Here is a 57,671-nt window from a genome sequence, read left to right on the forward strand (position 1 = left end):
TTTAAAATTATAGCAGTTGTTGGTTTTGTTCCTCGCATCATACGCAATGGAATATTAAAATCTTCTGAAGTTCCGTCTATATACGTTACTGTAACATCTATTGGCATTGGCATTTTTCCTGCTCTAGCCAATGTAATTGAAGTTCCTTCAACTTTTACAACAGCATAATCAATGGTATGTTTGGTTTCTGTCCATTCATTTAAATACCAATCTAAATGTATTCCAGAAACTTTTTCGGCAATACGTTTAAAATCGTTAGGTGTTGGATGCTTAAATTTAAAATCGGCGTAATACTGTTTCAAGGCTGCTTTCACATTTTCCTCGCCAATAATATAATTTAACTGTGTAAGAAACATACTTCCTTTTGTATAACTAGCAATACCAAAAGCCGTATTGGTATGAAATCTATCTGAATGGGTTGTTAGCGGTTCTTCAAAATCGTTTTTAACAATATAATAGTAACCTCTGTAACCGTTTGAATTTGGTGTATCATTACCTCCTTCTACTATTTTATTAGAAGCCAATGTTGATATATAGGTTGTAAAACCTTCATCCATCCAAGAATGCTTACTTTCATTTGTAGCTAATAAATGTTGAAACCACGCATGGGCAAATTCATGAAAAACGGTTCCTGCAATTTCGTTTAAGTTTTTACCTCCAGCTACAAAAGTACACATGGCATATTCCATTCCTCCATCTCCTGCTTGTATTACTGAATATTGTTCCCAAGGGTACGGACCAATAGCTGAGTTAAAATACTCCAAGGCTTTTTCAGTTAACGGTTGTACCTCTTTCCAAGCTTTTTTATACGTATCGATATTTTTGTAAAAGAAATGAAGTTTAGTGCCGCTTGCAGTTTGCAAAACATCATGTGCAAAATTAGCATCTGCTGCCCAAGAATAATCATGAACGTTTTTAGCTTTAAAATGCCACGCTAGTTTTTTTCCTTTTTGAAGGTTTAATTTCTGACTTTTAGTTGCATAACCATGACCTATTTCTTGTGGATTTTGAAGTACTCCTGTACCTCCAATTGTATACGTTTTATCAATATGAATTGTAACATCAAAATTTCCCCAAACTCCGTGAAATTCACGTGCAATGTAAGGATCGTCGTGCCACCCTTCAAAATCATATTCAGCCATTTTTGGATACCATTGCGCCATAGAAAGCGCAACACCATCTTCATTATTTCTTCCAGCTCTTCTAATATGCACAGGAACTTGTCCTTCAAAAGTCAACTCAAAAACCGCTTTTTTTCCTGGCGGAATTGGCGAAACTAAATCGACCACAAGAATAGTACCTTCAACATTAGTTTGTACTTTTTTTCCATTTTGGGTTAACGAAAGTACGTTTAAATATCCTATTTCATTTGGTTTCAGTGTTGCAATTCTACTTTCATTTTTAGGATTTTCACGAGTTCCTTTATTTACAACCATTCTTCCATCTGGATCTATAATATCCTCTAAACGACTATCCATTTCACTTCCAGGTTGAAAAGCATTGAAATATAAATGATAAAAAACACGATTTAAAACATCTGGTGAATTGTTAGCGTACACTAATTTTTGAGTTCCAGTATATTGATATTTTTCAACATCCACATCAACATCCATGGTATAATCAACATGTTGTTGCCAATACGAAGTATTATTTTGAGCATTTACTAATAAAGAACTCGTTAAAAAAAGGAGTGTAAATAAATTTTTCATGAGGGTATTTTTCGAAACTGCAATATAGCCATTACTATATAAACTAAAAAAGCACCTTCAAATGAAGGTGCTCTTTTAACAGAAAATTATAATTCTTATTTTTTGTTTACCATTTTATCGGCTAAAACCAATGCATTGTAAGCATTTAAAACTTTTCCTGAAACTGATAAAGTAGAAAAATTAGCTTTTTCACCTTTCTTACCAGGAATTAAAACATCCATATCAACTTCAGTACCTGAATTCATAATAATGTGTTTTACCTGACTAGCAGATAATTCAGGGTAATATGATCTTACCAAAGCAGCAACACCAGCAACTTCTGGAGAAGCCATTGAAGTTCCATTATATCTTGCGTATTCATTTTTTGGCACTGTTGAATAAATTTGTACTCCAGGAGCAAAAACATCTACATTCTTTTGTCCGTAGTTTGAGAAAGTTGCTGGAATATTTTCATCATAATTTGAACTCATTGCACCAACAGTTAACACATTGTCACAAAGTTCATTTATTTTATCAGCAGTATCATTCGGCCAGTTTTCACTAACATCAATATCTTTACCATCGTTACCAGCAGCGTGTACTAATAAAACGTCATGTTTTTCGGCATATTTAAAAGCTTCAAAAACCCATTCTGGATTTGGAGACCAGCTTTTACCAAAACTCATATTGATAACTTTTGCACCATTATCAACTGCATATCTAATTGCTAAAGCAACATCTTTATCGCGCTCATCACCATCAGGAACGGCTCTAACTGACATTAATATTGCATTGTCTGCAACACCTTTCATTCCTAAGTCATTCGTACGATTTGCTAAAATAATTCCAGAAACATGTGTTCCGTGCGACTCAATATCTTTAGAACCAATTACAGCTCCATTTCCGTAATTTAAATCGGTAATATCTTCAGGGTTATCTCCAACAATTGCTCTACCATCGTACTCTAAATCGTAACTTTTATTTTTAGCTTGAGAATCATAGTATTCTTTAAAATCTTCGTATGTAGCACCTCTTCCATATAAAGCAACCAAACCTGCAACTTGTGCCGAAATAACTTCATCATCTGTTTTAAAAGCTTGTAGGGATTCTAATGAAATTTTATCAGTTTCCATAGCTTTCATTACATTATCAAACGTTGCATTTATTTGATTTAAACGCTCCATTGTTGCAATATAAGTTCCTGCAGAAGCATTGTATGCTTTTTCATACTTTTGAAATAATTCAAATGCTGCTTTATCTTCAGCACTAACAGTTTCTGCTGTTTTACCTTCAAATTTAGATTTAGATTTAGCGTATAAACGTGTAATTTCTAATTGTTCAGGAGCATCAACACCATATCCTCCTAAGAAATTCCATCCATAAATATCATCAACATACCCATTTTTATCATCATCAATTCCGTTTGCAGGAATTTCTTTTGTGTTCACCCAAAGTACATCTTTTAAATCTTCATGCTCAATATCAATACCTGAATCAATAACACCAACAATAACCGTTGTACTTTCTTTACCTTCAACAAATTTGTAAGCTTTATCTAAACTCATTCCTGGTATAGAATCAGTAGCTAAATCGGCATGTGCCCAATGATTGAAATCTTCATCATTGATAGTTCCTTTTTTTGCAGTAGCATTAACAGCTGTATCCATAGTAGGAACTGCCATGTTTTTAAGAGAGCTACAACTTGCTAATGTAATGGCTGCAATGGCTACTACATACATTGGTTTTAATATTCTCATTTTTTATTTTGATTGTTTAATTAAATACTTCGTTAAATTTATAGGTTTCGTTTAATCGAACTCCTTTTTCAGTGTGTTCTACTGTACATAACTGGTTTTCAGCATCGTGTTCCAAAAATAATAGGTATTCTTTATCTGCTGCTTCGTTTAAAAATTTTGCTTTTTCATCCATCGTTAATAACGGACGTGTATCATAACCCATCACATACGGTAATGGTATATGTCCAACTGTTGGCAATAAATCTGCCATAAAAACAATGGTCTTTCCTTTGTATTGAATATGAGGAATCATTTGCTTTTCGGTATGTCCGTCAGCAAATAAAATATCAAAGCCTAGTTCGGTGTTTTTGGCAAAATCTCCCGAAGGGATGTTTACAAAATTTAATTGGCCGCTAGCTTCAATTGGGTTGATATTTTCTTTTAAAAAGGATGCTTTTTCACGAACATTAGGCTCAATAGCCCATTGCCAATGGTTTTTGTTAGACCAAAATTTGGCATTTTTAAAAGCAGGTTCGTAACCAGTTCTATCTTTATTCCATTGAATTGCACCACCGCAATGGTCAAAATGCAAATGTGTTAAAAAAACATCAGTAATGTCATCTCTATGAAATCCGTGTTGTGCTAATGAACCATCTAGAGAAAAATCTCCAAAAAAGTAATAATAGCCAAAAAATTTATCAGATTGTTTGTTACCTGTTCCAGTATCAATTAAAATAAGTCGCTCTCCATCTTCAATAAGCATGCTACGCATACTCATATCAATTAAATTATTACTGTCTGCAGGATTGGTTTTTTGCCATAACGTTTTTGGAACTACACCAAACATTGCACCACCATCTAACTTAAAGTTTCCTGTTTCAATAGGATAAATTGTCATACTTTTCAAAATTTCAATATAAAAAACCGTTGTTTTAGTAGTACTTTACTTTCAGTTTTTCATATTTAATGCACAAATATACATTAAATTATACTTAACAAAATGTTAAGAAATTAAAAAACCTAAGCTACGAGCTTAGGTTTTATTGAGGCGTCGAGCGGATTCGAACCGCTGTAGGAGCTTTTGCAGAGCCCAGCCTAGCCACTCGGCCACGACGCCTTATTTAGGATTGCAAATTTAATTATTTTTCATAAGCTGGCAACATTTTTTATACTTAATGTTACTTAAACTCATTATTTTCTTTTTTTTGACATTTCAATAGTTACCATTGCAACATTGCCTCCTATTGGCGGGTTTAATTTTGAAACGGCTACTTTTGAAAATTTAACAATTGGTATTTCAACTAAAATACGATCTAAAATGCGTTTGGCAACTTCTTCTAACAATTTTGAACGTACTGACATTTCTTCTTTTACAATTTTATTCAAATGTACATAATCAACTGTATCAGCTAAATTATCAGAAATTGCAGAGGTTGATAAATCGGCCTTTACAGTAACATCTACTCTATAATCAGAACCTATTTTACCTTCTTCAATTAAACAACCGTGATAGGCATAAACTCTTATATTTTTAATTTTAATTGTTCCCATTGCGCTACTTACTAATTTTGAATTGCAAAGGTAGAATTATGAAATGGATTTTATAGTATAAAAATTACGCGTTAGGGATAGAACGGTTTGTTTGAGCTCTTTTTAACGTTTTTTTTAACGTTAAAAAAGCGAGTAGTGATAGCCCGACCTGAAAGGAAACGCACAAAAAATTATTATTATTACAAACTTGGCGATTCTTTTAGTACTTATACAAGTTGATTTGACAAAAAAAAACAATATTTTTGCCTCTCATTAGTTTTTTATTATGATTGAAGAAAAAAAATCACTCAATTTTATTGAGCAAATTATTGAAGAAGATTTGGCAAATGGATTGCCAAAAGAGAAGTTAAGGTTTCGTTTTCCGCCTGAACCAAATGGGTATTTACACATTGGTCATGCTGCGTCTATTTGCTTAAACTTTGGACTAGGTTTAAAGTATAATGCGCCTGTAAATTTGCGTTTTGACGATACAAACCCTGCAAAAGAAGAGCAGGAATATGTAGATTCTATTAAACAGGACGTTCAATGGCTTGGCTTTGAATGGGATAAAGAATTGTATTCTTCGGACTATTTTCAGCAATTATTTGATTGGACTATTGAATTGATTAAAGAAGGAAAGGCGTATGTTGACAATCAATCATCAGAAGAAATGGCGCAGCAAAAAGGTACGCCTACTGAAGTTGGTACTAACAGCCCTAATAGAGATAGAAGTGTTGAAGAAAACTTGGATTTGTTCATGAAAATGAAAAATGGTGAGTTTGAAGAAGGTTCTCATGTGTTGCGTGCAAAAATTGATATGGAGCATGTTAATATGCATATGCGTGACCCTATTATGTACCGTATTTTGAAAAAACACCACCATAGAACTGGCAACGATTGGTGTATTTACCCAATGTACGACTGGACGCATGGTGAAAGTGATTATTTAGAACAAATTTCGCACTCTATTTGTACTTTAGAATTTAAGAGTCATAGAGATTTATACGACTGGTATGTTGATCAAGTATACGATCCTAGTTTATTAAGACCTAAACAGCGTGAGTTTGCACGTAGAAATTTAAGCTATACAGTAATGAGCAAGCGTAAATTATTGCAGTTGGTTGAAGAAGGAATTGTAAATGGCTGGGATGATCCAAGAATGCCTACAATTTCGGGTTTACGAAGAAGAGGTTATACGCCAAATTCTATTAGAAAATTTAGTGAAACTGCAGGAATTTCAAAGCGTGATAATGTTACGGATGTTGCTTTATTGGAGCATTGTATTAAAGATGATTTAAACAAAACTGCACCACGTGTAATGGCTGTTTTAAATCCGGTAAAAGTGGTAATTACTAATTACCCTGAGGGGAAAGATGAAATTTTAACTGCTGAAAACAACCAGGAAGATGAAAATGCAGGGTTTAGAGATGTGCCTTTTAGTAGAGAAATTTATATTGAAAAAGAAGATTTTAGAGAAGAGGCTAATAAAAAGTTTTTTAGATTGAAACTTGGTAAAGAAGTGCGTTTAAAAAATGCTTATATTATTAAAGCTGAAACTTGCATAAAAGATGAAAATGGTGAAGTTATTGAAATTCACTGTACTTATGACGAAGATTCTTTAAGCGGAAGCGGTACTGAAGCCAGCAAACGTAAAGTGAAAGGTACTTTACACTGGGTTTCTATTAAACACGCCGTACCTGCTAAGGTAAACGTGTACGATCGATTATTTACTGACGAGGCTCCTGATGGACATAAAGACAAAGATTTTAAAGAATTTATCAATCCGAATTCTTTACAGGTAATTAATGCTTTTGTTGAGCCAAGTTTAAAAGAAGCAGCTATTTTAGATCGTTTTCAATTTCAACGTATGGGTTATTTTTGTGTTGACACTGAGTCAACCGCTGATAGCTTAGTTTTTAATAGAACAGTGCCTTTACGTGATAGTTGGGCTAAAATGGGGGAGTAAATAACTTATATACACATAAAAAAAGGGCATTTTCATTTAATATGAAAATGCCCTTTTTTATATACTTAAATCTCAACTTACTCAATCTTCAAAGTCTTCAATATAGCTTCTAATTCAAACATATAATCGAGCTTGTTAATTGATACCGTCCAAAAAAGTGTGTCTGTGATTACTTAAAAAATCATCTCAACTTATAAATTTGAAGTTAACAAAAACAATAAAAATATAAGAGAGATGATTGAATTAACAAAAGTACAATTACAAAGTAGTTTAAACAAACTATTAGAACATGAAAGAGGTCTTACTACTGTTTTAGAAATGACTTTGAATAGCTTAATGTATAGTGAGCGCAAAAATTATTTAGAAAATTGTGAATTAAACAAAGGTAATGGATATCGTAAAGCATTTGCTGTAGGTATGGGCAAACAAATAGAACTACGTATTCCAAGAGATCGACTAGGAATGTTTCAGCCAATGGTTTTAGCCTTAATTCGGGATCAAAAACAGCAATTAGAAGATTTATCATTTGAGCTTTATGGAAATGGTTTAACGACTTCTCAGATAGGAAGTCTGATGGGTAAGATTTATGGTAAATATTATTCCAAGAGTGCCATTTCTAATATTACAGCTACTTTTTATGAACAAATGCAACAATGGAGAGAACGTCCATTAGATTCAAATTATTTAGCAGTATATATAGATGCTATTCATCTTAAAATTAGAAGAGAAACCGTTAGCTCAGAGGCTTTCTATATTTTGCTAGGTGTTAAAGAGGATTATACCAGGGAAGTGTTAGGAATTATTAATATTCCCTGTGAATCAGCCTCAGGTTGGAGTGATGTTTTAAAATCAATAAAACAACGAGGCGTAGAAAAAATTGGGATTATTATCTCTGATAATTTAACAGCATTAGATACGGTAATTCCGCTGGTATTCAAAAATTCAGCACATCAAAAATGTGTTGTTCACTTAAAACGAAACATTTTAAACAAAGTAGCTTCAAAACACAAAACAGAAATTGCCACAGATTTAGAAGAAGTATTTAACTTAAACCTAATGAATGATACTGTAACTAAAGCTTTTGATAGATTAGATAGCTTTGCTCAAAAGTGGAGAAAAAATTATAAACACATTGGAAACTTACCATTTAACCCAATGAATGAATTGTATTTTACATATACAAACTATCACCCACAAATCAGAAGAATGATTTACACAACAAATTGGATAGAACGCTTAAATAAAGAGTTTAAAAGAACTTTTAAGATTAGAAATTCAATGCCAAATTTTGAGGCCGCTTTAACATTATTATCTAAAGTGGCTATGGATAAAGAAGAAGGGTATTTTGGATATCCAATTTATAATTTTAAATTTGATGAAAAACTGAATAAATTAGTTTAATTTTTAACAAAATTAAACGCTTCAAATCTTATAAGTTGAGATGAGGCAGACACACAAAGTTGGACGCTACCTGTTAATTCCTGGCACAAAGGTTAAACTTCAACCCCTAAATTCGATTATTTTTTTATCAACTACTGAATAACTTAAAAATGGACAATGCCAATTCACAACTGGAGACTCATTTTAAACCAATTTATGACCCTATTTAGAAACAGGGTTCAACTTTGATAAATTGAACCCAATATATAAGTTTACAGACTTTAAGGTATAGTGTTTTAATTAATTTTTCTTTTTGATTTTCTTTTTTTACTGTTTTTCTTTAGGTATGCAGTAAATAATTCTTGCTGTTCTTCGGTTAAAACAGCTTTTACTTCATTTTCAAAATCTTCTTTTAATTCTTCCATTTCATTTCTATCAGGTCTTCCCGATTTTGTTTTATTTTCAACCTCTTCAAAATGTAAAGTGTATAATTCTAGCACTTGTTCCTCTTGTTCGTCTGATAATAAAAGTTCACCTGATAGATTACTAACCATTGTTTTAATTTCTTTGGAAGTTGGTAATTCTGGCGGAGCTTGTTTACCTCCACCTCGTTGACCACCTTGTTGCCCTCTTTGCTGTGCGAAAGCACTTGTTGTTATTACTAATGCAACCACAACTAATTTCCATATTTTCCTCATTTTTAATTTCATAATTTGAAGTTTTTGAAAGTGTTATTTTATTGATTTTTAAATCTTTATTCAAATAAACGCAAGTTAATAGAAGTTAAAAATTAGAATCAATGAACTACCATATTTTATCTACGAATACTGTTTTAAAATAAAAAGAACCAACTTTTTTAAGAATTGGTTCTTTTTTGATAAATAAAATAAGGTGTGTTTTTTATGCCTAAAAGAATTATTGAATTCAATGATGCATGAAAATATAGATTCTATAAACTAAATAAATAGTAAAATAATAGTTAAAATAATACCGGAAATTCCTATGTAAATACCTTCTTTAAATATTTTGTTTTTTGGTTTAAACATAATAAATGAAGAAATTACAAAAAATAACAACGACACTCCAAAAAAGATATTTAAGAAATATAAAGGTGATGATGAGGTAGCTTTATGTAAATCTGTAAATTTTTTAATAACAAAAGGTAATTCTTTGGCGGTGTACTTAACGTCTCCTGTTAAAGTATTGTAAGTCCCATTTTTAAAATATACCAAATCGTTTTCAGTTTTTTCAACTTTAAAATTTTTAAAACGAAGAGTTTTACCTAATACCTCAGTTTCTAAATTTGGTTTTAATTTTTTTTCAACAACTTTTTCAGTTTTTAAAAAATCGGTATCTCTATAAATAAGTATTACACCACTAAATGCGTAAACTGCCATTATTCCGGCTAAGAAAAAGCCTAAATAACGGTGAAAGATTCTCATGTAAAACTGGGTAGATTTATTCTTACTCATTGCTATTTTCTTTCTTTTTTTCTTGAATTAACCCAATTTTTTTGGCTCTTGTTTCCCAGCTATTTCTGGCTAGTTGTTGTAAATCGGCAACATTATCACTTTCATCCATAATTTCTAAACCAAGTAATGTTTCAATAACATCTTCCATAGTTACTAAACCGCTTGTTGTACCATATTCATCAGTAACTAGTGCAATATGTTCGCGTTTTGAAATAAATTTTTCAAACAAATCAGGAATTGGAATATTTCGATTGGTGACTGATATTTCTCTTTTTATAGAAGATAAAGGTTGGTTGCCATTTCCTTTAATAATTTCTTCCATTACTTCATCTTTCAAAATCAAACCCGTAATTGTGTCAGAATCATTTTTGAAAATTGGGATTCTTGAAAAACGTAATTTTGGATGTTCATTATAAAAAGCTTGGATTGTCATTTCTTCAGAAGCAACTAGCATCACAGTTCTTGGTGTCATAATATCCTTTGCTTCTACATCTTTAAACGATAATAAGTTTTTAATAATTGCACTTTCACTTTCTTCAAAAACACCTTCTTCGTGGGCTATATCGGTCATTGCATGAAAGTCTTCTCTACTTAAAATGGAACCGTGTGCACTTTTACCTCCAATTAGTTTTGTTGTTAATTGAAGTAGCCACAAAATTCCGCTCCATTTTAAAGGAAAAATTAATAATGTAAGTGTTTTGGCGGTAAAGTTTGCAAGTTGTTTCCAATAAGTTGCTCCAATAGTTTTTGGGATAATTTCAGAAACTACCAATATTAAAAAAGTCATGATTGCTGAAACTATACCAACAATGTTAATTCCTAAAAAATTAACATCAAAATCCAAATTTTCAGCCTGTACTCCCACTAAAATAGCTCCAACGGTATGTGCTATGGTGTTTATTGTTAAAATTGAAATTAAAGGTTTGTCAACATCTTTTTTCAAGTTTTCTAGTGTATTTGCGTATAATTTGCCTTCTTGTTTTTTGATTTGAATAAATGTTGGTGTAATACTAAGTAGTACAGCTTCAAGTATTGAGCATAAAAATGAGAAAAAAATGGATATTACTGCGTAAAATATAAGTAAAGACATTAACGGCTGTTTTACTGCTAAAATAAGGAATAAATTTTACTTAATTAGTAGTTTAAAGTTAGAAGTGTTTTTTGATTTAATATTTAAAATTATAGTTTAATCCTATGCCAAATACTTCTCTAATTTGAAATCCGCTATACGCATTATCATCGTAAATAGATTGAAAAATAAAATCGGCTGATAAGTGTTTGTTAATATTCATGTCGATATTTACAGTGTAATTCATATCAATATTTTGAGGTTTATCAATATAGTTAGAGTAAAATGCTAAAATATTTTCCATAGTTACATTGGTCATTAACTTAAATTTATGGTAAAATGAGGCGCTAAAACCTATTTCGTAACGTAAATTTTCGCCTTCTTCAACTCCAAAATAACCGCGATTTGGTTTTGTATACTTTTCATCAACAAATACAAATTTAGAAGTCGCTGGTGCTAAGTTTAATTTTAAGTTTTTGTTTTTTTCCCAAAGCATACCGGGTCCAATTAATAAATAACCTGGAGACATAAAGTTGGTGTATGATTCTCTATACTCCTTACCGTTTGCATCTTTTTTGTATTTATACCCTTTTGTAAATTGAGTTTTGAAATTAATAAGTAGTGAGTAAAACCAGTAATTTTCTGCATCATAACCAAACATTGAATTGCAATTTATCCCATCATTTGTTTTTTTTGGGAAATCAGTATTTTTACTTTTAGTTAATCCATAAGATGCAATAACTCTATTGTTCCAAATAAATTTATCCTTTTTATAATTAAAGGTATGGTTAAAATTAACGTTTCCGGCTAAGGTATTGTCACCTCCAGCAACCCAGTTAGAAAAGGCAGATTGGTTAAATAAAAGGGTGAATTTCCCTTGATTTTCCCAGCCATCTTTTTTTTCTTCTTTTTTTTGTTGAGCAAATGAAATTGTGAAAGTTGAAATTAAAATTAGGGTTAAAACAAAACGTATCATATTGTTTACTGTTGAATTAAAAAACATCAAATTTAAAAAATTAAATGTATACGATGTTATTAAATAGCTTTATAGCTATAAGATATGGTTAAACAAAAGAACACTTTCAGCAAAAATTTTGCCAAATGTGTTCTTTTATTAAATTATTTTAAAATGCTTTACCAGTTGTAGTTCACTCCAATTCCAAAAACTTCTCTAATTTGGAAGCCTTCAAAAGCATTATCGTCATAAACAGCTTGGAAAATTAAGTTTGCTGAAATGTATTTATTAACATCTAACGTTAAATTCATGGTGTAATCGAGATCTACATTTTGAGGATCTTCTAAGTAATTCGTATATAAAACAAGAATGTTTTCCATGCTAATGTTTTCCATAATATTGAATTTAGCATATCCTGAGGCTCTTAACCCTAATTCTGTTCTTAAACCTTTTCCTTCTTCTACTCCAAAATATTTATCATTAGGTAATGTAAAAGCTTTATCAACAAAAACTAGTTTTACGGCTACTGGAGAAATGTTGAATTTTAGGTTTTTATTTTTTTCCCAAAGTAAACCTGGTCCAAAAGCTAAATACCCAGGAGACATAAAGTTTGTATACTCTGTTCTAATTTCTTTTCCATTGGCATCTTTTCCGTATTCATATCCTTTTGCAAACTGGGTGTTGAAATTTAAAAAGAAAGAATAACTCCAGTAATTTTTAGCTTTTAAACCAATCACAGAATTTAATTGCAAGCGGTCATCAGTTTTTTTAGTAAACTCATTATTTTTACTGTTTGTTAATCCGTAAGAAGCAACAATTCTATTGTTCCAAGTAATTTTATCTTTGACATAATCAAACGTGTAATCTACGCCCAGGTTACCAGCTATGGTGTTTTCACCCCCAGCAACCCAGTTTGAAAATGCAGATTGATTGAATAGAAATGATATTTTTCCTTCTTTATTCCAATACGTAGTGTCTTTGGTTTTTTCTTGAGCAAATGACAGCGAAAAACTAATTACCGCTACCATTGATAAAATTACTTTTTTCATAAATGTTTATTTTGAGTGTTAATTGTTTAAATTTTTAGAAATACATTAAGTAAGACTCTTAAAAATTTAAAAGTCACAAAAATTATTTTTTATTTTTAAAAAGGGGTACGGTTGAGCAAGCCTCTCCAAACATTATTGATTTTACATGAGGTTGTAATTTTTCAATAAGTTGAATGTAAGCTGTTGGTGGGATTGGTTTATTAGCGCAACCTTTTATAATTACAGGTTTTGCTTTAAAGTTACTGATATTTAAATTGTAAATAAGTTCTTGATAGATAGCTGTTTCTAAGGTGGTTAAATCTCCTACTACTATTTTTTTAGCATAAGGAATTAAATAAGTGCTAATTAGCATATATGCCCAAGAAGGTATAATGGCATCTGAAGAGCAGGTTAAGGCGATGAATTTATCTTGGTATTTACTCCAATCATGGTTTTTTAAATGCTCCCGAAAATCAGCTTCTTTTAAAATAAGTTCATGAAATAACCAAGCTTTAATGTCAATAATAGTTCTTTCGCCTTTTGGATAATAATCTTCAAGGTCAATTGTTATAAGTTGGCTATTTGCCACTCTATTTACAATTTCGCTAGCCATTTATAAAAATCCAAGTTCTAATTTAGCTTCTTCACTCATCATATCTTGTGTCCACATAGGGTCAAAAGTAATTTCAACTTCAGCATTGTTAACCACGTCAATGGTTTTTACTTTTTCTTCAATTTCAACAGGTAACGTTTCAGCAACAGGACAGTTAGGCGAAGTTAAAGTCATTAAAATTTTGACGTCATTATTTTCACTTACAAAAACATCGTAAATTAAACCTAATTCAAATATATCTACTGGGATTTCAGGATCGTAAATTGTTTTTAAAGTTTCAACTATTCTATCCCCTAAATCTTGAACATGCTCACTATTCATATCAAAAAATCTTCTTTATATTCATTCTAAATAAGTACAAATATACATGAATTAACTTAATTTAGACTGAAAAGCTAAGGCGTAAAGTTTTATTTGTTTTATCATTGAAACCAATCCGTTTGCACGTGTTGGTGAAAGATGTTCTTTTAATCCAATTTCATCAACAAAAAACAGGTCTGCATCTAAAATATCTTTAGGTTTTTGATTGTTGAAAACACGTAACAATAAGGCCACAATCCCTTTGGTTAAAATGGCATCACTGTCTGCTGTAAAAGTGATGGTATCTTCTTTAATTTCAGAATGTAACCATACTTTACTTTGGCAGCCAACTATTAAATTTTCATCTATTTTAAACTCATCATTTATCATTGGAAGTGATTTTCCAAGTTCAATAATATACTCATAGCGTTCCATCCAATCGTCAAACATTGAAAACTCGTCTATAATTTCTTCTTGTATTTCTTTGATAGTCATTTTTTAAACTTATTTTTGCAAAAATAATCACATCGAGTGTTTAAAAAAAATATAAACACAATTAAAAAGGTTAATTAGGTGTGTATATACAATATAATATGAGTAAATTATTAATAGTTGGTACCGTGGCTTTTGATGCAATTGAAACACCATTTGGACAAACGGATAAAATTTTAGGTGGTGCAGCAACATATATTTCACTTTCTGCAGCGCAATTTGGTGTTAGTTCTGGTATCGTTTCAGTAGTCGGAGGAGATTTTCCGAAGGAATATTTGGCAAAATTAAACACCAAAAATATAAATACTGATGGTGTTGAAATTATTGAAGATGGTAAAACATTTTTTTGGAGCGGAAAATATCATAATGATTTAAATACAAGAGATACTTTAATTACAGATTTAAACGTATTGGCTGATTTTAATCCAGTTGTTCCTAAAGAATATGCAAATACAGATTTTTTAATGTTAGGAAATTTACACCCTGCAGTTCAAATGGGTGTAATTAATCAAATTCCAAACCGACCAAAATTAGTGGTATTAGATACAATGAACTTTTGGATGGATAATGCATTGGATGAATTGATGGAAGTAATTGCAAAAATTGATGTAATTACTATTAATGATGAAGAAGCGCGTCAACTTTCAGGAGAATATTCTTTGGTAAGAGCAGCTCAAAAAATTCATAAAATGGGACCAAAATATGTGGTGATTAAAAAAGGAGAACACGGTGCATTATTATTTAATAATGGCGATGTGTTTTTTGCACCTGCTTTGCCTTTAGAAGAAGTTTTTGATCCTACAGGAGCAGGAGATACTTTTGCTGGTGGTTTTATTGGTTATTTAGCAAAAACACAAGATATTTCCTTTGAAAATATGAAGAGAGCTGTAATTTCGGGGTCTAATTTAGCTTCTTTTTGTGTTGAAAAATTTGGAACCGAAAGGATGGAAGATTTAACAACAAAAGAAATTGAAGAAAGATTATTACAATTTAAACAATTAACTCAATTTGAAATAGAATTAGGTTAATAAGATTCCGCATACGTGCGGAATTTTTATTTATATTAAATGCACAACTAAAATTAATACAATGAGTGACGCTATTAAACATGAATGTGGAATTGCAATGGTTAGATTACTAAAGCCACTGCAATATTATAAGGACAAATACGGTTCGGCATTTTACGGTTTAAATAAAATGTATTTGTTAATGGAAAAACAGCACAATCGTGGTCAAGACGGTGCTGGTTTGGCAAGTGTTAAGTTTGATGTTGATCCAGGTACCCGATATATAAGTCGGGTTCGTTCAAACCAATCACAGCCAATACAAGATATTTTTTCTCAAATTAACGGAAGGTTAAATGGTTTAAATGAAGAGTTCCCTGATAAAATTGATGACGTTCAATGGCAATTAAATAATGCGCCATATATTGGAAATTTATTTTTAGGACACGTACGTTATGGTACATTTGGAAAAAATAGTATTGAAAGTGTACATCCATTTTTACGCCAAAGTAACTGGCGTCATAAGAGTTTAATTGTAGCTGGAAACTTTAATATGACCAACTCTAAACGACTTTTTAATGATTTGGTTGAAATTGGTCAACACCCAAAAGAATTGACTGATACTGTTACTGTTATGGAAAAAATAGGTCATTTTATTGATGATGAAGTGGCTAAGTCTTATCAAAAATTAAAGAAATCAGAAGGTGTTTCAAAAAAAGATGCTTCCCCTTTAATTGAAGAAAGAATTAATATTAAAAAAATACTAAAACGATCAGCAAAAAACTGGGATGGTGGTTATGCAATGGCTGGGATGTTGGGGCATGGAGATGCATTTGTATTGAGAGATCCTGCCGGAATTAGACCTGCATTTTACTATAAAGATGATGAGGTTATTGTTGTAGCTTCTGAGCGCCCTGTAATTCAAACAGTTTTTAATGTTGATATTGATGAAGTAAAAGAAATTGAGCCTGGTCATGCATTAATTATTAAGCGAAACGGTAAAATTACCTTGCCGCAAGTAACAGAGTTATTACCTAAAAAAGCATGTTCTTTTGAACGTATTTATTTTTCAAGAGGTAGTGATGCTGATATTTATACAGAACGTAAAAATTTAGGGAAATTCGTATTTCCTCAAATATTAGAAAAAATTGACAATGATATTTCAAACACGGTTTTTTCGTTCATACCAAATACTGCTGAAACTTCGTTTTATGGTATGCGAGAAGCAGCCGAAGACTTTTTAAATCTTCAAAAAACAAACAAAATTTTAACAGGGAAAGGAAAACTTTCTTCTGAAAAAGTTACAGAAATACTCTCTGAAAGGCCACGTGTTGAAAAATTAGCCATTAAAGATGCTAAGTTGCGTACGTTTATTGCTGACGATAATAGTAGAGACGATTTAGTAGCCCATTTATATGATGTTACTTACGGAATAGTAAAGCCAACTGATAATTTGGTGATAATTGATGATAGTATTGTGCGTGGTACAACGTTGAAAAAAAGTATCATTAAAATTTTAGACAGGTTAAAACCTAAAAAAATTGTGATAGTTTCATCAGCTCCTCAAATTAGATATCCAGATTGTTACGGTATTGATATGGCAAGAATGGGTGATTTTATTGCTTTTAGAGCTGCATTAGAATTATTAAAAGATGCAGATCAATATCATTTAGTTGAAGAGGTTTATAAAAAATGTAAAAGTCAACAACATTTAGAAGATTCAGAAATCACCAATTCGGTTCAAGAAATTTATGCGCCGTTTACAGACGAGCAAATTTCAGATAAAATTGCTGAAATGTTGAAAACAAAAGATATTAAAGCTGAAGTTGAAATTATTTACCAATCGGTTGATAATTTACATAAAGCATGTCCAGATCATTTAGGAGATTGGTATTTTACAGGAGATTATCCAACACCTGGTGGAAATAGAGTAGTAAACGATTCTTATATTAATTTCTTTGAAGGAAATAACAAAAGAGCTTACTAAGAAAATTAGATGAACATATATAAAAAAAACACGCCATTGGCGTGTTTTTTTGTTTAGAATAATACTGAGAATTATTTATTTTCAGCGTATAATTTTTCAACGTGATTCCAGTTAATTACATTAAAAAATGCATTGATATAATCTGGTCTACGATTTTGGTAATGCAAGTAATAAGCGTGTTCCCAAACATCTAAAGCTAAAATAGGAAAGCCTCCACAACTAACACCCGGCATTAAAGGATTGTCTTGATTTGGAGTTGAACAAATCTCAACTTTTCCACCTTTATGAACACATAACCAAGCCCAACCTGAACCAAAACGAGTTGCTGCAGCTTTAGCAAAAGCATCTTTAAAAGCTTCAACTGAACCAAATTCAGCTTCAATAGCATCTCTTAATTCTCCTGTTAAATATCCTTTTCCTTCAGGATTCATTACATCCCAAAATAAACAGTGATTGTAAAATCCACCTCCATTATTTCTAACGGCTGCATTATTCATATCTAAACCACCTAAGATTTCTTCAATAGATTTCCCTTCTAATTCGGTTCCAGCAATGGCATTGTTTAAATTGTTTGTATAACCAGCGTGGTGCTTAGAATGGTGTATTTCCATTGTTCTAGCATCAATATGTGGTTCTAAAGCATCATAAGCGTACGGTAATTTTGGTAATTCAAATGACATAGTAATATATTTTAATTAAAGTTAAATTGTATTTCTGTTTTATTCAAAGATAACGAACCGTTTTCATTTTAAAAAATCTTAAAAATCGAATGTTTTTATAGTGTTATTGTTTTAAGTTATAAAGAACATTAATTTATAGATCTTAATTTATTGAAATTGTTTCTTAGAACAGTTTAATATACAATTAATAATCAGCATCTTCAGGGTACTTTGCCATAAACTCTTCAGCTTTAGCAACCATATTTTTACTTCCACAGAAAAAAGGAACACGTTGGTGTAATTCTGTAGGTTCAATGTCTAAAATTCTTCCATAACCATCACTAGCAGTACCATTGGCTTGTTCAGCTAAAAAAGCCATTGGATTACATTCGTACAACAAACGTAATTTTCCTTTAGGACCAATAAAACTAGTTGGATAAATATAAATACCACCTTTGATCATATTTCTATGAAAATCTGATACCAACGAACCAATATAACGTGAAGTATAAGGTCTATCTTCTTTTTCTTCCTGACAATATTTTAAATAATCTTTCACTCCTTGCGGAAAATGAACATAATTTCCTTCATTAATTGAATAAATTTTTCCATTTTCAGGAAACCTAAATTCAGGGTGCGATAAGTAAAAAGTACCCAATGCCGGATTTAACGTAAACCCGTTAACTCCATATCCAGAGGTGTAAACCAACATGGTAGATGTACCATAAACCACGTAACCGGCTGCTACTTGCTGGTTTCCAGGTTGCAAAAAATCTTTTAACTCAACAGGAGCACCAATTGGTGTTACTCTTTTATAAATAGAAAATATAGTACCTACTGATACGTTTACATCAATGTTTGAAGAGCCATCAAGCGGATCTATTAAAACAACATATTTATTTTGATTGCTGCCATCTTTCCCGCAAATAGTTACAAAATCATCTTCCTCTTCACTGGCAACACCGCAAACAATTTCTCTGTTTATCAATGTTTTCATAAAAACATCGTTGGCATAAACATCTAATTTTTGTTGGTCTTCGCCTTGAATATTTGTTGCTCCTGCTGCTCCCATAATATCTACCAATCCAGCTTTGTTAACTTCATGGTTTACAATTTTGGCTGCTAATTTAATAGATGATAATAGTCTGGAAAATTCACCAGTGGTTGATTTATAATGCTTTTGATTTTCAATAATGAATTCTCCTAAGGTTGCTTTGTTGTTTTCCATATAAAAAATTTGTGTTGTAGTTTCAACAAATATCTAAAAATATATTTTAAAAACTGTCCTTTACAATACTGTATAAATAAAGAATTTTCTACTTTTACCAATATAAAAACCTCAAAAAAGAGTTTATGAGTTTTACAATTAGAGATGGAAAAAAAGAAGATTTACCTTCAGTTTTAAAATTAATTAAAGAATTGGCACATTTTGAAAAAGAGTCTGATGCTGTAATTGTTACTGTTAAAAATTTAGAAAAAGATGGTTTTGGAAAAAATCCTTTATTTCAATTTTTTGTTGCTGAAATGGAAAATGAAATAGTAGGAATGTCTCTTTTTTACCCACGTTATTCCACCTGGAAAGGACCAACAATTCATTTAGAAGATTTAATTGTTACAGAAGAAAAAAGAGGGTTAAAAATTGGTAGTGCTTTGTATAAAAAAGTGATTGAATATGGTTATAATAATGGTGTGGAACGAATTGAATGGGCTGTTTTAGATTGGAACGAACCTGCAATAGCTTTTTATGAAAGCACTGGCGCAACCGTTTTAAGAGACTGGGATACGGCTCAATTTCATAGGGAAGAAATGAAAAATTATTTAAATAAATAAAGTGAAGGTTTTTAAATTTGGTGGTGCTTCAGTAAAAGATGCTGAAGGTGTTAAAAATGTAATTCGTGTATTAAAACACGAAGGCTTTAATAATACGCTCATTGTTATTTCGGCAATGGGAAAAATGACCAATGCTTTTGAAAAAGTAATTGATTCGTATGTATATAAAAATGATAATTTAAACAACGCCATTGAATTTATTAGAGACTATCATATATCTATAATTAACGAGCTTTTTTCTTCAGAAAAGAATGCAATATTGCTTGAAGTTGAAAAACTTTTAGGGGAATTAAGTGGTTTTTTTATCACAAACAAAAATTCAGATTATAACTTTATTTACGATCAGGTTATTGGTTTTGGTGAATTGTTGGCTACCAAAATTGTAGGTGCTTATTTAAATGAAAATCATATAACTACAAAATGGATTGATGTTCGTGATTTTATTAAAACTGATACTAATTATAGAGATGCGCGTGTAAATTGGGAAGCAACTAAAGCAAATATTGCTAAGCTTGATACTACTAATTTATACCTTACCCAAGGTTTTTTGGGAGGTGCTTGTAACGGTAAAACTACCTCGTTAGGTCGTGAAGGTTCAGATTTTACAGCAGCCATTTTTGCTTACTGTTTAAATGCAAAAAGTTTAACCATTTGGAAAGATGTTGATGGTGTTTTAAACGCTGATCCTCGTTATTTAGAAAACACAGTTTTGTTAGAACAAATTTCATACAAAGAGGCAATTGAAATGGCATTTTATGGCGCTTCTGTAATTCATCCTAAAACCTTAAAACCGCTTGAAAATAAAAATATACCATTATACGTTCGTTCTTTTTATAATTTAAATTTACTAGGAACAACGGTAAGCAAAGGGCATAATTTAGCACCAGAAATACCGTGTTTTATAGTGAAACAAGAACAAATATTAGTTTCAATTTCAGCTATAGATTTTTCATTTATGGTAGAACATAATTTAAGTGATATTTTTAAAATATTGCATGATTATAAATTAAAAGTGAATTTAATTCAAAATTCAGCGTTGAGTTTTTCGGTTTGTATTGAAGATAATTTTGGAAACTTTCAGTCATTTATTTCTGAAATAACAATGAATTACAAGATCAATTTTATTGAAAATGTAGCGCTTTATACCGTTAGGCATGCCACTAAAAATGCTATTGAATTAATAGAGCAGAAAGGGAAAGTTTTGTTAAAACAAGCAACAAAAGGTACGGTGCAAGTTATTATGCAATAAATTTATGTATTTTTGCTTTTACGTTAATTTTTATTAAATGAGTTTAGTTACAGCTAAAGAGGTTGCCAAGGCCGTAAATCTGGAAAAGTATGGATTTATTGGGACTTTTTTGGGTTGGCTTATTATGAAAATCCTTCGAATTTCGAAGCTAAACAGAATTTATAATAAGCACAAGCATTTAAAAGATTTAGATTTTTTCACAGCCTTGTTGAAGGATTTTGAGATTAATTTTGAAATCCCAAAAGAAGATCTAGATAGAATTCCAAAAACAGGTTCATTTATTACCGTTTCCAATCATCCGTTAGGAGGAATGGATGGTATTTTACTCTTAAAATTATTGATTGAAAAACGACCAGATTACAAAATAATTGCGAACTTTTTACTGCATAGAATTGAACCAATGAAGCCTTTTATTATGCCTGTCAACCCTTTTGAAGATAGGAAAGATGTGCAATCTAGCTTGTCTGGTATAAAAAATGCTTTACTACATTTAAAACAAGGTTATCCATTAGGAATTTTTCCTGCAGGGGAAGTTTCAACGTATAAAGATGGAAAATTAATTGTAGATAAACCTTGGGAAGAAGGTGCTTTAAAATTAATTCAGAAAGCAAAAGTACCGATTATTCCAATTTATTTTCATGCACGTAATAGTCGTTTATTCTACTTTTTGTCGAAATTAAATCCAACGTTACGAACTGCAAAATTACCTTCAGAATTATTAACCCAAAAAGGCAGGGTTATTAAAGTGCGAATAGGAAAACCAATAGCTGTAAAAGATCAAGCAGCATATCCTGAATTGCAAGACTTTAGCAATTTTATTCGTAAAAAAACATATATGCTGGCCAATCCTTTTGAAAAGGAATCAATGTCCATTAATTCTCAATCATTAAAAATTCCTAAAGCTCCAAAACAAATTGTTTGCCAAAAAAATTATCAGAAAATTATTGAAGAAGTTGATGCTTTAAGGTCAAACAATGGGCGTTTACTATCCAGTAAAAATTATGAAGTATTTTTTGCGGAAAGTAAAGAAATTCCAAATGTAATGTTTGAAATTGGCCGTTTGAGAGAAATTACCTTTAGAGAAGTTGGAGAAGGAACAAATGAGTCCATTGATTTAGATGTTTTTGATGGTTACTATCACCATATGTTTTTATGGGATAATGTTGCTAAAAAATTAGTGGGAGCTTATAGAATGGGTTTAGGTAAGGGTATTTATGCTAAATATGGAATTGAAGGGTTTTATGTTTATACCTTATTTAAATTTGAGCCGGAATTATATAATATGATGAATAATTCCATTGAAATGGGTCGTGCCTTTGTAATTAAGGAATATCAGCAAAAACCAATGCCTTTATTTTTATTGTGGAAAGGAATTGTGCACGTAACATTACGATACCCAGAGTATAAATATTTAATAGGAGGTGTAAGTATTAGCAATCAGTTTTCAAATTTCTCAAAATCGTTAATGATTGAATTTATGAAATCTCATTATTACGATCCGTATATTGCGCAATACATACATCCTAAAAAAGAATATAAAGTTAAGTTGAAAGATGCCGACAAAGATTTTGTTTTTGATGCTACCGAAGCCGATTTAAACAAGTTTGATAAGGTTATTGATGAACTTGAGCCTGGTTTACGTTTACCTGTTTTAATTAAAAAATACGTAAAACAAAACGCCCGTTTGGTGGCATTTAATGTAGATCCTAAGTTTAATAATGCGGTTGATGGTTTAATGTATATTCGAGTTTCTGATATCCCGGAGAGTACTGTAAAACCTGTATTAGAAGAGTTTCAGGCAGAGTTGGAAAGTCGTGCTGAAAACGAGATTATTGAAGGCGGAATTTAGGTTAACCCCGCCTTTTTAAAACGTTATTAAAACCACTCTTTTTGGTTGATTTGATACGTATATATAAATTCCTCGTCTGTTTTTGTTAAGTAAATAATACCTTCAATAAACGGTATAATACTTAAAATTCCACAGCTAACAAATGAAATTATTAATTGAATAATTCCTGCTTTAGTATATCCAAGTACAAATTTATGCACTCCAAGTGAGCCAAGTAATATTGCGAGTATTCCAGCTAATACACGTTTGCTTTCTTCATTACTTTTTGGCACAATGTGTCCATTTTCATCTATTACATCCATTTTTTTAATTTTTCGGTTTATATTGATTTATTGTTTTTTATAAAAATGTGGTGTCAATAGGTTCCCAAAGTTCAATTTTATTGCCTTCGGAATCTAAAATCCAACCAAATTTACCATATTCATATGTTTCCATTTCACCAACAATGGTAACGCCCTCTTCTTTTAGATTAATTAACAGTTGTTCTAAATTTTCAACTCGGTAATTAAACATATAATCTTTTTTGGAAGGTGAAAAATAACTAGTGTCACTTTTAAAAGGACTCCATTGTGTACTTGCATCTTTTCCATTGCTATCTTTCCACCAAAAAGTACAACCCCAATCATCTGTATTAAAGTTTAAATGTTTTTTGTACCAATCTTTTAATGCTTTAGGATTGTCTGTTTTAAAAAATAAACCTCCAATACCTGTAACTCTTTTAGGTGTTTCTGGGTGTTTTTCTTTTTTTGAATAAAAAATAGCTTCAACTTTATCAACAATAGTTTGCGCTAATTTTATATGTGATTCAACAGTCCAGCCTGCAATATGAGGCGATAACAAAACGTTTTCAGCATGAATTAAATATTCAAATGCTTTTGGTAAAGTATTATTTTCGAATAAATTTTCAAATGATAATTTTTCGTATTCTAACACATCTAAACAAGCCCCCAACACTTTTTTATTTATAAGTGCATCAACAAGGTGATTTGTTACAACTGCAGATCCTCTGGCAGTATTTATAAGGTAAAATGGTTTCTTAAAACTCTGAATAAATTCAGTATTTACCATATTGTAAGAAAGTTCATTGAAAGGAGTGTGTAAGCTTAAAACATCTGTTTTTTCTTGTAATTCTTCTAAAGAAACTTGCCTACAATTTTCATCGCCAACACCTTCTTTAATATCGTAACAAATTACTTCAACATCAAAACCTTTTAGTTTTTTAGCAAAAGCTTTTCCCATATTTCCGTAGCCAATTAAGCCAACGGTTTTTCCTTCAAGTTCAATACCTCTATTGGCTTCGCGTAACCATTTTCCTGCTCTAATTTCTAAATCAGCTTTTTTTAGGTTGTTGAATAATGACAAAATCATACCCAACGCATGTTCACCAACAGCATTGCGGTTTCCTTCAGGGGCAGAAATTAAATGAATTCCTTTTTGTTCCGCATACGAAACATCAATACTTTCCAAACCGGCACCAACACGTGCAATAAATTTTAATTGCGTTGCCTTGTCAATAAAAGTCTTGTCAATATTAAATCTACTTCTAATAACAATACCATCATAATTACTTATTTTCTCTTCAATAATTACTTTTGTTGAAGTGTAATCTGGTTCGCAAATGCAGCCTAGTTTTTCTAAGCCTTCTTGAAGCACATTGTGATTGGTATCAATAAGAAGTACTTTCATTAATATTGCTCATTTTCATTTGGAAAATCTCTGCTTTTTACATCAGAAATATAGCCCTCAAAGGCTCCCGTCATTTCGCTGTATAAGTCTAAATAACGACGTAAAAATCGAGGATGAAATTCGTGCGTCATTCCAAGCATATCGTGTGTTACTAAAACTTGCCCATCTACATCATTACCAGCACCAATTCCAATTACAGGAATAGATAAACTTTCTGCAACTTTTTTCGCTAATTTTGCAGGAATTTTTTCAAGTACCAAAGCAAAACATCCAAGATCTTCCAATAATTTAGCATCTTCTAATAATTTTTTTGCTTCTTCTTCTTCCTTAGCTCTTACAGTAAAAGTTCCAAATTTGTAGATAGATTGTGGTGTCAATCCTAAATGTCCCATTACAGGTATTCCAGCAGTTAATATTCTTGAAATTGATTCTGCTATTTCGCTTCCTCCTTCCAATTTAACCGAGTGACCTCCAGATTCTTTCATAATTCTAATAGCAGAATCTAAGGCGCTTTTTGAATTTCCTTGGTAGCTTCCAAAGGGTAAATCTACAACAACAAGAGATCGTGAGGTTGCCCTAACTACTGAACTTGCATGGTAAATCATTTGATCTAGTGTAATAGGTAATGTTGTTTCATGACCAGCCATTACATTTGAGGCTGAATCTCCAACTAAAATAATATCTATTCCAGCATTATCCACAATTTTTGCCATGGTATAATCATAGGCAGTTAACATGGCAATTTTTTCGCCATTGTTTTTCATATCAGTTAATGATTTTGTGGTAATTTTCTTGTAACTTTTTTTTGCAGTTGACATTGAATTTTCTTTGTTTTAAAACTGAAGTGCAAAAGTAATGAAAAATCAGTTTTTTTCACCTTAGTTTTATTTAATCTTCCTAAAATAAACAAAGAATTTAAATGAAGCAATAATTTGTAAAACAAAAGTTTGAATAAGAGCATTTTTAAAATTACATTTACTCATTAAAGAGTATTATTTTGAAAGAGAACAAAAAAGATTTAGCGAGTTATATTGATGAATTAGAAAGTAAATTAGTTGATTTAAGTTTAAAATTAAAAGCTAAAGACACTGAACTGAAAACGGTACAAACCGAAAATTTTAATCGTATTCGAAAAGTAGTACATAACCTTAAAAATCCTATTGGAGTTGCTTATTCTTTTGCTGAAATTTTGGCAACTATTGATTGTGTAAGTGCAAATGAAAAGAGTAAAAAATATGTTGAAATTATTAAAAATTCAAACGATTTTTCTATTCAATTTTTAACGTCGTTATCAAAATTAAACCGATTAAAATCACCTGATTATAAATTAATTAAAGCGAGTACCAACTATATTAAATTAGTTTCAATAGCTGTTGATGAATTTGCTTATGAAGCAAAAGATAAAAATCGTCTTATTTTAAATAAAACTTCTGGAAATGAACTGTTTTTGAATATTGATTCGCCTGAAATTGAATTTCTAATTCGAATTTTAATAAGAAATGCAGTACGTTTTTCGTCAAAAGAAACCACTATTACAGTTGAAGTTATTGAGCAAAATGATTGTATTGAAACAATTATTAAAGATCAAGGTATAGGAATTTCTGCAACAGATTTAAAAACTATTTTTAATGAGTTTTTTGTAGTGAACACCTACGATGTTGCTAATGAAAAATGTATTGGTTTAGGTTTAACAATTGCTAAAATTATCCTTGAGAAACATCATGGAACTATTGATGTTAAAAGCACCTTAAACTCAGGAACAGAAGTTAAAATTTCAATTCCAAAAAAATAGTTTACTTTATAATGTAGCAGACTTATTTAAGTTAAAAAACAGGCTTTAATTATGCCATTGTTAAAATTATAAATTATCCGTATATTTATAGTTAAAAATAAACCCCATAAAGCTGTAGAATGAAGGAGAAAGAAACTATAAAATCTAAGATAACAGATACCACACATAGTTCGCAATTTAATCAAAACAAGAAGTATACTAATTTTTTTGAGTATGCACCCGTAGCACTCTTCATCGAAGATTTTTCGGAAGTAAAATCCTTTATTGAAAAGCAAGCCAAAGAAGCCAATTTAACTATTGAAGTTTTTTTACAACAAAAAAAATATAGCTTAGGAAATTTACATGAAAAAGTTATTATAAAAGAAGTTAACGCAACTGCCGTTAAGCTATATAAAGCTGAAAATAAAAATGATTTATTAAAGAATTTAGAACGTGTTTTTACACCTAATTCTACAGTAGGTTTTTCAAAATTAGTAATTGATATACTCACAGGGAAAAATGAAACGGTAGTTGAAACAGTGAATAAATCTTTTGATGGACAAGTTATTAATGTTTTAATTAAATATAATGTTCAAGCCGGAAGCGAAGATTCTTTAAAAAATGTAATTGTATCTGTTGAAGATATTACGGAAAGAATCAAAACAAACCAAGCGCTTGAAATAAGCGAGAAAAGATATAAGGAGTCTCAAAAGCTAGCAAAATTATCGAGCTGGTTTTACGATTTTAATTTAGAACAATTACACTTATCAGATGAGTTATATGCGCTAGTTGAAACGCAACCCAAAGACACATTAATAAACTTAGATTATTGCTTGTCTTTTATTCATGAAGATGATAAAAAAATATTTAGTGATATTTCAATTCAAAATTTTTTAGAGCACCCAAATCAGGATTTGAGTTATAGAATTTATACTTCAAAAGGTGAATTAAAATACATTCATGAAAAACGAAGTGTACTAATTTCTAAAGGAAGAATTGAGCGAATTGTTGGTATTTGTCAAGATATAACAGTTCGTGTTCTGTCAGAAGAAAAATTAAATAACACAAAAAAATTACTCTCAAATACGCTTTCTAGTATTCAAGATGGTTTTGTAATATTAGATAATAACTCAAATTATATATATATCAATCATATAGCCTGTCAGTTATTAGGGCGAAACGGAGAAGATCTCGTAGGTAAAAATATTTGGAATGAATTTCCGGAGAAAGAAGGTGATTTATTTTTTGATAATTATCAAAAAGCATTTGAAACTAAAAAAACCATTAGTTTTGAAAATTACTTTTCACCTTGGAATCGTTGGTTTGAAAACACTATTATTCCATCAAATGATACAATTCTCATATTTTTTAGAGAAACCACAAATCAAAAAGAAAGTGAAAATAAAGTAAAAACGGCCTATAATATTATTAATAAAAGCTCATCTGTTGCTATTTTATGTGAAAATAGTTGGGATTTTCCTGTTGTTTTTGCTTCTGAAAATTCTGATAAATTATTTGGTTACTCAAGTGCTGAATTACGGAATAAAGAATTAAAAATTCATAAATTAATTCACCCACAAGATTTAGAATCCGTAAGCATAGATTTTTTAAAATTGTTAAAAGAGGAAGGTGCATCAAAAGTTATACCTCCAAAAACTTTTAGAATCATCACTAAAGAAGGTGAAATAAAATGGATTGAAGCAAGCATTGATGTAATAAAAGATGAATTAGGAAATGTAACACATATACAAGGAATTTCGGCTGATATTACCCAGCGTAAAAAAACTGAAGATTTATTTTTCGAAAGCAATCAACGCCTACAAGATCAATTTAATAATACACCACTAGCATCAATAATTTGGGATTTAGATTTTAACGTACTAGAGTGGAATAATTCTGCACAACGAATTTTTGGATATTCTTTAGAGGAAGCCTTAGGGAAAAATGCAAAAGAATTGATTTTACCAACTGATACATCCATAAATATTCAAGAAATTTGGGCGAATTTATTAAATCAAAAAGGAGGAGATAGAAGTAAAAATAAGAATATAACCAAAGGTGGGAATGTTATAATTTGCGATTGGTACAATGTAACCTTAAAAGATGCTAATGGAAATGTTATAGGTGTAGCCTCATTAGCGGATGACATTACAGAAAGGGTAAATTCAAAATTATTACTAGAAAAGTCTGAAAAAAAATACCGTGATCTTTTTGAAAAATCGGTAGATCCTGTTTTTCTTTTAAAAGATGGTGTTATTGTAAATTGTAATGCATCTAGCTTGAAGTTATTTGGGTATCCAGCAAAAGATGCACTTGTTAAAATACATCCGTCCAAAATTTCACCTGAAATTCAGCCCAACGGCCAAGATTCTTTGAAGATGGCTAATGAAATGATAAAAGTAGCTTTAGATAAAGGAAGTAACAGGTTTAGATGGTATCATAAAAAAATGAACGGCACTGTTTTTCCAACTGAGGTAACATTAACAAAAATAGGAGAAGACCCTAACGGAGCAACCATTCATTCAGTGGTAAAAGACATTAGCGAAAAAGTAAAAAAAGAACAAATTGAAGATATTTTATACAATATTTCAAGGGCGGCTTTAACCATAGATAATTTTAAAGAGTTTGGTTATTTTATCAAAGATGAACTACAAAAAATAATAGACACTAATAATTTTTATATAGCGCTTTATAGTGAAGAAAATGATACATTTTATACGCCAATTATGGTCGATGAAATGGAGGTTTTTAGTAAATTTCCTGCAAAAGGAACCTTAACAAGTCAAGTACTTCAATCAAAAAAATCGCTTCTTTTCAACAGTGAAACTCATAATAGTTTAATTGAAAAAGGAACAGTTGAATTGGTTGGAGTTGATTCTAAAGTATGGCTTGGTGTACCTTTAAAATCTCAAAATAAAGTATTTGGAGCTATGGTAGTTCAAAGTTACACCAATGAACATGCTTACAATAAAAAGGATGTGCAATTATTAGAGTTTGTAGCTGATCAAATTAGTAGTACTATTCAACGTAAAAACAGTAATTATGATTTAAAAATTGCATTGAAAAAAGCGCAAGAATCAGACAGGTTAAAGTCTGCTTTTTTAGCAAATATGAGCCATGAAATTAGAACACCAATGAATGGAATTATTGGTTTTTCTGAATTGTTTTTAAATCCAGAGTTGTCGTATGTTGAAAGAAAAGAGTATGCAAAAATTGTGATAAACAGCTCAAGGCAATTATTGTCAATAGTAAATGATATTTTAGATATTTCTAAAATTGAAGCTGGTGTGGTAAAATTGAACTCTGAAAATGTGAACATAAATAAATTATTAAATAATTTAGAAACATTTTATTTACCAATAGCACAACAACAGCAACTAGAATTAAAATGTGAAAAAGGACTTAAAAATGATGAGTGCACTATTAAAATTGATAAAACAAAGCTAAACCAGGTAATTTCAAATTTAGTTTCAAATGCATTTAAATTTACTGACCACGGAAGCATTGAGTTTGGTTATGAGTTGGTGAATGGATATTTGAAATTTTATGTAAAAGATACAGGTGTTGGAATTGATGAAAAATTACACAATGTGATATTTGATCGTTTTATACAAGCCGAAGAAGATTTTGAAAAACAAAACAAAGGAACAGGTTTAGGATTGGCAATTTCAAAAAAGTTTGTTGAATTGTTTAATGGTGAAATTTGGTTAAATTCTTCTAAAGAGGGAACTACGGTGTTTTTCACAATTCCGTATGCTAAAGTAAAAGAAAAAATGGTAACAAGTGTAATTGAAAAAACAACTAGAATGGTTGAAAATAATATGAAGATTACAATTTTAGTAGCCGAAGATGAGGAGTATAATATGTTGTATATTAATGAATTGTTCTCTAAAACAAATTATAAAATAGTTGAGGCAAGTAATGGTTTACAAGCTGTTGATTTAGCGAAAAGTAATTCTGAAATTAAACTGGTTTTAATGGATATTAAAATGCCAGTGATGAATGGAATAGAAGCCATGAAAGAAATTAAACAAGTCCGCCCTAATCTACCAATTATAGCACTTTCAGCCTTTGCAATGGAATCAGATAAAGAAAATGCCTTAGCAAATGGATTTAACTCTTATTTATCTAAACCAATTGATAAGAAATTATTATTTAATTTAATACAAGAACATACTAAATAAATATTTTGGTATAAGAGATATAATAATGGCACAAAAAAAACATACTTTAAATCCCGATAAATGGGTGCAACAACACGCTGATTATTTATTTAATTATACAATAGGTAGAATAAATAATCATGACCTTGCTAAAGACTTAGTTCAGGAAACTTTTTTTGCAGGTTTAAAAGCAATGGATAATTTTCAGGGATTAGCCAGTGAGCGAACGTGGCTAATTTCTATTTTGAAACGAAAAATAATTGATTATTATCGAAAAATTAATTCCATAAAAGGGAAAGCAGAGGTGAAAATGAATTTTTATTCTGACGGAGAACGTGAGGGAGAATGGATTGAAGAAAGAGCGCCAGCAAACTGGAATAATGAAACGGATAAAAATATTGAAAATAAAGAATTGAACTTGGTACTAGAAAAGTGTATTGGTAATTTACCCGAAAAATATGAGATGGTATTTCGTATGAAAACAATTCAACAATTTGAAACTGAAGAAATTTGTAAGGAGTTAGATATAACATCGTCAAATCTTTGGGTGATCATACATAGAGCCAGAACTCAACTTAGAAAATGTATGGAAGATAATTGGTTCAAAAATTAAAAGAAAAGAGATGAAATTAAACTGCGACCAAGCAACCACAATTTGCGATAAAAGTCAATATGGAGAGGTGTCTTTATTGGAAAGAATAAAATTGAGTTTACATCTTTTTTTATGTAAAAAATGTGGAAAGTACACCAAACAAAACGTTATTTTAACTACATGTTATGAAAAGCAAGCCCAACTTGAAAAAATGAAAAAAGATTGTTTGAGTGCTACTGAAAAACAATGTTTAGAAAAAGACATTAAAGAAAAACTGTAATAACAATTTTAAAGTTTGAATATAAAAAAAGAGGAAGTCTGAAAAAAATTGAAATGCGTCATTCTGAACTTGATTCAGAATTTTATCACCTCGAAGTTCAATAGTATTTAGAACCTTAATATAATTTCAATTGACTAGAATTTATTTTTTTATTCTGTCCTTTTTTTTTCTTTATAAATATAACTAAAATGAATTTTTTACCTGATCCTATTGAGAAATATGTTGCGAACCATTCACAACAAGAGCCTGAAATTTTAAAGCAATTAAATAAAGAAACTTGGCAAAAAGTCCTCAATCCAAGAATGTTAAGTGGTGCTTTTCAGGGGCGTTTACTCTCCATGTTGTCAAAATTAATTCGACCTTCAAAAATTTTAGAAATCGGAACTTATACAGGGTATTCGGCTTTGTGTTTGGCTGAAGGGTTGCAAAAAGAGGGAACTCTTTTTACCATTGATAAAAATGAAGAATTAGAAGATTTTTCAAAAAACTATTTTGAAAAATCAGCGTATAAAAATCAAATCCACCAACTGGTAGGTAATGCCTTAGATATAATTCCTACAATTCAAGAAAGATTTGATTTGGTTTTTATCGATGCTGATAAAAAGAATTATGCCAATTATTTTAATTTAGTAATTGATAAAATGAATTCTGGTGGTGTAATTCTATCAGATAATGTGTTGTGGAGCGGAAAAGTTGTGGAAGAATTAGATCCTAAGGATATAGATACAAAAGCATTATTAGCCTATAATACATTGTTAAATACTGATGAAAGAATAGAAACTATATTACTTCCAATACGAGATGGTTTAACTATAAGTAGGGTTAAATAGCTGTTTTTTCGAAAACTCTTTTTTGAACAATTTTAAAATAAAACTTCGCAATTAAATAGCCTAATAACATTCCAAAAAGAATATCGAAAGGAAAGTGTGCAGCCAAATAAATACGGCTGTAAGCAAATAGTATAGGGAATAAAAACACTAAAAATACATATCTATATTTCTTCCTTAAAATCCAATACGATAAAAAGGCAATTGTAAATGAAACTGATGAATGCCCAGAAACAAAACTAAAATCTGTATCTTCAATTAAAATTCGAATCGTTGTGTTTATTGAAGTGTCGTTAATAGGGCGCAAACGTTGAATTGTGCTTTTAATTAACAGCACTGCTAATAGTGTAGTTAGCGTGCTTAAAGCTGTAAAAAACGCAATTAAGATTGCTTTTTTTATTCCAAAAACTTTGTAACCAAGAATAAATAAAAGAATATAAAAAGGAATCCAATGAGTTGGGTTTGTTATAAACAACCAAAATTCATCCCAAAAAGGATTGCCTTGTGAATGTAAAAATAAGAGTAATTGCTTATCGTAATTGATAAGCGTGTTTAATAATTCAAACACTATTTATTTCTTTTTATAGGACCGGTAATTTCATCAATAACATTATCTTTTACTTTGCTTACAGGATCAGTAAAATCACCAATATTATCTTTTACTTTACTAATTTCGTCTCTAACTTTTGCCGCAACATCAATGTCAATGTTGTTTTTTTCAGCGCTGGTTTTAATTTCTCGTTTAATATCGTTGGTTGCATCTTTTACTTGACGCATACCTTTACCTAATCCACGTGCAATTTCAGGAAGCTTATCTGCTCCAAAAACCATCACTACAATAAGTAATATAACAAAAATTTCAGGACCGCTAATAAATAGATACATTTCTAATTTGTTTAGATTGTAAAGATAATATATTTGAGTCAATAAAAAATGTTAACTTATTTTAGCTTGTCTGTCGTACATTACAATACTTCCTGCCACTGATACATTTAAACTTAAAGTCGATTTAAATTTTACTAAAAAGTGCGATTTTTCAATCGCTACTTTTGATAAACCGTGATCTTCGGCTCCCAATAAATACACACAGCGGCGCGGATGCGTAAATGTTTCAAGTGGAACTGCTTTTTCGTCTAATTCAACACCTACTAATTGTGCACCTTTTGGTAAGTTTTTGTAGAAATCTTCAAAAGTATTGTAATGGAAATAGGGCATTGCACCTGTTGCTTTATGCGTGTCACAAGCTTGTTTTGCATACCTATTGCCAATGGTAAAAATATAACTAGCCCCCATATTTTGGGCAGAACGCCATAAAACACCTAAATTTTCGGGAGTTTTACCATTCTGAATTCCTATACCAAAAAAGCCTTGTTCTAAATTGTTTATCATTTATTCTTTGTCAACATTCGTTTAATTTCGTTCAGCTTCATTAATGCTTCAATAGGTGTTAGCGTATCAATGTTTGTTGAAAGAATTTCTTCTTTAATATCTTCTAACAAAGGGTCGTCTAAGTTGAAGAAACTCAACTGCATTTCTTCTTCTTGTGCATTTTTTAAGGTTTCTTTTACTTCAGCATTGGTGTGGTTTTTCTCTAGTTGCTTTAGCATTTTTGAAGCTCGGTGAACAACAGTAGTTGGCATTCCAGCCAATTTAGCTACATAAATACCAAAACTATGCTCGCTACCGCCAGCAACTAATTTCCGTAAGAAAATAACCTTGTCTTTTAGTTCTTTTACTGAAACGTTGAAGTTTTTTACACGATTAAATGTATTGGTCATATCATTTAATTCGTGGTAATGCGTTGCGAATAATGTTTTTGCTTTTGTTGGATGTTCGTGTAAATATTCGGCAATAGCCCAAGCAATTGAAATTCCATCGTAGGTACTTGTTCCACGTCCAATTTCATCTAACAGTACTAAACTTCTTTCTGAAATATTATTCAAAATACTGGCAGTTTCATTCATTTCTACCATAAAAGTAGATTCGCCCATAGAAATATTATCACTGGCACCAACACGGGTAAATATTTTATCTACAATACCTATTCTGGCGTTTTGAGCAGGCACATAACTCCCCATTTGAGCCAATAAAACAATCAATGCTGTTTGCCGTAAAATTGCCGATTTACCACTCATATTTGGACCGGTAATCATAATAATTTGTTGTTGTGTTCTGTTTAAAACAACATCATTTGCAATATATTCTTCGCCTATTGGCAATTGTTTTTCAATTACGGGGTGACGCCCATTTTTAATTTCTAAATCGGAAGTTTCATCAATTTGTGGACGTACATAATTGTTGTACTTGGCCAACTCAGCAAACGATAGCAAACAGTCAATTTGGGCAATTAATTGTGCGTTTAACTGTATAGGTTGAATATAGTCTAATAAATTGCTAATTAGTTCGGCAAAAAGTTCGTGTTCAAGTTTACCTATTTTTTCTTCAGCTCCTAATATTTTCGTTTCATATTCTTTTAATTCTTCAGTAATATAACGCTCGGCATTTACCAAGGTTTGTTTACGAATCCATTCTTCAGGAACTTTATCTTTATGTGAATTTCTAACTTCAATATAATAACCAAAAACATTATTAAAGGCTATTTTTAATGATGTGATTCCGGTACGTTCGGTTTCACGAGCCAACATGGCATCTAAATAATCTTTTCCTGAAGTTGAAATAGCTCTTAATTCGTCTAATTCTTCTGAAACGCCACTTGCAATTGCATTTCCTTTGTTAATATTTACAGGAGCATCTTCGTTTAATGTTTTGGTGATTTTTTCGCGAAGTGTTGTGCAACTTTGTAACTGTTCTCCAATAATTTTTAAACTTTCATTGTCGCTTTTTTCAGCAGCTTCTTTTATAGGAATAATTGCGTTTAAGGAATTTTTTAACAAAACAACTTCTCGCGGATTTACTTTTCCAGTAGCTACTTTTGAAACCAAACGTTCAATATCGCTAATTTGCTTTATTTGATAAGTTGAAATATCAAAAAAGACATCATTATCAATAAAATATTTTACAATATCATGACGCTTTTTTATGCGATTGATATCTTTTAAAGGCAATGCCAACCAGCGTTTTAACAAACGCCCACCCATTGGTGAAATAGTTTTATCAATAACATCCAAAAGTGTAACTGCATTTACTGAAGTGGAATTGTACAATTCTAAATTTCGAATGGTAAAACGATCCATCCAAACATAATTATCTTCTGAAATTCGGTTGATAACCGAAATATGATCTAGCTTGTTATGTTGTGTTTCGCTTAAATAATACAGCACCGCACCCGATGAAATAATTCCTTCGTGTAATTCATCAACACCAAAACCTTTTAAGGTTTTTACTTTAAAATGATTAGTTAGGGTTTCTAAGGCATATTCCGATTGAAAAATCCAATCTTCTAAATAAAAAGTGTAAAATCGCTCGCCAAATAATTCATTGAATTTATTTTTGTGCTGTTTTTGAACCAACACCTCACTAGGATTGAAGTTTTGTAATAACTTATCAATGTATTCACTATTTCCTTGTGCTGTTAAAAATTCACCTGTTGAAACATCTAAAAACGAAACTCCTAATTGTTTTTTTCCGAAGTGAATAGCAGCTAAAAAATTGTTGGTTTTAGCTAATAAAACTTCATCATTTAATGCAACACCTGGAGTAACCAACTCAGTTACTCCACGTTTTACAATGGTTTTAGTCATTTTAGGATCTTCCAATTGATCACAAATAGCTACACGCATTCCTGCTTTTACCAGTTTAGGTAAATAGGTGTTTAATGAGTGATGTGGAAAACCAGCCAAAGCGGTTTCGGTTTCGCTACCAGCGCCGCGTTTGGTTAAAATAATTCCTAAAACATGTGCAGCTTTTTTGGCGTCTTCGCCAAAAGTTTCGTAAAAATCTCCAACTCTAAATAGCAACATTGCATCAGGATATTTCACCTTAATTGCATTGTATTGTTTCATTAATGGAGTGACTTTTTTGGTTTTTGCCAAGGCTGGAAGTTTTTAAATTTGTGATAGCGAAGTTATATAATTACAACTAGTATTACAAACGTAAAAAAGGTCCATCTTTTGTGAGATAGACCTTTTAATTTACGGTAAAAAAATAGTTAATTATCTATGTATTGTTCGTTTCTATATCCAGCGCTATCTTTATACCAATCGGCATATTCAAAACCGCCAGAAGTTGCCCATTGTTTAAAATAATTGTATGCTGTGTCTATGGTCACTTTTTCCTTTGGAACTTTAAAATCGTGCACAATATTTATAGCCCAAGGTAAGCCGTTATCTGTTAAATAATCGCCATCTGCATCTCTATTGATGCCTTCTATATCAAAACTTTTTTTACCTAATGACGTTGTGTGGCCGTTTGGTAAATGCACTTCTTTTTCTCGAATTCTGTTTACAATCATAAATGGATTGAAAGGAGCTGTACCTAAATCGTCGGTGCTAACAGGTGCTTTAAATTTTATAGAAACAGTAGTTTCTTTATTTTTCATAGTATGCATATTATCAAATAAAATAACTACAGCATTTTCTTGACCAGTTTCTGTACCGTTAGCATCAACATTGATATAGTTTTGTGTTAAAACAGTTCCAGTAACACTTTCAATTAATGAAGGAGCAAAATTTTCAATTTCAAGTCCAAACCCATTTATGTAACTACCTCCATTGGCTTTTACGTTGTAAATAAAATCTAATTGAACTGCTAAATTTTGAGAGTTTAGTACTGCAATTACTTTATAGTTTAAAGCAATATCATTAAAATCGTAATCACCTGTTGATGGCCATAAATCTTCAAAAGCAATTGTTCCCCATCCGTATTTACTTGGAGTAAAAACTTCAAATGCTTTGTTGGCATCTTCTGGGTATTCATCATCTCTATCTATAATTCCATCACCGTCGGTATCAATATCTTCCACAGTTTCAGTATAAACTCTAAAGGTTGTTAAATCATTTATAGTTCGTTCAAAGTTGGTGTTGTTATTTGCACTAATACCATAATTGTACTGCCAACCACCTGTTTGGGTATCCATGATAATTAAATCGGAACTACTTGAGTTATTGGCAAGCCATAATTCTTGATTAGAATCAAACGTCATAGATGTAGGCTGAAAAGGTAAATTATCAGCACTAATACGGGTGCTATCATATTCGTTATTTTCATTTAGCACAAGTTTATACAGTCCAGAAAATGTACACATAAAAAGCGTTCCATCATCAGCAAAAGCCAAATCACCTCCACTTGTGCTGTCTAACCCATTAATTTTCCAAGTATTTAATGTGTTCCCATTTGTTGGATCGTAAGTGTATAATGTTGCTCCAGATGAAAAGTATAATAAACCATCTCTGTAGTTATAATCTAAACGTGGGCCACCTTTTTGAACATTGGCAACAGTTTCCCAAGTATTATTCTCAATGGAATATTTCATTAATGGGTAGGGACTGCTTTTACCAATTGAGTACAAATCTTTGTTTGCTTGGTCAATGGCGCAAGTGTAACTTCCCATTGGCATATCAGATAAATACGTGTAAACACCAGTTACTGGATCTACTTGAAATAATTCAGCGCTTCCATTTACACAGTATAAATAATCGTCAACCTTTGTTCCAGTTGATTTGCCTGCAATTGCGCTATGCGTATAATCTACTTTTTTGTTGCTGATGGTTTCAATAGATGAAGAAAATTTTAGGTTGTCATTTCTTCTAATGTAAATTTTAGTGTAATATTTTGGTAAAGTAATGGTTTGGCTTAATTTACCATTGTACGGAACTCCTGAAAAAATTAATTTATTTAACACATCAGATTTATAAACAGCTTCTGTAACGGTTTCCCCTCCTTCGGTTTCATAAGTTTCATTTCCGGCAAAGTATTTTTCGTCTGAATAAGCATATATATCGTATTTTACATTGCTTTTACTATCGTTAATAGTAACTGTTACTTTCTGTTGCGTACTAAAGTCGAATCCGTTAGGAATGTTTAAGTTTTCAATTGCTAATTCGCTTACTTCAACTACTTCAGGAACAATAACTTCAGAAATGCTATCTTTTGTACAAGATGTAACCAATAAAAAAATAATAGTTGCGGCTAATAGGGTAGATTTACTGTTTTTCATAGGGGGTTTTATTTTAATGACTTTTTCCATTAGGTTTAATTTTATGTTTAAAATATTACCTAATAGTGTGCCAATTTGAAAATATACCTAAAGTTACGCTTATAATGGTGATTTACAAAGTTTAAGATACTAATTTTTATTCCTGATTTTGGAATTTTTACTGTATTATGGAATTTATTATTGAAGTTATTTGATAGAAGTTTCGTTTTATACTTGGTGATGCTTTTGTGAAAAAAGGATTGATTTAAGGAAAAGTTGAGTTAAAGATTTATATTTGTTTCGATAATTATTATTTTATGAGAAAATTACAAAACAGCGAACTTGGTAGGTTAAATGTAGAAGATTTTAAGAAAACAGATAAAATTCCACTGATTGTTATTCTTGATAATATTAGAAGTTTAAATAACATAGGTTCTGTTTTTAGAACAAGTGATGCTTTTTTAATTGAAAAAATTTATTTGTGCGGAATTACAGCGCAACCACCACATAAGGAAATTCATAAAACAGCATTAGGAGCAACCGAATCTGTTGATTGGGAATATGTTGAAGATACTATTGAGTTAATTCAAAAGTTAAAAGATGAGAATGTGATTATAGCTTCAATAGAACAAGCTGAAAATAGTACAATGCTACAAGATTTTTCAATAAAACAAAATCAGAAGTATGCGATTGTTATGGGGAATGAGGTAAAAGGTGTGCAACAGGAGGTTGTATCTGCATCAGATTATTGTATTGAAATTCCTCAGTTTGGAACTAAACACTCGCTCAATATTTCAGTAAGTTGTGGAGTGGTACTTTGGGATTTATTTAAAAAAATTACTTACTAAAATTAAGTAAATATCAAAAAAAAGCCTCGTGAAAACGAGGCTTTTTTAATTTATTTTATTGAAAATTAGTCAGCAAGTATAATTACTTTGTTTTCTTTCATTTCAATAGTGCCACTTTTAATTGGCAATGTATATTCATTTTTATTTGAAGTAAATTTACTTTCAAATTCTTCTTCAATTTTTACGTTATCACCTTTAAATACAACAGAACCCTCAACTAATAAAGAAACTATTGGTGCGTGATTATTTAACATTTGAAACTCACCATTAATACCAGGAACTGAAACTAGTTCAACTTCTGACTGTAATAATGTTGCTTCTGGCGTTACTATTTCTAAAATCATAATTTTTCAATTGATAATTAATAATTGACAATTGTCAATTGATTATGCTTCAGCTAGCATTTTTTCTCCAGCATCAATTGCATCTTGAATTGATCCACGTAAGTTAAATGCAGCTTCAGGATATTTATCTAATTCACCATCTAAAATCATGTTAAATCCTTTGATCGTATCTTTAATATCAACTAAAACACCTGGAATACCTGTAAACTGCTCTGCAACGTGGAATGGTTGAGATAAGAAACGTTGAGCTCTACGTGCTCTATGTACAGCTTGTTTATCTTCTTCAGATAATTCTTCCATACCTAAAATTGCAATAATATCTTGTAATTCTTTATAACGTTGTAATAACTCTTTAACACGTTGAGCACAATCGTAATGTTCGTTACCTAAAATATCAGCTGTTAAAATTCTTGAAGTAGAATCTAATGGATCTACCGCAGGGTAAATACCTAGCTCAGCAATTTTACGAGACAATACAGTTGTAGCATCTAAATGTGCAAATGTTGTTGCTGGCGCTGGATCTGTTAAATCATCTGCAGGTACATATACCGCTTGTACTGATGTAATAGAACCATTTTTTGTTGAAGTAATACGTTCTTGCATTGCTCCCATTTCAGTTGCTAAAGTTGGTTGGTAACCTACCGCTGATGGCATACGTCCTAATAAGGCTGATACCTCTGAACCTGCTTGTGTAAAACGGAAAATGTTATCTACGAAAAACAATACATCTTTCCCTTGTCCTTCACCAGCACCATCACGGAAATATTCAGCAATAGTTAAACCTGATAAGGCAACACGTGCACGTGCTCCAGGTGGCTCATTCATTTGTCCGAAAACGAAAGTAGCTTTAGATTCTTTCATTCCAGCTTTATCAACTTTAGATAAATCCCATCCTCCATCTTCCATAGAATGCATAAAATCATCACCGTATTTGATAATACCTGATTCTAACATCTCTCTTAAAAGGTCATTTCCTTCACGAGTTCTTTCACCTACACCTGCAAATACAGATAATCCACCGTGACCTTTTGCTATATTGTTAATTAACTCTTGAATTAATACAGTTTTACCTACACCGGCACCACCAAATAATCCAATTTTACCACCTTTTGCGTATGGCTCAATTAAGTCAATTACTTTAATTCCTGTAAATAATACTTCTGCTGAAGTTGATAAATCTTCAAATTTAGGAGCCTGACGGTGAATTGGTAATCCGTTATCACCTTCTTTAGGTAAGTTTCCTAAACCATCAATTGCATCACCAATTACATTAAATAAACGTCCGTAAATGTCATCACCTACCGGCATTTGAATTGCTTTTCCCGTAGCAACTACTTCAGTACCTCTACTTAACCCATCTGTAGAATCCATTGAAATTGTTCTAACGGTATCTTCTCCAATATGAGATTGTACTTCTAAAACCAATAAAGAACCATCTTTTTTAGTGATTTCTAGTGAATCATAAATTCTTGGAAGTTCTGCTCCTGATCCAAATTCAACGTCAATAACTGGTCCAATAATTTGTGCCACTTTACCTGTAACTTTTGCCATTACTTTAACTGTTTATTTTTTAGTAGTTTAATCTTTAGAGGCGAGCCTCCTTTATAAGGACGCAAAGATAGTTTTTTGATTTTATTTTGAAAAAAAAATCAATGTTTTTTTATAAAAAGGAAATGCGCTATAAATTTAATGCGTTTCTTTTCAAAAATAAAGGAATGTTTTTTACGGGTTTAAAGTCCAAGACACATAATATTGTGAACCTATTTTTCCAACACCTGGAGCGCTATAATATTCGTGTAATCCTATATTAGCTCTTCCAGTTTTAAATGTTGACTTAATTCTGGGTACTGTATAGTTAATTTGAGCATCAACAACCCAACGTGCATTAACTTTTGCATCAACAAACGATGACTCCCAAAAATGTTCAAACGGATTTTTACTATTCATAAATAAAGTACCGTTAAATGCGTTTGCACCATATAATGCTGAAGATGCTCCAGGTAAAAGTTCAACACTGCTAACAACTAATTCAGACATTCCTAATAAGTTTACAATATTAAAATTTAACGCAGGTGATGAGTTCACTCCATCAACTAATTGCATAAATCATGTGTTTGCAAAAGTGGTAAAACCACGAGTATTTACCGGTTTAAATATTAAACTATTGGTGTTAACATCTACACCTTTTAAGTTCTCTATACCGTCATAAAATGAAGATGATGAAGTGTTTTTAATTTCTCTAATATCCATTCTTTCAATGGTGACAGGCGATTCTAAAATACGTTCAGGAGTTCTGGATGTTGATACTACAACTTCAACCCAATAAGCAAAAAGTCCATCAAAATCTGAAGTAGTCCCAATTAATTTACCTATAACTTTAATTTTTCTCCTGCAATGGGTTGTCCGTTATTGTCTTTAACAGTTCCTGTAAATGATGTTTAAGCAACTAGTATAGTGTCAACAAAAAGGGTGAAAAAAAACTTAATAATATTTTCATTAGAATATGTATGTTTTGTTATTTAGTGTATTATAACAGCTTCAGAAAAAAGCACCTTTGATAGTGTAGTAATGAAATTCAAAATTTATTCAACCCAAAAATAAGTAAAATATATGCTGAATCTGCTCTAGAAGCCATTGTTAATTTTACTTTCAGAATAGTGTATAATTTAGGTATATAAAGTTGCATAACAGATTTGCAACTACTATATGTAACAATAGTCACCCTAATGTTGGTTGTTTTTATGTCATTTTGTCTATAAATAATATGGTATAGAATTTGAACAGTACTGATATAAAACTTAAATAAAATGACAGAATTATTAACAAAAGAAACTTTTTTTGAAAAAGTTTTTAATTTCGAAAAGAATAAAGAATGGAAATTTGAAGGTAAAATACCTTGTATTATAGATTTTTACGCAGATTGGTGTGGACCTTGTAAGTCCCTTGCTCCAGTTTTAGAAGAGTTAAGTGATGATTATGCTGGAAAAGTAAATATTTATAAAATTGATACGGAAGCTGAGCAAGAATTAGCTGCTGCTTTTGGAATTAGAAGCATACCTTCTATGTTATTTGTGCCGAAAGATGCTGAGCCACAAATGGCGCAAGGAGCACTTCCAAAACATGAATTAGAACGAATTATAGCAGATGTTTTAAAGGTTGAAAAATAAGCTTTAAAACATACCAATAAAAAAGCCGCACAATGTGCGGCTTTTTTATTGGTATGTTTTAAAATTTTAAACTAAACCATTGGCAATTAAATATTCACCTATTTGAACGGTGTTAGTTGCAGCACCTTTACGTAAGTTGTCGGCAACAATCCATAAATTTAAAGTGTTAGGCTGAGATTCATCTCTACGAATACGTCCAACAAAAACTTCGTCTTTATTATGAGCGTAAACAGGCATTGGATAGGTAAAAGTATCCAAATTATCTTGTACAATAACTCCAGGAGTTTCAGCTAATAATTTACGAACATCCGCAACATCAAAATCATTTACAAATTCAACATTTACAGCTTCTGAATGTCCACCGGCAGTTGGAATACGAACAGCAGTTGCAGTTACAGCAAAAGAATCATCAGCTAAAATTTTCTTTGGTTCTTTCACTAATTTCATTTCTTCTTTAGTGTATCCATTTTCAATAAAATCATCACACTGAGGAATTGCATTTCTATTGATAGGATAATGGTAAGCCATTTCACCTTTAATTCCTTTGGTTTCGTTTTCTAATTGCTCAACAGCTTTTACACCTGTTCCTGAAACCGATTGATAGGTTGAAATTACCACACGTTTCATCTGGTATTTTTTATGCAAAGGAGCCAAAGCCATAACTAATTGAATAGTTGAACAGTTTGGGTTTGCAATAATTTTATCGTCTTTTGTTAAAACGTCTCCATTAATTTCTGGAACTACTAATTTTTTAGTAGGATCCATTCTCCAAGCCGAAGAATTATCAACAACGGTACATCCAACTTCAGCAAATTTTGGAGCCCAAGCTTCTGAAGTACTTCCTCCAGCAGAAAATAAAGCAATGTCTGGTTTAGCATCAACAGCATCTTGCAAACCTATAACCGTGTAAGTTTTACCTTTATATTCCATTTGTTTTCCCTTTGATCTTTCAGAGGCAACTAATAGTAATTCAGTAATTGGGAAATTTCTTTCCGCTAAAACTTGCAACATAACGTTTCCTACCATTCCGGTAGCGCCTACAACAGCTACTTTCATCTTTCTTTATTTTTAGATTTAATATGAATACAAATTTTAGAAAAAAAGGCGACAAACCAACATTAAAAAATAATAATTAACAAATAAATATTTTTTTGTTAAAAAGTTTATGGTATTTAACAAACTGTTATTTCTATTGTTTTTCACTTAAATTTGAAGAAAGGTCTAATTTTTGATGCTTAAAACAAAAAAAATAAGATGAAAAAAACAACCATTTGCATTCTATTGATATTTTTATCTATAAACTCTTATTCACAGTACATTGAAGGGAAAATTATAGATGTAGCAACAAATAAACCTATTGAAGGTGTCCATATTTATGTTGATGGTGTTGTAGACGGAACCTTGTCAAATTCAAAAGGTATTTATTATCTAAAAGTTCCTTCTTCAAATATGGAAATTGGAAATATTCACTTTTCTCATATTAGTTATATCAATGCAGAAGTTCCTTTTAATAAAAAGGAAAAAGTATATAACATGTCTTTAAATAAAAATGTAACCTTGTTAGGTGAAGTGTCTATTGTTGAAAAAAGAAATCTAAAGCAAACCATTAGTTTTAAAAAGTTAAAATCTATGAAAAGTGGACTTTTTTCTTATGGAGCAGTATTGCGTAATAATAAAATTTATGTGGTTGGAGGTAATGCTTCTTATCAAATAGATGGCGCTAAAAGAGCTTTAGAGAAATATGAAGATACAGATTTAACGTTAATTGAAATACTTCAAAAATCTACCGGTGCTTATTTTCTAGATATTTTTAAAGATGATTTTTTAACGTACAATATATTAACCAATACTTGGGTGAAAAGTGAAATTGAATTTGATAAAAGGGCGTATCATAATGCAAACCTTTTTGATGAAAATTTATATGTTTTTGGCGGAACAACAATGTCCATTAACAAGAAAAAAGAATATCTAAATACAACTATTGAAATTGTAAATTTAAAAACCAACACAAAAATTGTTGATGAAACAAACCCGCATCAGGCTGTTAATTTTGTATCGTTTAACTATCAAGGTAATTTAATTGTTGCGGGAGGTTCTGTTAAAAAGAAAAGAAATGGAACAAAAGAATACTCAAATAAAGTTCACTTTTACGATGTAAAGGAAGGATATTGGTATGAGCTAGCTAATATGCCTTCAGCAAAAGAAACAAACGGTGTATTAATTGATGATAAAATTTATTTAATTGGTGGTTTTAAAAGTAAGCCGTTGTCTGAAATTGAAAGCTTTGATTTAATTACAAAGAGTTGGAATAAGGAGGGCGATTTATTTTTTGGAATAGAATCACCAGCTGTTTCAGCTAATAATGAAATGATTTACATTTTTGATAAAGGTAAATTTTTTACGTATAACACAAAAAATAAAGAGCTGAATGAATTTTACATAAAGCTCAATTTAACTAGTGCCAAAATGTATTACTCAAACAATAAAATTTATTTATTAGGCGGTATAAATATAGGTGATTACGATACAACACCTTCATCATCCTTGTATAGTATTGATATAGCAGAGTTTAATAAAACTCAAATTAGAAGAACTAAAACACTGTAGTTTGCTCAAGTCACCATTTTTAACAGATAATTTAAAAGCTATTATACTATTGAAATACCAATAGTTATAAGAAAAAATGTAATTTTGCAAAAAATTAAAAAAGAATGACTACTACTGGGAAAATTGAATTAATGGCTCCTGCCGGAAATTTTGAATCAATGCAAGCTGCTTTAGATAATGGTGCAGATTCAATTTATTTTGGTGTTGAGCAATTAAATATGCGCGCAAGAGCATCTATAAACTTTACGTTAGATGATTTACAGGAAATTTCAGACAGATGTAAAGCTAAAAATGTCAGAACCTATCTTACTTTAAATACCATTGTTTATGATCACGATTTAACCATTGTAAAAACCTTGCTTCAAAAAGCAAAAGATGCTGATATTACAGCGGTAATTGCAATGGATCAGGCGGTAATAGCTTCAGCAAGAGCTATTGGAATGGAAGTTCATATTTCAACACAAATTAATATTACAAATATTGAAACTGCACGATTTTACGCCATGTTTGCTGATACAATGGTGTTAAGTAGGGAGTTGAGTTTGCGTCAGGTAAAAAAAATTACCGAACAAATTGCAAAAGAAAATATTTGTGGACCTTCAGGAAATTTATTAGAGATCGAAATTTTTGGACACGGTGCTTTATGTATGGCAGTATCGGGGAAATGTTATATGAGTTTACATTCTTCAAATTCATCGGCAAATAGAGGTGCTTGTAAGCAAAATTGCAGAAAAAAATACACGGTAATAGATCAAGAAACTGGTTTTGAAATGGAGTTGGATAACGAATATATTATGTCTCCAAAAGATTTATGTACCATTGATTTTTTAAACGAAATTGTAGATGCTGGTGTAAAAGTATTGAAAATAGAAGGAAGAGGTAGAGCACCTGAATATGTTGCAAAAGTTATTAAATGTTACCGTGATGCGATTGATAGTATTGAAGAAGGAACGTATAGTAAAGAAAAGGTGATTACTTGGATGCAAGAATTGGAGAAAGTTTACAATCGCGGATTTTGGAGTGGATATTACCTAGGTCAGCAATTAGGTGAATGGAGCAAAGGTTCTGGAAGTCATGCAACTCAAAAGAAAGTATATTTAGGAAAAGGAATGCATTTTTTTCCAAAAGCAAATATTGGCGAATTTAAAATTGAAGCCTATGATATTGCTGTTGGTGATACTATTTTAATTACAGGTCCAACTACGGGGGCACAAGAAATGAAAGTGAAAGAAATGTTTGTAAACGATGAAAAAGGCGAAAAAGGTACTAAAGGAGATTCTGTAACCATTCCTCTAGAATTTAGAATTAGACCTTCTGATAAGTTATACAAAATTGTTGAAAATAAGGTAGAAGCTTAAATAGTGTAAAAGTCGGAAAGTCTATAGTCTAAAGAACAAAGCAATTTGGTCGTTGAGCGTAATCGAAACGGTAATTTCAAAAATGTTTTTTTATTGAAATCTAAAGTCTGAAGACCCTAGATGGAAGATTGAATTTTCGGGGTGAAGCTAAAAAGTTTTCGTCTTAGTTAAAGTCAAAAAGATCGAAGTTTGAAATTTAAAAAAAAGCCAACAACTAACAACTAAAACCCAACAATTATTATGGTAATTATTACCTTACAGAGAGCCAAATGTATTGGCTGTAATTACTGTGTTGAATTGGCTCCGGCTCAGTTTCAAATGTCTAAAAAAGACGGAAAATCAGTGCTACTTCATTCAAAAGAAAAAAAAGGTTTTTTTACGATAAAATCACCCGATGAAACCATTTTTGATGAGAGTATAAAAGCCAAAGAAGCTTGCCCAGTGAAAATTATTGATGTAAAACAAACATAAAAAGCATTTTTATACGTTTTACAGTTCGTAATTTTAATCATATCTTTACAAATTAGTGAAGGTTGTAGAATTGAAATTTCAATTTTACGTAACGCAAAAAAAATTAAAAAATATATGAGCTGTAATAGTTGCTCTTCAGATATAAATAGTACGCCTAAAGGTTGTAAAAGTAACGGTAATTGTGCTACTGATAGTTGTGAAAAACTAACAGTGTTTGATTGGTTAGCCAACATGTCTCTTCCGTCAGGTCAAGAGCCTGAAACCATTGTGGAGGTGCGGTTTAAAAATGGTAGAAAACACTTTTACCATAATCAAGATAAATTACAACTTTCTATAGGTGATATTGTTGCTGTTGAAGGAAATCCCGGACATGACATAGGTACTGTTTCTCTAACCGGAGAATTGATTAAAGTGCAAATGAAGAAAAAAGGAGTTGCTCCTGATAGTGAAGATGTCAAAAAAATATACCGTAAAGCAAGCCAAAAAGATATAGATATTTGGAAAGCTGCGCGTAGCAAAGAATACGATACGCAGTACCGAGGACGCGAAATTTTAAGTCGTTTAGGTTTGAAAATGAAGTTGTCTGATGTTGAATATCAGGGTGATGGAAATAAAGCGACGTTTTATTATACAGCTGATGATCGGGTAGATTTTAGACAGTTAATTCGTGATTTGGCAAGTGCATTTAGTATTCGTGTTGAAATGAAACAAGTAGGGCTGCGTCAAGAAGCCGCTCGTTTAGGAGGTGTAGGTTCTTGTGGTAGAGAATTGTGTTGTTCAACTTGGTTGACAGATTTGCGAAAAGTAAATACAACCGCTGCACGTTACCAACAATTATCTTTAAATCCGCAAAAATTAGCGGGTCAATGTGGTAAATTAAAGTGTTGTTTAAATTATGAATTAGATACCTATTTAGACGCCTTAAATGGTTTTCCACGACAAGATATTGTGTTGAGAACTGAAAAAGGAAATGCTTCTTTTGTGAAAATGGATATTTTTAAAGGCTTACTTTGGTACACTTATATTGAGAATCGTAGTAAGTGGTATAAATTAACTTTAGAACAAGTTCAAGAAATTATAGCTTTAAATAAAAATCAAGAAAAAATTGCTTCTTTAGAAGAATATGAAGATGATTTAATTGAAGAAGTAAAAGCTGATTTTGAAAATGTTGTTGGGCAAGATAGCTTGACACGATTTGATGCGCCTAAACGCACGAATAAGCGTAGAAATAAGAAGAGAAAACCCCAAGGTAACAGTGAAAATAAGCCAAATCAACCAGCAGGGCAAAAGCCACGAAAAGCAGGCCCAAAAAAGCAAGGTGTAAATCCAAATAAGCCAAGCCAGCCAGGAGTTCAAAATCAAAATAAGCCAAAACCGAAACCAAAGCCAAGAAATCAGCAACAAAAACCGGTTCCGAATAAAAATCAACAACCAAAAGCTGAAGGAGCTGAGCAAAAACCTGTTCAAAAAACAGGGAACAATAAAAACAGGAATAAAAGAAGAAGACCACCTAAAAAAAGAGAGAATAATGCAAACGATGCATAAATATTTCTTGTTATTATTTGGAACTTTACTACTTTTTTCTTGTGATTCAGGTATGGTTTATGATGAATATCAATCAATAGACAACAGTAAATGGGCTTCCGAAAATAAAATTGAATTTATTGTTTCTAATACAGATACTATTTCTTCAAAAAATGTGTTTATAACAATAAGAAATAATAAAAATTACGAATTCAGTTCTTTATTTTTAATAGCTAAAATAGAATTTCCAAAAGGCTTGCGAGTGGTTGATACTTTAGAGTATGAAATGGCTGATGCACAAGGAAAATGGTTGGGTTCTGGTTTTACTGATGTGAAGGAAAACAAGCTTTTTTATAAAGAAAATGTGGTTTTTACAGAAAAAGGCGATTATAAATTTAGTATTCAACATGCTACAAGAAGTATTCATGATATTGAAGGTGAAAATCCTTTAAATGGAATTACAGATGTAGGTTTAAGTATCGAAAAAGTAAACTAATGGCGAAAGCAACAACAACAAAAACAACTTCTAATTTTTCAAAATATATTAAATGGTTTTGGATTGCCATTTTAGGAGGAACGTTCTCTATTGTATTTATATTTTTATTAGCTTCTTGGGGGGCTTTTGGAACCTTACCTTCTTTTGAAGAGTTGGAAAATCCAGAGCATAATTTAGCTACAGAAGTAATTTCAATTGACGGGAAAACATTAGGTAAATATGCGTTTGAGAACCGTACACCTGTTCAATTTAAAGATTTACCAGCCAATTTAATTGAAGCGTTAGTTGCTACTGAAGATGAGCGTTTTTACGAGCATTCAGGTATCGATTTTAAAGCAACTGCCAGAGCCGTTGCTAAAATGGGTAAAGATGGTGGTGGAAGTACCATTACACAACAATTGGCTAAATTATTATTTCACGGTGAAGGTTCAAAAAACATTGTACAAAGGGTACTTCAAAAAGTAAAAGAATATGTCATTGCTATTCAATTAGAACGTCAATATACCAAGCAAGAAATTTTAACAATGTACCTAAATAAGTACGATTTTATAAATCTTGCGGTTGGAATTCGTTCTGCAGCGCGTATTTATTTTGGAAAAGAACCTATAGAATTAACAGTGGCTGAGTCTGCAATGTTGGTTGGAATGCTTAAAAACGCATCGCTTTACAATCCAATTCGAAGACCAGAAATGGTAACACAACGAAGAAATGTGGTGCTAAAGCAAATGGAAAAGAACGAGTTTATTTCTACACAAGTAAAAGATTCGTTACAACAAACCGATTTAGGATTAGACTTACATAGAGAAGGACATAGCGATGGTACTGCAACTTATTTTAGAGAGTATTTACGTGACTTTATGAAAGGATGGATTAAGAACAATCCAAAACCAGATGGTACCAATTATAACTTACATAGAGACGGATTGAAGATTTATGTAACGCTAGATTCTCGTATGCAAAAATATGCCGAAGAGGCTATGAATGAGCATATGTCTAATTTACAACGGGTATTTGACAAAGAACAAAAAAGAAATAGAACAGCTCCTTTTTACGATATAGATAAAAAACAAATAGCCGTAACTATGTCTCAGGCTATGAAGCGTTCTAACCGTTGGAAAAGGATGAAGAAAAATGGTGCTTCGGAAAAAGAAATTCGCGCTTCTTTTAATGAAAAAACAGAAATGAAAATTTTCTCTTGGAAAGGAGAAATTGACACTATTTTATCGCCAAAAGATTCCATTTTATATTACAAACAAATATTAAGATCTGGGTTAATGTCGGTTGAACCACAAACAGGTCACGTAAAAGCGTGGGTTGGAGGTTTTAACTACAAACATTTTCAATTTGACGCTGTAAAACAACAAAAACGTCAGGTAGGTTCTACCTTTAAACCTTTTGTATATGCTTCTGCAATCAATCAATTAAAATTGTCTCCTTGTTTTAAATTACCAAATACACCCTATACTATTCCGAAGGAAAAATACGGAATGCCAGAAGATTGGACTCCAAAAAATGCAGATGATACATATGGAGGAGAGTTAACCTTGAAACAAGCGCTGGCAGGATCTGTAAATGTAGTAACCGCCAATTTAATTGACCGTGTAAATCCAAAAACAGTAGTTGCTTTGGCAAAAAGTGCGGGTATTAAAAGTAAAATACCTGAAGTGCCTGCGATAGCTTTAGGTTCTGTAGATTTATCGTTGTATGAAATGGTGGGTGCATACGCAACATTTGCCAATAAAGGTTTACAAATTGAACCAATGATGCTGTTAAAAATTGAAGATAAAAACGGAACTGTTTTAGAGCAATTTGTACCAAATTCAAAAGAGGTTTTAAGTGAAGAATCAGCCTATGTGATTATTAATTTATTAGAAGGTGTAACGCAAGGTGGTTCTGGTATTCGTTTAAGAACCAAATGGGGAAAATATCCAGACAATGTTGCAACGGGTTATCCTTATCAATTTACAAATCCAATAGCGGGTAAAACAGGTACAACTCAAAATCAGTCCGATGGTTGGTTTATGGGAATTGTTCCAAATTTAGCTACTGGAGTTTGGGTTGGTGGTGAAGACAGAGCAACGCATTTTAAAAGTATTACGCAAGGTCAGGGAGCTACTATGGCTTTACCAATTTGGGCCTTGTATTATAAAAAATTATATGCAGATCCTGAATTAACAGTGAGCCAAGAAGCGTTTGAAAAACCTGAAAATTTAAGTATTCAGATAGATTGTGATGAAACTTCTGAAGAAGATGAAACCGTTGAAGCATTGATAGAAGAAGTTGACGAATTTTAAATAGAAATGACGCATAAGCCCTATTGGAAACCATCTAAAGAAACCATAGAAAAAAGCAACATTTATAAAATGATGCAACAACATGGTTTTGATAAGTATGATGATTTTTGGAAATGGTCTGTTAGGGGAAAAAAACTTTTTTGGACTGAAACGGTTCAAAATTTAGGCATACAATTTCAAGAAAAATATACCGCTATTTTAAATACTTCGGAAGGAGTAGAAAACGCAAAATGGCTTTACAATTCAAAATTGAATATAGTAGATGCTTGTTTTCAGAATGAAAAAAATTCGATAGCTATTATTTACCAAAATGAAGGTGGTGAACTTCGAAAAATAACGCAACAACAATTATTGAATTTAGTAAACCAAATTGCCAATGGTTTTATTGAAATAGGTTTAAAAACGGGTGACCGAATAGCCATTGATATGCCAATGACGGTTGAAGCCGTTGCTATTTATTTAGCAGGTATTAAAGCAGGAATGCCCATTGTAACTGTTGCTGATAGTTTTACAGCAAATGAAATTGAAGTTCGTTTTAAAATTACCAATCCTACAATAGTTTTTACGCAAGATGTTATCCATAGAAATGGTAAAGAATTGCCGTTGTATGCAAAATTAGTGGAGGCAAATGCTCCAAAAACAATTGTCATAAAAACTTCCGAAGAGAAAAATAACTTAAGAGAGATAGATTGCTATTGGGCAGCTTTTTTAAGTGATAAAACAACTTTTGAAACCGTAATTCAGCAACCAGATGACATTATTACCATTTTGTTTTCATCGGGTACAACAGGAGTGCCAAAAGCAATACCTTGGACACATACAACACCCATAAAATGTGCAAGTGATGGTTATTATCATCAAGATATTCATACAAATGATGTGGTTTGTTGGCCAACAAATTTAGGTTGGATGATGGGGCCTTGGTTGGTATTTGCAACACTTATAAATAAAGCGACAATTGCCTTGTATAATGGAGTTCCAATGGGTGAAGATTTTGGAGCATTTGTTCAAAATGCAAACGTAACCATGTTGGGGGTTATTCCTAGTTTTGTAAAGCACTGGAAAAATTCAGGTTGTATGGAGCAGTTTAACTGGGACAATATAAAATGTTTTAGTTCAACGGGTGAAGTTTCCAATCCAACTGAAATGGAATATTTAATGCAATTGGCAAATAATAAACCTGTAATTGAATATTGTGGAGGTACTGAAATTGGAGGTGGTTATGTAACAAGTACTGTGGTTCAACCTAATATTGCAAGTACCTTTTCAACCCAAGCATTAGGTGGTGAATTTGTATTATTGAACGAAGCTAATGAGCTTTCTAATAAAGGAGAGTTATTTTTAATTCCGCCAATAGTAGGCTTGTCAACGAACTTGTTAAATAGAGATCATTTTGAAGTGTATTACAAAGATACGCCAACTTATGAAGGTAAGTTATTGCGCAGACACGGAGATGCTTTAGAGCGACTAGAAAACGGTTATTACAAAGCACAAGGACGTGTAGATGATGCGATGAATTTAGGCGGAATAAAAGTAAGTTCTATACAAATTGAAGCGGTTCTAAATCAATTAGACTTTATTAAAGAAGCCGTTGCAATAGCAGTTGAACCAAAAGGTGGTGGCCCTAGTAATTTAGTGGTTTTTTATGTTGAAAATGATTCAGAATTAACACTAGAAGAAAAATTATTGCAAACAAAAAAGAGTATTCAACAACAATTAAATCCGCTTTTTAAAGTTTCAGACTTAGTGAAGATTGACGAAATACCAAGAACGGCATCAAATAAAGTGATGCGAAGAAAATTAAGAGAATTATATCAAGGTAATTGATAAAAAATAATTTGAATATACGGCGGCTGAGCGGAGTCGAAGCCATTAAATAGTTGAATAAATAGTTTATAAAATAAGACCAATTACCAGATACTAAAGAGAAACAAATGAAAATAATATCATACAACGTAAACGGAATTAGAGCAGCCTTAAAAAAAGGTTTTATAGAATGGTTAGAAGCGGCAGATCCTGATGTGATTTGCATTCAAGAAACCAAAGCACATAAAGAGCAATTAGATTTAAGTTTATTTGAAGAAGCTGGTTACCCATTTCATTATTGGTTTTCAGCTCAGAAAAAAGGATACAGCAGTGTGGCCATTTTATCTAAAATAAAACCAAATCACGTAGAGTATGGCACAGGAATTGAGTCGATGGACTTCGAAGGTCGAAATTTACGTGTAGATTTTGATGAGGTATCGGTCATGAGTTTGTATTTACCTTCAGGAACCAATGACGCTCGTTTAAATTTTAAGCTGAATTATATGACCGAATTTCAGGAGTATGTGAATGAGTTGAGAAAGGAAATTCCAAATATTGTTATTTGTGGAGATTACAATATTTGTCATGAAGAAATTGACATTCACAACCCTAAAATGAAAGGGATTTCAGGATTTTTACCTATTGAACGTGAGTGGATTGGAAGTTTTATTGATAGCGGATTTATTGATTCATTTCGTCATTTAAATAAAGAACCAAATCATTACAGCTGGTGGAGTTATAGAGCAAATGCACGTAACAATAACAAAGGCTGGAGAATAGATTACAATATGGTTAGTGAGCCATTGAAAGATAAAATTAATAGGGCCTATATTTTACCTGAAGCAAAACATTCAGACCATTGCCCTATTGTAGTTGAAATTGAATAATAAAAAATAAAATCCCTAATATGTTAAAAAAAACAGCACTTTTATTCGTTATAGCATTTACATTAAATGCCTGTGTATCAAAAAAAGTATACCAAGATTTAGAGTCTAAATACAATAAATTACGCTCTTCAAACTCACAATTAATTGAAGAAAAAGATAATTTATTAGCAACTAAAAAATCGTTAGAAGATGAGTTGCTAAAATTGAACAAAGATTTTAATGAACTTTCTGCACAAAAAGCACAATTGGAAAATGATTTAGAAGCATTGCAACACAAATACACTAATTTAGACGAATCGTATCAGGCTTTATCGGCTCAAAGTTCAAAAAAGTTAGCCGAGCAATCTCAAAAAAATCAAGAGTTGTTAGCGCAGTTAGAAGAAAAAGAAAGGATATTAGCAGCTGAAAGTTTGCGTTTAGAAAATCTTCAAAACGAATTAAATCAACGATCAGAGCAAATTGAAGAATTGCAACGTTTAATCAATGCAAAAGAAGCACAAATGCAACAATTAAAAGATGCGATTTCAAGTGCATTGCATAATTTTGAAGGAAAAGGATTAACGGTAGAACATAAAAACGGGAAAATTTATGTGTCTATGGAAAACAAATTATTGTTCAATTCTGGAAGTTGGGCAGTAGGTTCAGAAGGTAAAAAAGCGGTAGAGCAATTGGCTAGTGTGTTGGCTGAAAATTCTGATATAAATGTATTGATTGAAGGACATACAGATAATGTGCCTTACAACGGATCAACAATTTCTGATAACTGGGATTTATCTGTAAAACGTGCAACTGCAATTGTTCGAATTTTAGAAAATAAAAAGGTGAATCCTACGCAAATTACAGCAGCAGGAAGAAGTGAATATGCACCTGTTGATACTAATGAAACAAATGAAGGGAAAGCAAAAAATAGAAGAATTGAAATTATTTTAGCGCCAAATTTAGACGAAATTTCAAAGCTTTTAAACGAATAATAGTTAAATGAAAAACATACTAATAATACTTTTATTAGTAGTTACAGGTGTCGGGTTTTCTCAAACAGAATCCGACACTTTAGCTATTGATACCATACAAACTATTGAGGAAAGAACTATTGAAGATGCTAAAGAATTATTTTCTTCGGGAGACAGTTTACTTTTAAAAACACCTGATTCACTCTTATTCAAACTACATAAAGAAGCAACACTAATTGATAGCTTATGGTTGAATGAGTTAATTAAATCTCCACTGTATGATACTATTCCATATGTATTGCAGCCCGATGAAAAATTAGTAACCGAATTAGAAGAACTTCCAACGGAATTATTAAAAGAGCGTTTATTGGAATTAGATAGCAAAACGCCATTTCATATTGAATACAATAAAAACTTAGAGCAAGTTATAAGAACGTATTTAAAAAGACGAAAATCATCTTTTTCAGTATTGATGGAACGCGCACGTTATTATTTTCCCATGTTTGAAGAGCAATTAGATAAATATGATGTTCCGTTAGAAATAAAATATTTAGCCATTGTTGAATCGGCTTTAAAACCAAGAGCACGTTCACGTGTTGGCGCTACTGGTTTATGGCAGTTTATGTACCAAACAGGAAAGCAATTCGATTTAAATGTAAGTTCGTATGTTGATGAACGTTCTGATCCGTACAGAGCAACGGAGGCTGCTTGTAAATACTTGTCAAGTTTATATAAAATTTTTGGTGATTGGGATTTGGCTTTAGCCGCTTATAATTCAGGACCTGGAAATGTAAGTAAAGCTATTAGAAGATCGGGTGGCAGTAAAAATTATTGGAATATTCGTCATAATTTACCACGTGAAACAGCTGGTTATGTGCCTGCTTTTTACGCAACACTATATATTTTTGAATATGCTGAAGAACACAATATTAAGGCTAAAGAAAATGCGCTTGCCTATTTTGAGACAGATACAGTTCAAATAAAAGGGCAACTAACTTTTGAGCAAATTTATGAAACTTTAAATGTTGATATTGAAGTGCTTCAATTTTTAAATCCTCAATATAAATTAGATATTATTCCATTTAAAAAAGGTAAAAATTATACATTGACCTTACCAGTAAAGGATATAGGAACTTTTGTGAGTAATGAACAGCTAATTTACAATTACGCTAAAGCTGAAGAATCCAAGCGAGAAAAGCCTTTACCTGCATATGTTGAAATGAATGATCGCATTGTATACCGAGTAAAAAGTGGTGATTATTTAGGGAAAATTGCTGAAAAGTATGGCGTATCTGTGAGTAGTATTAAGCGTTGGAATAATATGAGAAGTACAAGCCTTAGTGTTGGTCAACGTTTGTCAATTTATCCAAAAAAAATGAATGCTACTCCTGTGAAAACAACACCGTCAACAACAGCGAAAAAAGAACTTCCAACGGGTGGGTTTACAGTGTATAAAGTACAATCAGGAGATTCACTTTGGTTAATTGCACAAAAGTTTCCTAAAGTTTCCGTTCAAAATATTAAGGATTGGAATGATATTTGGAAGGTTAAAAGTTTACAACCCGGAACTGAATTAAAAATTTATAATAAATAAGAGCAAATGAAAAAACTAGGAATTCTTTTAATGATAATCACACTTTTTGTTTCCTGTGATAAAGGAAATCAAAAAAAAACGTTTAAAGAAGCGAATGGTCGCATTAACAATTTATTAATTGTAATGAAAAATAGCGAATGGGCTGGTGAAATTGGTGATGAATTACGCAAAATTATTGCAGAACCTGTGGTAGGTTTGCCTCAGCCTGAAGCGCAATTTGAAGTTACACAAGTGCCTTTAGATAATTTTAGCTCTATGTTTAAAGCTACAAGAAGTATTTTAAATGTTGGTATTACTGGTGAAGACTCTTTTACTGTAGCGTCTGAAGTATACGCTTCACCTCAAAAAATAATTACAATTACTGGCAAAACCAAAGAGGGTTTAATAAACGAAATTAAAAAAAATAGTCAGAAAATAATTACCATTTTTAAAAGTGCCGACCTAGAATCTGTAAGAAGGCGTATCTTAAAACAATATTGGAATCCTGAAAATATTGAGACATTTGAAAAGCAAGGCTATAACTTAACCATACCACGTAATTATAAGAAAGTTGAAGATAACGGAGAGTTTGTTTGGTATAGATACCATTTAAATGGTGGTAACAGCATGGAGTTATTTGCATACAGTGTACCAATTACTTCAGAAGATGATGAAAACGGAAATAATATTGTTGCCATTAGAAATGCTTTTGGTAAAAAAAATATTCCCGGTCAAATTGAAGATTCTTATATGATTACTGAAGAAGCATATACGCCGCATATTTTTGAAGTTGAAGTAGATGGTAAAAAAGCCTTTGAAGCCAGAGGTAAATGGGAAGTTAAAAATGTATATATGGCAGGACCCTTTTTAAGTTACTCAGTAGTTGATAAGAAAAATAACCGTATTGTAGTGGTTGAAGGTTTAACCTTTGCTCCAGGAATTAACAAGCGCGATTATATGTTTGAACTAGAAGCTATATTGAAGACTTTAAAGATTGAATAGTTAAATTTAAAGTATTTAAAAAAGGGTGTTTTCATTTAAATGAAAACACCCTTTTTTTATGCCTTTTTGTTTCTGATAGGCAGATTTTTTAACTGTTTTTAAAACCTAGTTCATTGATGAAATA

The 57,671-nt window shown here is 31.4% G+C and carries 49 protein-coding genes, 1 tRNA gene and 2 pseudogenes (1 of these 52 cut by a window edge); 25 read left to right on the forward strand and 27 right to left on the reverse strand.

Translation table 11 applies throughout. The features are described 5' to 3' along the window. The 5 genes from CHB67_RS03230 to folB form a co-directional block, all read right to left on the reverse strand. On the reverse strand, window positions 1–1,709 hold the 5' portion of the coding sequence (locus CHB67_RS03230; RefSeq protein ID WP_089380316.1) for a M1 family metallopeptidase. Its footprint begins 127 nt before the window's first position; 1,709 of the gene's 1,836 nt are visible here — the first part of the coding sequence; it begins with the start codon at window positions 1,707–1,709; its stop codon lies beyond the left edge, outside the window. A 95-nt stretch (window positions 1,710–1,804) separates the two neighbouring features. Continuing rightward, window positions 1,805–3,445: a S8 family peptidase gene (locus tag CHB67_RS03235; RefSeq protein ID WP_089380317.1), complete on the reverse strand. Its 1,641-nt coding sequence runs from the start codon at window positions 3,443–3,445 to the stop codon at window positions 1,805–1,807. Window positions 3,446–3,461: 16 nt separating this feature from the next. Next, window positions 3,462–4,322: an MBL fold metallo-hydrolase gene (locus CHB67_RS03240; RefSeq protein ID WP_089380318.1), complete on the reverse strand. Its 861-nt coding sequence runs from the start codon at window positions 4,320–4,322 to the stop codon at window positions 3,462–3,464. A 148-nt stretch (window positions 4,323–4,470) separates the two neighbouring features. After that, window positions 4,471–4,541 (reverse strand) — tRNA-Cys (locus CHB67_RS03245). A 74-nt stretch (window positions 4,542–4,615) separates the two neighbouring features. Continuing rightward, window positions 4,616–4,975 (reverse strand): dihydroneopterin aldolase, encoded by a 360-nt coding sequence (gene folB, locus CHB67_RS03250; RefSeq protein WP_089380319.1) that lies wholly within the window; start codon window positions 4,973–4,975, stop codon window positions 4,616–4,618. A gap of 265 nt (window positions 4,976–5,240) precedes the next feature. On the opposite strand from folB, the gene CHB67_RS03255 reads away from it, so the two are divergent. Next, window positions 5,241–6,920: a glutamine--tRNA ligase/YqeY domain fusion protein gene (locus CHB67_RS03255; RefSeq protein WP_089380320.1), complete on the forward strand. Its 1,680-nt coding sequence runs from the start codon at window positions 5,241–5,243 to the stop codon at window positions 6,918–6,920. 234 nt (window positions 6,921–7,154) lie between these two features. After that, window positions 7,155–8,321 carry an IS256 family transposase gene (locus CHB67_RS03260; RefSeq protein WP_089380321.1) on the forward strand — a complete coding sequence of 389 codons (1,167 nt, stop codon included), beginning with the start codon at window positions 7,155–7,157 and terminating at the stop codon, window positions 8,319–8,321. Window positions 8,322–8,596: 275 nt separating this feature from the next. Here CHB67_RS03260 and CHB67_RS03265 read toward each other — a convergent pair whose 3' ends face one another. The 8 genes from CHB67_RS03265 to CHB67_RS03300 form a co-directional block, all read right to left on the reverse strand. Beyond that, window positions 8,597–9,010 carry a hypothetical protein gene (locus CHB67_RS03265; RefSeq protein WP_089380322.1) on the reverse strand — a complete coding sequence of 138 codons (414 nt, stop codon included), beginning with the start codon at window positions 9,008–9,010 and terminating at the stop codon, window positions 8,597–8,599. A gap of 246 nt (window positions 9,011–9,256) precedes the next feature. Next, window positions 9,257–9,772, reverse strand: coding sequence for a hypothetical protein (locus CHB67_RS03270; RefSeq protein ID WP_089380323.1), 516 nt, complete (start codon window positions 9,770–9,772; stop codon window positions 9,257–9,259). Then, complete coding sequence (locus CHB67_RS03275; protein WP_089380324.1) at window positions 9,765–10,862, reverse strand: CNNM domain-containing protein; 1,098 nt, start codon at window positions 10,860–10,862, stop codon at window positions 9,765–9,767. The genes CHB67_RS03270 and CHB67_RS03275 overlap by 8 nt, the downstream gene beginning before the upstream one ends. A gap of 76 nt (window positions 10,863–10,938) precedes the next feature. Continuing rightward, window positions 10,939–11,817 carry a DUF3078 domain-containing protein gene (locus CHB67_RS03280; RefSeq protein WP_089380660.1) on the reverse strand — a complete coding sequence of 293 codons (879 nt, stop codon included), beginning with the start codon at window positions 11,815–11,817 and terminating at the stop codon, window positions 10,939–10,941. A gap of 158 nt (window positions 11,818–11,975) precedes the next feature. Beyond that, on the reverse strand, window positions 11,976–12,845 hold the full coding sequence (locus CHB67_RS03285; RefSeq protein WP_089380325.1) for a DUF3078 domain-containing protein: 870 nt from the start codon (window positions 12,843–12,845) through the stop codon (window positions 11,976–11,978). A gap of 82 nt (window positions 12,846–12,927) precedes the next feature. Beyond that, window positions 12,928–13,437: a DUF2480 family protein gene (locus CHB67_RS03290; protein ID WP_089380326.1), complete on the reverse strand. Its 510-nt coding sequence runs from the start codon at window positions 13,435–13,437 to the stop codon at window positions 12,928–12,930. After that, complete coding sequence (locus CHB67_RS03295) at window positions 13,438–13,758, reverse strand: DUF59 domain-containing protein (protein ID WP_089380327.1); 321 nt, start codon at window positions 13,756–13,758, stop codon at window positions 13,438–13,440. It abuts the gene before it with no gap. 51 nt (window positions 13,759–13,809) lie between these two features. Further along, window positions 13,810–14,232 carry a SufE family protein gene (locus CHB67_RS03300; protein WP_089380328.1) on the reverse strand — a complete coding sequence of 141 codons (423 nt, stop codon included), beginning with the start codon at window positions 14,230–14,232 and terminating at the stop codon, window positions 13,810–13,812. A 98-nt stretch (window positions 14,233–14,330) separates the two neighbouring features. On the opposite strand from CHB67_RS03300, the gene CHB67_RS03305 reads away from it, so the two are divergent. Continuing rightward, the gene (locus CHB67_RS03305) at window positions 14,331–15,257 is read left to right on the forward strand and encodes a PfkB family carbohydrate kinase (RefSeq protein WP_089380329.1); all 927 of its coding nucleotides are present in this window, start codon (window positions 14,331–14,333) and stop codon (window positions 15,255–15,257) included. A gap of 61 nt (window positions 15,258–15,318) precedes the next feature. Further along, the gene (locus CHB67_RS03310; protein WP_089380330.1) at window positions 15,319–17,220 is read left to right on the forward strand and encodes an amidophosphoribosyltransferase; all 1,902 of its coding nucleotides are present in this window, start codon (window positions 15,319–15,321) and stop codon (window positions 17,218–17,220) included. A gap of 71 nt (window positions 17,221–17,291) precedes the next feature. Here CHB67_RS03310 and CHB67_RS03315 read toward each other — a convergent pair whose 3' ends face one another. Next, window positions 17,292–17,900 (reverse strand): superoxide dismutase, encoded by a 609-nt coding sequence (locus CHB67_RS03315; protein WP_089380331.1) that lies wholly within the window; start codon window positions 17,898–17,900, stop codon window positions 17,292–17,294. A gap of 184 nt (window positions 17,901–18,084) precedes the next feature. Further along, window positions 18,085–19,107: a class 1 fructose-bisphosphatase gene (fbp, locus tag CHB67_RS03320; RefSeq protein ID WP_089380332.1), complete on the reverse strand. Its 1,023-nt coding sequence runs from the start codon at window positions 19,105–19,107 to the stop codon at window positions 18,085–18,087. Window positions 19,108–19,232: 125 nt separating this feature from the next. Here fbp and CHB67_RS03325 point away from each other — a divergent pair, with 125 nt between their 5' ends. From CHB67_RS03325 to CHB67_RS03335, 3 genes are read left to right on the forward strand one after another with little or no spacing between them, the layout of a single operon-like run. Beyond that, window positions 19,233–19,709, forward strand: a complete 477-nt coding sequence (locus CHB67_RS03325) for a GNAT family N-acetyltransferase (RefSeq protein ID WP_089380333.1) — start codon at window positions 19,233–19,235, stop codon at window positions 19,707–19,709. 1 nt (window position 19,710) lies between these two features. Next, complete coding sequence (locus tag CHB67_RS03330) at window positions 19,711–20,958, forward strand: aspartate kinase (RefSeq protein WP_089380334.1); 1,248 nt, start codon at window positions 19,711–19,713, stop codon at window positions 20,956–20,958. A 37-nt stretch (window positions 20,959–20,995) separates the two neighbouring features. Beyond that, window positions 20,996–22,807 carry a GNAT family N-acyltransferase gene (locus tag CHB67_RS03335; protein ID WP_089380335.1) on the forward strand — a complete coding sequence of 604 codons (1,812 nt, stop codon included), beginning with the start codon at window positions 20,996–20,998 and terminating at the stop codon, window positions 22,805–22,807. 26 nt (window positions 22,808–22,833) lie between these two features. Here the strand turns inward: CHB67_RS03335 and CHB67_RS03340 are convergent, their stop codons facing one another. The 3 genes and pseudogenes from CHB67_RS03340 to panB form a co-directional block, all read right to left on the reverse strand. Then, window positions 22,834–23,109 (reverse strand): TM2 domain-containing protein, encoded by a 276-nt coding sequence (locus CHB67_RS03340; RefSeq protein ID WP_089380336.1) that lies wholly within the window; start codon window positions 23,107–23,109, stop codon window positions 22,834–22,836. 448 nt (window positions 23,110–23,557) lie between these two features. Beyond that, window positions 23,558–24,493 (reverse strand): annotated as a pseudogene (locus CHB67_RS03345) (2-hydroxyacid dehydrogenase); the annotation flags it as partial. Beyond that, a complete protein-coding gene (gene panB, locus CHB67_RS03350; RefSeq protein ID WP_089380338.1) occupies window positions 24,493–25,311 on the reverse strand; it encodes a 3-methyl-2-oxobutanoate hydroxymethyltransferase in 819 nt (272 codons plus the stop codon). The gene panB and the pseudogene CHB67_RS03345, both read right to left, overlap by 1 nt. Window positions 25,312–25,490: 179 nt before the next feature. Between panB and CHB67_RS03355 the strand changes: the two genes are divergently transcribed. The 5 genes from CHB67_RS03355 (at window position 25,491) to CHB67_RS03375 (ending at window position 32,129) form a co-directional block, all read left to right on the forward strand. After that, on the forward strand, window positions 25,491–26,285 hold the full coding sequence (locus tag CHB67_RS03355) for a sensor histidine kinase (RefSeq protein ID WP_176461200.1): 795 nt from the start codon (window positions 25,491–25,493) through the stop codon (window positions 26,283–26,285). Between the two features lie 119 nt (window positions 26,286–26,404). After that, on the forward strand, window positions 26,405–30,448 hold the full coding sequence (locus CHB67_RS03360; RefSeq protein WP_089380340.1) for a PAS domain S-box protein: 4,044 nt from the start codon (window positions 26,405–26,407) through the stop codon (window positions 30,446–30,448). A 25-nt stretch (window positions 30,449–30,473) separates the two neighbouring features. Continuing rightward, window positions 30,474–31,040, forward strand: a complete 567-nt coding sequence (locus CHB67_RS03365; RefSeq protein WP_089380341.1) for a sigma-70 family RNA polymerase sigma factor — start codon at window positions 30,474–30,476, stop codon at window positions 31,038–31,040. Window positions 31,041–31,050: 10 nt separating this feature from the next. Then, a complete protein-coding gene (locus tag CHB67_RS03370) occupies window positions 31,051–31,299 on the forward strand; it encodes a hypothetical protein (RefSeq protein ID WP_089380342.1) in 249 nt (82 codons plus the stop codon). A gap of 188 nt (window positions 31,300–31,487) precedes the next feature. Beyond that, window positions 31,488–32,129 carry an O-methyltransferase gene (locus CHB67_RS03375; RefSeq protein ID WP_089380343.1) on the forward strand — a complete coding sequence of 214 codons (642 nt, stop codon included), beginning with the start codon at window positions 31,488–31,490 and terminating at the stop codon, window positions 32,127–32,129. Here CHB67_RS03375 and CHB67_RS03380 read toward each other — a convergent pair. From CHB67_RS03380 to CHB67_RS03400, 5 genes are all read right to left on the reverse strand, one after another. After that, window positions 32,122–32,694, reverse strand: coding sequence for a phosphatase PAP2 family protein (locus CHB67_RS03380; RefSeq protein ID WP_176461201.1), 573 nt, complete (start codon window positions 32,692–32,694; stop codon window positions 32,122–32,124). The two genes, CHB67_RS03375 and CHB67_RS03380, sit on opposite strands and share 8 nt — an antisense overlap. Beyond that, window positions 32,694–33,011, reverse strand: a complete 318-nt coding sequence (locus CHB67_RS03385; protein WP_089380345.1) for a Sec-independent protein translocase subunit TatA/TatB — start codon at window positions 33,009–33,011, stop codon at window positions 32,694–32,696. Before CHB67_RS03385 ends, CHB67_RS03380 begins: the two co-directional genes overlap by 1 nt. 51 nt (window positions 33,012–33,062) lie before the next feature. Further along, window positions 33,063–33,515 carry an RNA methyltransferase gene (locus tag CHB67_RS03390; RefSeq protein WP_089380346.1) on the reverse strand — a complete coding sequence of 151 codons (453 nt, stop codon included), beginning with the start codon at window positions 33,513–33,515 and terminating at the stop codon, window positions 33,063–33,065. Beyond that, on the reverse strand, window positions 33,512–36,088 hold the full coding sequence (mutS, locus tag CHB67_RS03395; RefSeq protein ID WP_176461218.1) for a DNA mismatch repair protein MutS: 2,577 nt from the start codon (window positions 36,086–36,088) through the stop codon (window positions 33,512–33,514). The genes CHB67_RS03390 and mutS overlap by 4 nt, the downstream gene beginning before the upstream one ends. Before the next feature lie 146 nt (window positions 36,089–36,234). Beyond that, window positions 36,235–38,241, reverse strand: coding sequence for an LruC domain-containing protein (locus CHB67_RS03400; protein ID WP_176461202.1), 2,007 nt, complete (start codon window positions 38,239–38,241; stop codon window positions 36,235–36,237). Between the two features lie 296 nt (window positions 38,242–38,537). Between CHB67_RS03400 and CHB67_RS03405 the strand changes: the two genes are divergently transcribed. Continuing rightward, window positions 38,538–39,068 (forward strand): RNA methyltransferase, encoded by a 531-nt coding sequence (locus CHB67_RS03405; RefSeq protein WP_089380349.1) that lies wholly within the window; start codon window positions 38,538–38,540, stop codon window positions 39,066–39,068. Between the two features lie 65 nt (window positions 39,069–39,133). On the opposite strand, the gene CHB67_RS03410 is transcribed toward CHB67_RS03405, so the two are convergent. The 3 genes and pseudogenes from CHB67_RS03410 to CHB67_RS03420 form a co-directional block, all read right to left on the reverse strand. Further along, window positions 39,134–39,412, reverse strand: coding sequence for a F0F1 ATP synthase subunit epsilon (locus CHB67_RS03410; protein WP_089380350.1), 279 nt, complete (start codon window positions 39,410–39,412; stop codon window positions 39,134–39,136). A gap of 42 nt (window positions 39,413–39,454) precedes the next feature. Next, window positions 39,455–40,963, reverse strand: coding sequence for a F0F1 ATP synthase subunit beta (gene atpD, locus CHB67_RS03415; RefSeq protein WP_089380351.1), 1,509 nt, complete (start codon window positions 40,961–40,963; stop codon window positions 39,455–39,457). A gap of 369 nt (window positions 40,964–41,332) precedes the next feature. Further along, window positions 41,333–41,838 (reverse strand): annotated as a pseudogene (locus CHB67_RS03420) (TonB-dependent receptor plug domain-containing protein); the annotation flags it as partial. 381 nt (window positions 41,839–42,219) lie between these two features. On the opposite strand from CHB67_RS03420, the gene trxA reads away from it, so the two are divergent. Next, on the forward strand, window positions 42,220–42,579 hold the full coding sequence (trxA, locus tag CHB67_RS03425) for a thioredoxin (RefSeq protein ID WP_089380352.1): 360 nt from the start codon (window positions 42,220–42,222) through the stop codon (window positions 42,577–42,579). A 66-nt stretch (window positions 42,580–42,645) separates the two neighbouring features. On the opposite strand, the gene CHB67_RS03430 is transcribed toward trxA, so the two are convergent. Then, window positions 42,646–43,635: an aspartate-semialdehyde dehydrogenase gene (locus CHB67_RS03430; RefSeq protein WP_089380353.1), complete on the reverse strand. Its 990-nt coding sequence runs from the start codon at window positions 43,633–43,635 to the stop codon at window positions 42,646–42,648. 198 nt (window positions 43,636–43,833) lie between these two features. Between CHB67_RS03430 and CHB67_RS03435 the strand changes: the two genes are divergently transcribed. From CHB67_RS03435 to CHB67_RS03485, 11 genes are all read left to right on the forward strand, one after another. After that, on the forward strand, window positions 43,834–45,186 hold the full coding sequence (locus CHB67_RS03435) for a Kelch repeat-containing protein (RefSeq protein ID WP_089380354.1): 1,353 nt from the start codon (window positions 43,834–43,836) through the stop codon (window positions 45,184–45,186). A 104-nt stretch (window positions 45,187–45,290) separates the two neighbouring features. Then, the gene (locus CHB67_RS03440; protein ID WP_089380355.1) at window positions 45,291–46,544 is read left to right on the forward strand and encodes a peptidase U32 family protein; all 1,254 of its coding nucleotides are present in this window, start codon (window positions 45,291–45,293) and stop codon (window positions 46,542–46,544) included. Window positions 46,545–46,784: 240 nt separating this feature from the next. Beyond that, window positions 46,785–47,015 carry a ferredoxin gene (locus CHB67_RS03445; protein WP_089380356.1) on the forward strand — a complete coding sequence of 77 codons (231 nt, stop codon included), beginning with the start codon at window positions 46,785–46,787 and terminating at the stop codon, window positions 47,013–47,015. 114 nt (window positions 47,016–47,129) lie between these two features. Next, window positions 47,130–48,560, forward strand: a complete 1,431-nt coding sequence (gene ricT, locus CHB67_RS03450) for a regulatory iron-sulfur-containing complex subunit RicT (RefSeq protein ID WP_089380357.1) — start codon at window positions 47,130–47,132, stop codon at window positions 48,558–48,560. Next, the gene (locus CHB67_RS03455; protein ID WP_245813410.1) at window positions 48,544–49,035 is read left to right on the forward strand and encodes a gliding motility lipoprotein GldH; all 492 of its coding nucleotides are present in this window, start codon (window positions 48,544–48,546) and stop codon (window positions 49,033–49,035) included. Before ricT ends, CHB67_RS03455 begins: the two co-directional genes overlap by 17 nt. Continuing rightward, window positions 49,035–51,329, forward strand: a complete 2,295-nt coding sequence (locus CHB67_RS03460) for a penicillin-binding protein 1A (protein WP_089380359.1) — start codon at window positions 49,035–49,037, stop codon at window positions 51,327–51,329. The genes CHB67_RS03455 and CHB67_RS03460 overlap by 1 nt, the downstream gene beginning before the upstream one ends. Before the next feature lie 6 nt (window positions 51,330–51,335). Then, window positions 51,336–53,156 carry an AMP-binding protein gene (locus tag CHB67_RS03465; RefSeq protein ID WP_089380360.1) on the forward strand — a complete coding sequence of 607 codons (1,821 nt, stop codon included), beginning with the start codon at window positions 51,336–51,338 and terminating at the stop codon, window positions 53,154–53,156. Window positions 53,157–53,263: 107 nt separating this feature from the next. Continuing rightward, complete coding sequence (locus CHB67_RS03470) at window positions 53,264–54,022, forward strand: exodeoxyribonuclease III (RefSeq protein WP_089380361.1); 759 nt, start codon at window positions 53,264–53,266, stop codon at window positions 54,020–54,022. Window positions 54,023–54,042: 20 nt separating this feature from the next. Next, the gene (locus tag CHB67_RS03475) at window positions 54,043–54,993 is read left to right on the forward strand and encodes an OmpA family protein (RefSeq protein ID WP_089380362.1); all 951 of its coding nucleotides are present in this window, start codon (window positions 54,043–54,045) and stop codon (window positions 54,991–54,993) included. 7 nt (window positions 54,994–55,000) lie between these two features. After that, complete coding sequence (locus CHB67_RS03480) at window positions 55,001–56,566, forward strand: lytic transglycosylase domain-containing protein (RefSeq protein ID WP_089380363.1); 1,566 nt, start codon at window positions 55,001–55,003, stop codon at window positions 56,564–56,566. A 6-nt stretch (window positions 56,567–56,572) separates the two neighbouring features. Next, window positions 56,573–57,547, forward strand: coding sequence for a DUF4837 family protein (locus CHB67_RS03485; RefSeq protein WP_089380364.1), 975 nt, complete (start codon window positions 56,573–56,575; stop codon window positions 57,545–57,547). The last annotated feature ends 124 nt before the right edge of the window (window positions 57,548–57,671 follow it).

It is taken from the genome of Lutibacter agarilyticus (assembly GCF_900188235.1).
Classification (GTDB): domain Bacteria; phylum Bacteroidota; class Bacteroidia; order Flavobacteriales; family Flavobacteriaceae; genus Lutibacter; species Lutibacter agarilyticus.

Excerpts from the sequence above, each read along its gene's own strand:
- CHB67_RS03235 (WP_089380317.1), bottom strand. The coding sequence starts at position 3,445 with ATGAGAATATTAAAACCAATGTATGTAGTAGCCATTGCAGCCATTACA.
- CHB67_RS03240 (WP_089380318.1), bottom strand. The coding sequence starts at position 4,322 with ATGACAATTTATCCTATTGAAACAGGAAACTTTAAGTTAGATGGTGGT.
- folB (WP_089380319.1), bottom strand. The coding sequence starts at position 4,975 with ATGGGAACAATTAAAATTAAAAATATAAGAGTTTATGCCTATCACGGT.
- CHB67_RS03255 (WP_089380320.1), top strand. The coding sequence starts at position 5,241 with ATGATTGAAGAAAAAAAATCACTCAATTTTATTGAGCAAATTATTGAA.
- CHB67_RS03260 (WP_089380321.1), top strand. The coding sequence starts at position 7,155 with ATGATTGAATTAACAAAAGTACAATTACAAAGTAGTTTAAACAAACTA.
- CHB67_RS03265 (WP_089380322.1), bottom strand. The coding sequence starts at position 9,010 with ATGAAATTAAAAATGAGGAAAATATGGAAATTAGTTGTGGTTGCATTA.
- CHB67_RS03270 (WP_089380323.1), bottom strand. The coding sequence starts at position 9,772 with ATGAGTAAGAATAAATCTACCCAGTTTTACATGAGAATCTTTCACCGT.
- CHB67_RS03275 (WP_089380324.1), bottom strand. The coding sequence starts at position 10,862 with ATGTCTTTACTTATATTTTACGCAGTAATATCCATTTTTTTCTCATTT.
- CHB67_RS03280 (WP_089380660.1), bottom strand. The coding sequence starts at position 11,817 with ATGATACGTTTTGTTTTAACCCTAATTTTAATTTCAACTTTCACAATT.
- CHB67_RS03285 (WP_089380325.1), bottom strand. The coding sequence starts at position 12,845 with ATGAAAAAAGTAATTTTATCAATGGTAGCGGTAATTAGTTTTTCGCTG.
- CHB67_RS03290 (WP_089380326.1), bottom strand. The coding sequence starts at position 13,437 with ATGGCTAGCGAAATTGTAAATAGAGTGGCAAATAGCCAACTTATAACA.
- CHB67_RS03295 (WP_089380327.1), bottom strand. The coding sequence starts at position 13,758 with ATGAATAGTGAGCATGTTCAAGATTTAGGGGATAGAATAGTTGAAACT.
- CHB67_RS03300 (WP_089380328.1), bottom strand. The coding sequence starts at position 14,232 with ATGACTATCAAAGAAATACAAGAAGAAATTATAGACGAGTTTTCAATG.
- CHB67_RS03305 (WP_089380329.1), top strand. The coding sequence starts at position 14,331 with ATGAGTAAATTATTAATAGTTGGTACCGTGGCTTTTGATGCAATTGAA.
- CHB67_RS03310 (WP_089380330.1), top strand. The coding sequence starts at position 15,319 with ATGAGTGACGCTATTAAACATGAATGTGGAATTGCAATGGTTAGATTA.
- CHB67_RS03315 (WP_089380331.1), bottom strand. The coding sequence starts at position 17,900 with ATGTCATTTGAATTACCAAAATTACCGTACGCTTATGATGCTTTAGAA.
- fbp (WP_089380332.1), bottom strand. The coding sequence starts at position 19,107 with ATGGAAAACAACAAAGCAACCTTAGGAGAATTCATTATTGAAAATCAA.
- CHB67_RS03325 (WP_089380333.1), top strand. The coding sequence starts at position 19,233 with ATGAGTTTTACAATTAGAGATGGAAAAAAAGAAGATTTACCTTCAGTT.
- CHB67_RS03335 (WP_089380335.1), top strand. The coding sequence starts at position 20,996 with ATGAGTTTAGTTACAGCTAAAGAGGTTGCCAAGGCCGTAAATCTGGAA.
- CHB67_RS03340 (WP_089380336.1), bottom strand. The coding sequence starts at position 23,109 with ATGGATGTAATAGATGAAAATGGACACATTGTGCCAAAAAGTAATGAA.
- panB (WP_089380338.1), bottom strand. The coding sequence starts at position 25,311 with ATGTCAACTGCAAAAAAAAGTTACAAGAAAATTACCACAAAATCATTA.
- CHB67_RS03360 (WP_089380340.1), top strand. The coding sequence starts at position 26,405 with ATGAAGGAGAAAGAAACTATAAAATCTAAGATAACAGATACCACACAT.
- CHB67_RS03365 (WP_089380341.1), top strand. The coding sequence starts at position 30,474 with ATGGCACAAAAAAAACATACTTTAAATCCCGATAAATGGGTGCAACAA.
- CHB67_RS03370 (WP_089380342.1), top strand. The coding sequence starts at position 31,051 with ATGAAATTAAACTGCGACCAAGCAACCACAATTTGCGATAAAAGTCAA.
- CHB67_RS03375 (WP_089380343.1), top strand. The coding sequence starts at position 31,488 with ATGAATTTTTTACCTGATCCTATTGAGAAATATGTTGCGAACCATTCA.
- CHB67_RS03385 (WP_089380345.1), bottom strand. The coding sequence starts at position 33,011 with ATGTATCTATTTATTAGCGGTCCTGAAATTTTTGTTATATTACTTATT.
- CHB67_RS03390 (WP_089380346.1), bottom strand. The coding sequence starts at position 33,515 with ATGATAAACAATTTAGAACAAGGCTTTTTTGGTATAGGAATTCAGAAT.
- mutS (WP_176461218.1), bottom strand. The coding sequence starts at position 36,088 with ATGAAACAATACAATGCAATTAAGGTGAAATATCCTGATGCAATGTTG.
- CHB67_RS03400 (WP_176461202.1), bottom strand. The coding sequence starts at position 38,241 with ATGAAAAACAGTAAATCTACCCTATTAGCCGCAACTATTATTTTTTTA.
- CHB67_RS03405 (WP_089380349.1), top strand. The coding sequence starts at position 38,538 with ATGAGAAAATTACAAAACAGCGAACTTGGTAGGTTAAATGTAGAAGAT.
- CHB67_RS03410 (WP_089380350.1), bottom strand. The coding sequence starts at position 39,412 with ATGATTTTAGAAATAGTAACGCCAGAAGCAACATTATTACAGTCAGAA.
- atpD (WP_089380351.1), bottom strand. The coding sequence starts at position 40,963 with ATGGCAAAAGTTACAGGTAAAGTGGCACAAATTATTGGACCAGTTATT.
- trxA (WP_089380352.1), top strand. The coding sequence starts at position 42,220 with ATGACAGAATTATTAACAAAAGAAACTTTTTTTGAAAAAGTTTTTAAT.
- CHB67_RS03430 (WP_089380353.1), bottom strand. The coding sequence starts at position 43,635 with ATGAAAGTAGCTGTTGTAGGCGCTACCGGAATGGTAGGAAACGTTATG.
- CHB67_RS03435 (WP_089380354.1), top strand. The coding sequence starts at position 43,834 with ATGAAAAAAACAACCATTTGCATTCTATTGATATTTTTATCTATAAAC.
- CHB67_RS03440 (WP_089380355.1), top strand. The coding sequence starts at position 45,291 with ATGACTACTACTGGGAAAATTGAATTAATGGCTCCTGCCGGAAATTTT.
- CHB67_RS03445 (WP_089380356.1), top strand. The coding sequence starts at position 46,785 with ATGGTAATTATTACCTTACAGAGAGCCAAATGTATTGGCTGTAATTAC.
- ricT (WP_089380357.1), top strand. The coding sequence starts at position 47,130 with ATGAGCTGTAATAGTTGCTCTTCAGATATAAATAGTACGCCTAAAGGT.
- CHB67_RS03455 (WP_245813410.1), top strand. The coding sequence starts at position 48,544 with ATGCAAACGATGCATAAATATTTCTTGTTATTATTTGGAACTTTACTA.
- CHB67_RS03460 (WP_089380359.1), top strand. The coding sequence starts at position 49,035 with ATGGCGAAAGCAACAACAACAAAAACAACTTCTAATTTTTCAAAATAT.
- CHB67_RS03465 (WP_089380360.1), top strand. The coding sequence starts at position 51,336 with ATGACGCATAAGCCCTATTGGAAACCATCTAAAGAAACCATAGAAAAA.
- CHB67_RS03470 (WP_089380361.1), top strand. The coding sequence starts at position 53,264 with ATGAAAATAATATCATACAACGTAAACGGAATTAGAGCAGCCTTAAAA.
- CHB67_RS03475 (WP_089380362.1), top strand. The coding sequence starts at position 54,043 with ATGTTAAAAAAAACAGCACTTTTATTCGTTATAGCATTTACATTAAAT.
- CHB67_RS03480 (WP_089380363.1), top strand. The coding sequence starts at position 55,001 with ATGAAAAACATACTAATAATACTTTTATTAGTAGTTACAGGTGTCGGG.
- CHB67_RS03485 (WP_089380364.1), top strand. The coding sequence starts at position 56,573 with ATGAAAAAACTAGGAATTCTTTTAATGATAATCACACTTTTTGTTTCC.